This is a genomic window from uncultured Marixanthomonas sp., assembly GCF_963974425.1.
Taxonomy (GTDB): Bacteria; Bacteroidota; Bacteroidia; order Flavobacteriales; family Flavobacteriaceae; genus Marixanthomonas.
On the sequence record NZ_CAXBCK010000008.1, the window covers coordinates 1 to 57,671 of the forward strand.

At 36.5% G+C, this 57,671-nt stretch carries 41 protein-coding genes, 1 tRNA gene and 1 pseudogene (1 of these 43 running past the window's edge); 24 read left to right on the top strand and 19 right to left on the bottom strand.

Annotated features, from left to right (window positions below; all coding sequences use genetic code 11):
• The 3 genes and pseudogenes from AACZ92_RS03315 to AACZ92_RS03325 form a co-directional block, all read right to left on the bottom strand.
• Positions 1–679 (bottom strand): annotated as a pseudogene (locus AACZ92_RS03315) (hypothetical protein); the annotation flags it as partial.
• Between the two features lie 272 nt (positions 680–951).
• A complete protein-coding gene (locus AACZ92_RS03320) occupies positions 952–3,915 on the bottom strand; it encodes a BspA family leucine-rich repeat surface protein (protein ID WP_339697114.1) in 2,964 nt (987 codons plus the stop codon).
• 270 nt (positions 3,916–4,185) lie between these two features.
• Positions 4,186–5,340: an AraC family transcriptional regulator gene (locus AACZ92_RS03325; RefSeq protein WP_339697116.1), complete on the bottom strand. Its 1,155-nt coding sequence runs from the start codon at positions 5,338–5,340 to the stop codon at positions 4,186–4,188.
• 644 nt (positions 5,341–5,984) lie between these two features.
• Here AACZ92_RS03325 and AACZ92_RS03330 point away from each other — a divergent pair.
• A complete protein-coding gene (locus AACZ92_RS03330) occupies positions 5,985–9,104 on the top strand; it encodes a tetratricopeptide repeat protein (protein WP_339697118.1) in 3,120 nt (1,039 codons plus the stop codon).
• A gap of 255 nt (positions 9,105–9,359) precedes the next feature.
• On the opposite strand, the gene AACZ92_RS03335 is transcribed toward AACZ92_RS03330, so the two are convergent.
• The 4 genes from AACZ92_RS03335 to AACZ92_RS03350 form a co-directional block, all read right to left on the bottom strand.
• Positions 9,360–10,760, bottom strand: coding sequence for a TlpA disulfide reductase family protein (locus AACZ92_RS03335; protein ID WP_339697120.1), 1,401 nt, complete (start codon positions 10,758–10,760; stop codon positions 9,360–9,362).
• 212 nt (positions 10,761–10,972) lie between these two features.
• Positions 10,973–12,205: a hypothetical protein gene (locus AACZ92_RS03340; RefSeq protein WP_339697122.1), complete on the bottom strand. Its 1,233-nt coding sequence runs from the start codon at positions 12,203–12,205 to the stop codon at positions 10,973–10,975.
• A gap of 6 nt (positions 12,206–12,211) precedes the next feature.
• On the bottom strand, positions 12,212–12,736 hold the full coding sequence (locus AACZ92_RS03345; RefSeq protein WP_339697124.1) for a T9SS type A sorting domain-containing protein: 525 nt from the start codon (positions 12,734–12,736) through the stop codon (positions 12,212–12,214).
• A 643-nt stretch (positions 12,737–13,379) separates the two neighbouring features.
• Positions 13,380–13,461 (bottom strand) — tRNA-Leu (locus tag AACZ92_RS03350).
• A gap of 279 nt (positions 13,462–13,740) precedes the next feature.
• On the opposite strand from AACZ92_RS03350, the gene AACZ92_RS03355 reads away from it, so the two are divergent.
• Positions 13,741–17,211, top strand: a complete 3,471-nt coding sequence (locus tag AACZ92_RS03355) for a hypothetical protein (protein WP_339697126.1) — start codon at positions 13,741–13,743, stop codon at positions 17,209–17,211.
• Positions 17,212–17,271: 60 nt separating this feature from the next.
• Here AACZ92_RS03355 and AACZ92_RS03360 read toward each other — a convergent pair whose 3' ends face one another.
• Complete coding sequence (locus AACZ92_RS03360) at positions 17,272–20,202, bottom strand: proprotein convertase P-domain-containing protein (protein WP_339697128.1); 2,931 nt, start codon at positions 20,200–20,202, stop codon at positions 17,272–17,274.
• Between the two features lie 264 nt (positions 20,203–20,466).
• On the opposite strand from AACZ92_RS03360, the gene AACZ92_RS03365 reads away from it, so the two are divergent.
• Positions 20,467–20,826 (top strand): hypothetical protein, encoded by a 360-nt coding sequence (locus tag AACZ92_RS03365; protein ID WP_339697130.1) that lies wholly within the window; start codon positions 20,467–20,469, stop codon positions 20,824–20,826.
• A 42-nt stretch (positions 20,827–20,868) separates the two neighbouring features.
• On the opposite strand, the gene AACZ92_RS03370 is transcribed toward AACZ92_RS03365, so the two are convergent.
• Together AACZ92_RS03370 and AACZ92_RS03375 are read right to left on the bottom strand one after the other, a co-directional pair.
• Positions 20,869–22,404: a glycine--tRNA ligase gene (locus tag AACZ92_RS03370; protein WP_339697132.1), complete on the bottom strand. Its 1,536-nt coding sequence runs from the start codon at positions 22,402–22,404 to the stop codon at positions 20,869–20,871.
• 63 nt (positions 22,405–22,467) lie between these two features.
• Entirely contained in the window at positions 22,468–23,355 is an 888-nt protein-coding gene (locus AACZ92_RS03375) for a hypothetical protein (protein WP_339697134.1), read from the bottom strand.
• A 78-nt stretch (positions 23,356–23,433) separates the two neighbouring features.
• On the opposite strand from AACZ92_RS03375, the gene AACZ92_RS03380 reads away from it, so the two are divergent.
• Both AACZ92_RS03380 and AACZ92_RS03385 read left to right on the top strand, forming a co-directional pair.
• Entirely contained in the window at positions 23,434–24,108 is a 675-nt protein-coding gene (locus AACZ92_RS03380) for a phosphoribosyltransferase family protein (protein ID WP_339697136.1), read from the top strand.
• Positions 24,109–24,132: 24 nt separating this feature from the next.
• Positions 24,133–25,779, top strand: a complete 1,647-nt coding sequence (locus AACZ92_RS03385; RefSeq protein ID WP_339697138.1) for an Ig-like domain-containing protein — start codon at positions 24,133–24,135, stop codon at positions 25,777–25,779.
• Here AACZ92_RS03385 and AACZ92_RS03390 read toward each other — a convergent pair.
• From AACZ92_RS03390 to AACZ92_RS03405, 4 genes are all read right to left on the bottom strand, one after another.
• Complete coding sequence (locus AACZ92_RS03390) at positions 25,724–26,506, bottom strand: amidohydrolase (RefSeq protein ID WP_339697140.1); 783 nt, start codon at positions 26,504–26,506, stop codon at positions 25,724–25,726. The two genes, AACZ92_RS03385 and AACZ92_RS03390, sit on opposite strands and share 56 nt — an antisense overlap.
• Positions 26,507–26,538: 32 nt before the next feature.
• Positions 26,539–27,009 carry an ankyrin repeat domain-containing protein gene (locus tag AACZ92_RS03395; protein WP_339697142.1) on the bottom strand — a complete coding sequence of 157 codons (471 nt, stop codon included), beginning with the start codon at positions 27,007–27,009 and terminating at the stop codon, positions 26,539–26,541.
• Positions 27,010–27,079: 70 nt separating this feature from the next.
• Positions 27,080–29,320, bottom strand: a complete 2,241-nt coding sequence (gene katG, locus AACZ92_RS03400; RefSeq protein WP_339697144.1) for a catalase/peroxidase HPI — start codon at positions 29,318–29,320, stop codon at positions 27,080–27,082.
• A gap of 133 nt (positions 29,321–29,453) precedes the next feature.
• On the bottom strand, positions 29,454–30,590 hold the full coding sequence (locus tag AACZ92_RS03405) for a methionine aminotransferase (protein WP_339697146.1): 1,137 nt from the start codon (positions 30,588–30,590) through the stop codon (positions 29,454–29,456).
• 109 nt (positions 30,591–30,699) lie between these two features.
• Here AACZ92_RS03405 and AACZ92_RS03410 point away from each other — a divergent pair, with 109 nt between their 5' ends.
• The gene (locus AACZ92_RS03410; RefSeq protein ID WP_339697148.1) at positions 30,700–32,937 is read left to right on the top strand and encodes a response regulator; all 2,238 of its coding nucleotides are present in this window, start codon (positions 30,700–30,702) and stop codon (positions 32,935–32,937) included.
• Between the two features lie 62 nt (positions 32,938–32,999).
• On the opposite strand, the gene AACZ92_RS03415 is transcribed toward AACZ92_RS03410, so the two are convergent.
• The 4 genes from AACZ92_RS03415 to AACZ92_RS03430 form a co-directional block, all read right to left on the bottom strand.
• A complete protein-coding gene (locus tag AACZ92_RS03415) occupies positions 33,000–33,746 on the bottom strand; it encodes a succinate dehydrogenase/fumarate reductase iron-sulfur subunit (RefSeq protein ID WP_339697150.1) in 747 nt (248 codons plus the stop codon).
• A 17-nt stretch (positions 33,747–33,763) separates the two neighbouring features.
• A complete protein-coding gene (locus tag AACZ92_RS03420; protein WP_339697152.1) occupies positions 33,764–35,767 on the bottom strand; it encodes a fumarate reductase/succinate dehydrogenase flavoprotein subunit in 2,004 nt (667 codons plus the stop codon).
• A gap of 12 nt (positions 35,768–35,779) precedes the next feature.
• A complete protein-coding gene (locus AACZ92_RS03425) occupies positions 35,780–36,445 on the bottom strand; it encodes a succinate dehydrogenase cytochrome b subunit (protein WP_339697154.1) in 666 nt (221 codons plus the stop codon).
• A gap of 110 nt (positions 36,446–36,555) precedes the next feature.
• Complete coding sequence (locus AACZ92_RS03430; protein ID WP_339697156.1) at positions 36,556–39,396, bottom strand: glycosyl hydrolase; 2,841 nt, start codon at positions 39,394–39,396, stop codon at positions 36,556–36,558.
• Between the two features lie 121 nt (positions 39,397–39,517).
• Between AACZ92_RS03430 and AACZ92_RS03435 the strand changes: the two genes are divergently transcribed.
• From AACZ92_RS03435 to AACZ92_RS03445, 3 genes are all read left to right on the top strand, one after another.
• On the top strand, positions 39,518–40,810 hold the full coding sequence (locus AACZ92_RS03435; protein WP_339697158.1) for an aminopeptidase P family protein: 1,293 nt from the start codon (positions 39,518–39,520) through the stop codon (positions 40,808–40,810).
• 72 nt (positions 40,811–40,882) lie between these two features.
• Positions 40,883–41,653: an alpha/beta hydrolase gene (locus AACZ92_RS03440; RefSeq protein WP_339697160.1), complete on the top strand. Its 771-nt coding sequence runs from the start codon at positions 40,883–40,885 to the stop codon at positions 41,651–41,653.
• A gap of 65 nt (positions 41,654–41,718) precedes the next feature.
• Positions 41,719–41,961, top strand: a complete 243-nt coding sequence (locus AACZ92_RS03445; RefSeq protein ID WP_339697162.1) for a hypothetical protein — start codon at positions 41,719–41,721, stop codon at positions 41,959–41,961.
• Between the two features lie 3 nt (positions 41,962–41,964).
• Here AACZ92_RS03445 and thiL read toward each other — a convergent pair whose 3' ends face one another.
• Positions 41,965–43,020 (bottom strand): thiamine-phosphate kinase, encoded by a 1,056-nt coding sequence (gene thiL, locus AACZ92_RS03450; protein WP_339697164.1) that lies wholly within the window; start codon positions 43,018–43,020, stop codon positions 41,965–41,967.
• Between the two features lie 213 nt (positions 43,021–43,233).
• Between thiL and AACZ92_RS03455 the strand changes: the two genes are divergently transcribed.
• The 15 genes from AACZ92_RS03455 to AACZ92_RS03525 all read left to right on the top strand — a co-directional run.
• Positions 43,234–45,156: a choice-of-anchor B family protein gene (locus AACZ92_RS03455; protein WP_339697166.1), complete on the top strand. Its 1,923-nt coding sequence runs from the start codon at positions 43,234–43,236 to the stop codon at positions 45,154–45,156.
• Between the two features lie 126 nt (positions 45,157–45,282).
• Complete coding sequence (locus tag AACZ92_RS03460; protein ID WP_339697168.1) at positions 45,283–46,695, top strand: choice-of-anchor B family protein; 1,413 nt, start codon at positions 45,283–45,285, stop codon at positions 46,693–46,695.
• A gap of 4 nt (positions 46,696–46,699) precedes the next feature.
• Complete coding sequence (locus tag AACZ92_RS03465) at positions 46,700–48,100, top strand: hypothetical protein (RefSeq protein WP_339697170.1); 1,401 nt, start codon at positions 46,700–46,702, stop codon at positions 48,098–48,100.
• A 20-nt stretch (positions 48,101–48,120) separates the two neighbouring features.
• Complete coding sequence (locus AACZ92_RS03470) at positions 48,121–48,903, top strand: MbnP family protein (protein ID WP_339697172.1); 783 nt, start codon at positions 48,121–48,123, stop codon at positions 48,901–48,903.
• A gap of 3 nt (positions 48,904–48,906) precedes the next feature.
• Positions 48,907–50,004, top strand: coding sequence for a cytochrome c peroxidase (locus AACZ92_RS03475; protein WP_339697174.1), 1,098 nt, complete (start codon positions 48,907–48,909; stop codon positions 50,002–50,004).
• A 168-nt stretch (positions 50,005–50,172) separates the two neighbouring features.
• Entirely contained in the window at positions 50,173–50,502 is a 330-nt protein-coding gene (locus AACZ92_RS03480; RefSeq protein WP_117158019.1) for an iron-sulfur cluster assembly accessory protein, read from the top strand.
• A 78-nt stretch (positions 50,503–50,580) separates the two neighbouring features.
• Entirely contained in the window at positions 50,581–52,020 is a 1,440-nt protein-coding gene (sufB, locus tag AACZ92_RS03485) for a Fe-S cluster assembly protein SufB (protein ID WP_339697178.1), read from the top strand.
• A gap of 36 nt (positions 52,021–52,056) precedes the next feature.
• Positions 52,057–52,470 (top strand): hypothetical protein, encoded by a 414-nt coding sequence (locus tag AACZ92_RS03490; protein WP_339697180.1) that lies wholly within the window; start codon positions 52,057–52,059, stop codon positions 52,468–52,470.
• Positions 52,471–52,472: 2 nt separating this feature from the next.
• Positions 52,473–53,222 (top strand): Fe-S cluster assembly ATPase SufC, encoded by a 750-nt coding sequence (gene sufC / locus AACZ92_RS03495; RefSeq protein WP_339697182.1) that lies wholly within the window; start codon positions 52,473–52,475, stop codon positions 53,220–53,222.
• A gap of 65 nt (positions 53,223–53,287) precedes the next feature.
• Positions 53,288–54,604 carry a Fe-S cluster assembly protein SufD gene (sufD, locus tag AACZ92_RS03500; RefSeq protein WP_339697184.1) on the top strand — a complete coding sequence of 439 codons (1,317 nt, stop codon included), beginning with the start codon at positions 53,288–53,290 and terminating at the stop codon, positions 54,602–54,604.
• A gap of 23 nt (positions 54,605–54,627) precedes the next feature.
• The gene (locus AACZ92_RS03505) at positions 54,628–55,845 is read left to right on the top strand and encodes a cysteine desulfurase (RefSeq protein WP_339697186.1); all 1,218 of its coding nucleotides are present in this window, start codon (positions 54,628–54,630) and stop codon (positions 55,843–55,845) included.
• 12 nt (positions 55,846–55,857) lie between these two features.
• Positions 55,858–56,295, top strand: a complete 438-nt coding sequence (locus AACZ92_RS03510) for an META domain-containing protein (RefSeq protein ID WP_339697188.1) — start codon at positions 55,858–55,860, stop codon at positions 56,293–56,295.
• A complete protein-coding gene (locus AACZ92_RS03515) occupies positions 56,295–56,720 on the top strand; it encodes a SufE family protein (protein ID WP_117158026.1) in 426 nt (141 codons plus the stop codon). The genes AACZ92_RS03510 and AACZ92_RS03515 overlap by 1 nt, the downstream gene beginning before the upstream one ends.
• 4 nt (positions 56,721–56,724) lie before the next feature.
• The gene (locus AACZ92_RS03520) at positions 56,725–57,051 is read left to right on the top strand and encodes an SUF system Fe-S cluster assembly protein (protein ID WP_117158027.1); all 327 of its coding nucleotides are present in this window, start codon (positions 56,725–56,727) and stop codon (positions 57,049–57,051) included.
• Positions 57,052–57,219: 168 nt separating this feature from the next.
• Positions 57,220–57,671: the 5' portion of a DUF2480 family protein gene (locus tag AACZ92_RS03525; protein ID WP_339697191.1), read on the top strand. It continues 58 nt past the right edge of the window; 452 of the gene's 510 nt are visible here — the first part of the coding sequence; it begins with the start codon at positions 57,220–57,222; its stop codon lies off the right edge, out of view.

Here is a 57,671-nt window from a genome sequence, read left to right on the forward strand (position 1 = left end):
CCAGGTTCGCAACAAGTGCCGATAAATTCAGCTGCGTAACCACCCCGTCCTCATCGGTGTAGTCGATGTTCGTGTCGTCCGCGTTCAGGGCAAGACTGGTCAAGGTCTCCAGGTTGGTCACGTCCAAAATCGTGTCATCACCGTTCTCATCGGTGTACGTGAAAGTTCCGTCGGTGTTCTCAACCAAACTGGTCACCGTTTCCAGGTTCGCAACAAGTGCCGATAAATTCAGCTGCGTAACCACCCCGTCCTCATCTGTGTACACAATATGTGTGTTATCTGCGTTTAGAGTAAGACTGGTTAAAGTTTCATTTGCAGGAATATCCAATAGATACTCTGTCCCTTCTTCATTAGTATAGGTATAAGTACCATCTCCATTATTTGTAATTGTTGTTATTGGATTGTTGCTTTGGTCATCACTTACAAGAACTTTATTCCATTTTTCGTTTAACCAATAATAATAACCAGGAGACAATACTTCCGACTCCGTTACATTAAACACTAGAAGACTTTCCACATTACCATTCCTGATTGTGGTTTTATCCATAAGCCCCGTAAGAGCAACCTTTGGAATTAGAATTCCTTTGTCACTTGCAACAATTTCCAATTGGCTAGATGTATTGGGCATATCGGTCCCAATACCTACTTGTGCACTACTGGTGTATGCAAAAGCAGTCACTACTAAAGCAAAAAGAATTTTTTTCATTTTTTATTGTTTTTTAATTTGATTGCCTTGGCTTTTGATTCTATTACCTCAGCAGTATATTAGTTAAGTAAATATGGGCTCTCAAATCTCTCTTTTTTCACATAGAAAAATCTTCAAATAGAATATGGTCTTGTAAACAAGGAGAGATAAAAGAAAAGATTAGTTTATATTTTTAAAAGGTGTACATAGTTAATCTGAATAAACAGTTTTTTTTATGGTGTTTAGCTAATTATAACCTAAGGTTTCTATTGGACCTTTTGATAAATCATAGGATTCGTAATTACAGCCGGAGATGGAGGACAATTCTCACCCCCATCGGTAATGGTCCAATTATACGTAGCCATTAAATCTTGCCGGGCTGCCGCTCCTTCACAATAGGTGGTGCTTCCCACACCGAAATCTACACCATTAGGAATGGCTGCTTCTCCAGCATCTAAGCTAACCCAACCTATTAAAATATTATCATAATTACTTTGTGATAGGTTGCTATTATTAAACATGCCACTAGCTGTATAAAAACTACTCACATTCCAATCACCAAGGTCTTGATCAAATACCAGCGCATTATAAAACATAAAACCCGCGTCTGTCAAATTGCTTACATCCCAACTGGAAATATCACCGTTAAACGAAGTAGCTGAATAAAACATCGCACTCATATCGGTTACATTGCTTACATCCCAACTGGAAATATCACCATTAAACGAAGTAGCTGAATAAAACATAGTAGTCATGTCTGTCACTTGACTTACATCCCAATCTGAAATATTTCCGTTAAACGTAGTAGCTTGTAAAAACATATTCCACATACTATTTACATTAACAACATTCCAGTTATTAAGATCCTGGTTAAACGCTGTAGCTGAAAAAAACATACCAGTCATGTCTGTCACTTGACTTACATCCCAAGCACCAATATCTTGATTAAACGAAGATGCTCTTGTAAACATGGAGGTCATAGCGGTTACACTACTCACATCCCAACTGGAAATATCACCGTTAAACGAAGATGCATCTTTGAACATAGACCTCATATTGCTAACATTACTTACCTCCCAGCCACCGATATCTTGGTTAAAAGAAGATGCTTCTTGAAACATGTTATTCATATTGATTACACTGCTCACATCCCAACTAGAAATATCACCGTTAAACGAAGATGCACCATAGAACATTTTTCCCATATTGGTGACATTGCTCACATCCCAACCTCCAATATCCTGATTAAAGGAAGATGCATTCCAGAACATACTTTCCATATTAAAAACATTGCTGAGATCCGGAACATCTATGGCGTTGCCTTGTAAATTACTACACCCTTCAAAAGCCTTTCGCATACTTGTCCATGCAATATCCCCCCATTGCTCTATGGATATTATTTTTTCCTTATCTCCTTCTCCCCAAAAAGCAATCTGAGGAAAAAAACCCCTGACAGAAACAGTATAGGTACCCGCAACGCTATAATCATGAGTAATGTCCCCCGTCACCCCGATATCATCATAAGTCCCGTCACTATCCCAATCAATATCATAATTATATCCTGTGCCTATAGTTGGTATAGTAATGGAAGTTGAAGAAGATGTACCGGGATTATCGGTTTTCCATGTAGTAATGAAAGGCGCACAGTCCACACCACCATCTGTAATGGTCCAATTATACGTAGCTATTAAATCTTGCCGGGCTGCCTTTCCAGCACAATAGGTAGTGCTTCCGGCACTAAAATCTACTACATTACTAGGAATGGCTGTTTCTCCAGCATCTAAGCTAGCCCAACCCATTAAAAGGCTGTCATAATTACTTTGAGAAAGACCACTGTTAAAAAGCATATAAGCAGCTGAAGATAAGTTGCTTACATTCCAATTACCAAGATCTTGATTAAATGCCAATGCTTTATAAAACATAAGGTTCATATCTGTCACCTGACCAACATCCCAATTGGAAATATTCCCATTAAACGCGGTAGCATCTCTAAACATATTTTCCATTGCATTCACATTCGCGACATTCCAATTATTAAGATCTTGATTGAATACTGTAGCCTCATTAAACATATAACCCATATTTGTTACCTGAGTTACATCCCAAGCACCAATATCTTGATTAAATGATTGAGCTAAACTAAACATGGCGGCCATATTGGTCACACTGCTTACATCCCAGGTTCCAATATCCTGATTAAATGATGGTGTCTGATAGAACATCGAATGCATATTGGTTACACTGCTTACATTCCAAGTACCAATATCTTGGTTAAAAGAAGATGCATAACTAAACATCTGGCTCATATTGGTTACACTGCTTACATCCCAAGAACCAATATCCTGATCAAATAAGTGTGTCGCACTGAAATTACCCCCGAACATCCCTTCCATATTCGTCACATTGCTCACATTCCAACCCCCGATATCCTGATTAAAAGAAAATGCTCTATTAAACATAAAACTCATGTCTGTCACTTGACTTACATTCCACAGTCCAATAGCTTCGTTAAACGAAGATTCTCCAAAAAACATTGACGCCATTGAGGTTACACTACTCACATCCCAAGAACCAATATTCTGATTAAATGAGTAGGTGTACCTGAACATCGCTTCCATATTGATAACATTGCTTACATCCCAGCCACCGATATCTTGATTAAAGGAATTAGCCTCATTAAACATAAAACTCATGTCTGTTACTTGGCTTACATCCCAATTGGAAATATTCCCGTTAAAGGAAGTTGCTGAATCAAACATATGCGCCATATTCTGGACATTGGTTAGATCTGGTACATCCGTAGCGTTTAGTTGTAAATTATCACATCCATAAAAAGCATTTTCCATGCTGGTCCATGCAATATCCCCCCATTGATCTATCGATGTTATCTTACCCTTATCTCCCTCATCATTAAAATAGATTCTAGGAAAGTCACCCCGAATGGAAACGGTATAGGTGCCTACAACGCCATAATCATGGGTTATGGACCCTGTTACCCCAAAGTCGTCATAAACCCCGTCACTATCCCAATCTACATCATAGTTATAACCTGTTCCAAAAGTGGGTATACTAATGGAAGTAGATGAAGATGTAGTCGAATTAACATTGTCGGTATCCCAGGTAGTCATAAAAGCAGTGGGATCTGGTGGCAACTTAGATGCCGCCCAACTTTGTGTATGCGCCAACAATAAACTAAAAAAAATAAGAGTACTTACATAAGTCTGTTTCATATTAGGTAATTTGTAACATTTGCGAAAAAATGTTTCTAACTCCATGTTGGGGAATAATAGGAACTCCATTCGTACTTTTAACATCAACCTCATTTTTTGATTATTTTAACAAGTATTAACTTTTAATTAAGGCAAATTAACGTTAAAATGAAGTTTTTTCGGGTTAAAATACAAGGGTGTTGGTGTCCAAATTTAATTTGGACACGCATATAACTATCTGTTATACAAGATTTAAAGTAAATAAAGGTGTTTTAGGGGAGGGGTTGTGGCTTATTTGATGTCCAACGCATATTGACTGGGGCTTAGCTCCGTTTCATTTTTAAAAGTTTTACTAAAAGAAGTTCTCGTGGCAAATCCGCACTCTCCGGCCAAGGCTTCAATAGTATTATTTTTCAGATAACCTTCTTCAATCAATTTTTTAGCATCCTCCATCCGCAAGTTATTTTTATAGGAAGAAAAACTCATCCCATAATAGCTTTTAAGGAAATAAGAGATGTGATGGGCGGGCATCTCCATTTCCTGAGCGCATTTGGTAAGGTTAAAATCTTGCTCTAAATATAACTTCTTCTGGTTGAGCAACTCAAGCTTTGTGGTGATCTCTTCTTCTTGTAAACCAAATTTTAATTCCGATACTTCATTATCGCGCTCTTTTTGAGAAAGAGATGCAACTTTTATTACCCGAGGATATCCTTGTAAGATACTTGGAAAATAAACAGGAAGAACCCCAATGGATAAAAATGTTAAATACAACGTTAAGCTCACTAATTCCCCGTGCTGAAAATTATTGAATATACTAATAACCCCCATCTTTTCAAGGACATATAAAATAGCCGAAATTGCAAAAATAAAAAGAACGCCCCAAAACAATCTAAGCCATTTATTAAGTATTCCCTTTAATCGATCCTCTTTCCCAAGCTTAAGAAAATTCAACAACTGAGGCAGTATTATTAAGAGCACTCCCAAATGCCATACATGCCGAATAAACACGTGTTGATCTAAATGAAGCAATAAATAGTTTACCTCTAGCCTATCTTCTGGGTTTACTATGGCATCATTTAAAATGGGGGTATATACTGTATCTGGGTAAAGATAAATATAACCTACATCAATGAAGGACAAAAGCAAAGGCACAAATAAAAGTATTTGTCGCTTTTTCCATTGGATTTTATCCTTAAAGATAGCTTGAAAATAATAATAGATAGGAATACAAATTGCATTATAAGGGATAAGGGGCCATATAAAAAACCACCTCGTTTTATCCAGATTTCCTCCATCTACAATATAGGTTTGCAAGGCATATATAGATAGTATAAAATAAAAACTTCCTAAAAAAAATGTCGCATTTGTATTGGTTGTTTTTTTTAAAAACAATAAAGTAGATAAAACGAAACCAAAAATGGATGCTATTAATAAAATATTGATCAAAACGCTTCTTCTATAAGTGATAATATATAAAGAAAGTTATTCTGTTTTGCAAGAAGGTAAAGTTTTGGCTTCATATATGGGAGAATTTTTTAAATATTATATGAATCACAAAGAAAAGAAATGTTAAAATTTCCTGCAAGCTGAGTATTTAATAATTTAAACAACATAATATTATTTGATAGGAAATGATTTTAGAGAACGGAAATTATTGATAGTAATTTTACAACTTAGAAGTTTTAGCTAAACATGGTTGATTTTTGAAATACCATATTTAGTTTCCTATTTATTAGTTAACTTTCTATCCGGGGAAAACCCTCCATAATTGTTAACTATGACCAAACTGACGAAGGCGAGTTATACACTTCTCAAAACTTTAAGGCTTATAATTAATTTGTTAAAAGCCACTGTCAGTTATTTCCGGATCAGTATAAAAAAAAGAAACTAAACTTGGTGTGAAAATGATAAAAAAACACTAAAAATAACAAAGTAAAAAGTGACTTCCATGATGTGGTTTCGAAGTTGATGTTAACAGTTAAAGGTGAAAAATTATTAATATTGGCTACTCATTTGAAGCAAGATATCCTCCTTTTTTAAACTACTTAAAAATTAGTAAATTGTATTTTTTAGTAGAAAATAGCCCCCAAATGAAAATTGTATATAAACGTCAACACATAGTTTCTCTTTTAATTTTTTTGTTTTCCATCTGCTTAGTAAATCCTACCAAAGCCCAATCACAATCCAAAAAGGATTCGTTGTTCTTTGCTTGGGAAAATGAATCTTTGAGCGATTCACTCCGTTTGCAAGCTATTAAAACCTATATTAAAGAAGATGTTTTATACTCCAATCCTGACAGAGCCTTCCAGCTATGTAAACTCCAGATAAAATTTGCCGAAAAAACTGGTAATGCAACTTCAGTGAGCAACGCCATCAACACCCAGGGAATCTGTAAGTATTTAAAAGGAGATATCCCTACCGCCATTACTTATTTAAATAAAAGTTTAAAAATGGATCGGAAACTTGAACATTTTGAGGGTATTGCAAATTCCTTAAACAGCTTGGGTGTTATGACCTACATCCAAGGGGATTTAGAACAGGCGTTTGACTATAATACCGAAAGCTTGAAATACATGAAAAAAATAGGAGACCCCAAAGGTATTGCTAAGAGCTTAAATAACCGAGCTATTCTCTACAAATACTTAGGAGATTTTAAAAAGTATATTGAAACCTTAGAGCAAACTAGGGAGATTTATGAAGAAATAATCCCCGGTCAAAGAAGTTTGGCCATACTTTACAACAATATTGGCAAAGCTTATAGTGACCTAGGGAATTATTCCAAAGCTTTAAATTTTATTTTAAAAAGTATGGTAATCCACGAAAATTTAGGCAACAAAAAAGGAATGGCTGTTACTTATAATAACATGGGTTACCTTCATGAGATCCAAGGAAATTTTGAAAAAGCTGCAAAATACATGAACAAAAGCCTAAAACTATCGAAAGAAATGGGCGATCAACGAGGGATTTCTTTAGCCCACAAAACCTTAGGCCTTAATGCGCTCTCCATAGACAATAATGCCAGCGCACTTGACCACTTTAGCCAAAGTTTAAAAATTGGAAAAAAAATTGGTGACAAAGCTATTGTCTCGCCTGTTTTAAGATATATCGGGAAAGTTCATTTATCGAATAAAAATTATCAAGAAGCAATAAACTTCCTCACGAAATCTTTGGACGAAGCTACCACCAAACAACTAAAAAATGAAATTGCTTCAACTCAAGTTGTTTTGGCGGAGGTTTATTTTGAATTAGGACAGTTCACCGAAGCTCTTGAACACGGCGAAAAAGCATTTGACCTAACTAACGAAATAATCTCTGTGGAGACCACGCGCGATGTGTCAAACATACTCTATGAAATTTATAAGTCACAGCATCGCTATCGTGAGGCTTTACAAATGAATGAAACTTACTATAAAACACGCGACAGTATAAACAACCAAGAAAATAAGCAACTGCTTATGCAAAGGGAATTTGAATATGAATATGAAAAAAAAGAAGCCTTAGCCAACCAAGAGCGGGCAGCACAAGAAAAAATTGTACGGGAACAACGGAGGCGTAAAAATTTTAAAGTAAACACATACATTGGAGCCACGGCTTTGATAATACTTTTCATTGTAGTGTTCTACGCCAACAAAAAAATCAGTAAGCAACGTAGTGAGGCAAGAAAAGTAAAGGAATTGGAAAAGCTGAAAACCCAATTTTATACCAACATTACTCACGAATTTAGAACCCCACTTACGCTTATTGTTAACCCTTTAGAGAAACTACTTCACAAAAAAAACTATACCGATCGTGAGAAAAAACAAATACAGACTGTCCAAAATCAAGCCGGTCACATGATGCAGTTGGTCAATCAAATGTTAGATCTCAGCAAAATGGACAATGATATGCTCCGTCTAGAAAAATCATGGGGAAATCCTTCTCTGTTGGTAAAGAAAATAGTGGATGCTTTTACCGCTTTATCCGATGAAAAAGAAGTTACCCTTCAACAAAGACTTCATTCAGAAACTGATTTTGCTTATTTTGATCCGCGCCTATTAGAAACAATTGTGTATAACCTTATCAGCAATGCACTAAAATTTACACCAAAAAAAGGAACTATTACCGTTGCCCTTGAGCTCAAAACGGAACAAAGCGAGGAAATGGTGCTTTCGGTAAGCGATACAGGTTCGGGTATGACCAAACAACAACAACAACAAATATTTAAACGGTTTTATAGTGACAATCAAAATAAAGCTTCTGTAGGAACCGGTATTGGGCTGTCTTTGGTAAAAGAATTTGTGGATATAAGTGGCGGCATCATTAGCGTAAAAAGTGAACCCGCAGCCGGTAGCACTTTTACGATCGTATTGCCCGTAGAAGTCAGTTCAAAAGAAGCATTAGAGGCAATATCCTTAGAGACTAAAGCCGATACAAAAAAAATAAGCGTAAATACGTCCCCAAAAACACCTTCTAAAAAGCAAGACCAACCATTGGTTCTCATTGTAGATGACCATCCTGAAATTAGAAGAATTATTTTAAAATCCTTGGACAAAACGTATAAGGTCATACAAGCTTCTGATGGGGTTGAAGGTTTACAAGCCGCTGCTGATCAAATTCCGGATATTATCATCAGTGATGTGATGATGCCTCGTATGGACGGGATAGAATTTATCCATAAACTTAAAAACAACCCGGCAACCAACCATATCCCAATCATTTTGCTCAGTTCAAAATCGGAGCGTATAGATAGGGAAATCGGTTTTAAGTCTGGAGCGGTAAGCTATCTTACAAAGCCTTTTTACGAAACCGAGTTGATTGCACTCCTCAACAGTATTTTGCAATTACGCGAAAAATCTTGGGAAGCATATAAAAAGAAAAATCAAATACCTCAACACACCCTTGCAGACGAAAAAGATGAGGTGGTGGAAAAATTGATACAATACATAAAAGCAAATATTAGCAATAGCAAATTGGATGTTGACGACCTATGCCAACACGTTGGAATGAGCCGTACTGGTCTCTATCGAAAATTAAAAGCCGTAACCAACTATTCAGCAACCGTTTTTGTGCGCAAAGTACGGTTGGATGTTGCCGCTGAACTTTTAAAACAGCCGGGTGCAAGAATTTCAGAGGTGGCTTTTAACTGTGGTTTTAATACACACAGCCATTTTTCTCAGTGCTTTGCCAAAGAGTTTGGTATGAGTCCCAAAGCCTATATGGCTTCGTTATAGCAAAAGGCTCTATGTTGTTTTTGGGTAGAAGAAATTTAAAGTTTGGAGTTTAAAATACGTTTTTAAGCTAGTGGATACTTTTCTTGTACTTCATTTTATTTTTTTAGTTGTGTTTCATTTTATATATACCTTTTTTAAAAAAGGAGGTGTTGTTATGAACACCCCCTAATATTAACTAAATTAACTGTATGAAAAAAATAAAAAAATCTTAATATGTCTTTGTAATGTTTTTCCTAGTTATATTATCATGCAAGTTTATTTATTGCCTTTTACCAAATGCCAATCCACCCAAGAATCCATTTGATTTACTGACTTTGGGCGAAGTAAAATTTCCCGTTTGTTGTCCAACAAATAAATTGTGGGGGTGGCAAATACGTGGTATTCTTTTACCGGTGGGCTTTCCCATTTTTGATAATCGCATATGCTAATGAACGGAAAAGGAGCTACAAATTTTTCGAAAAGTTCTTTTTTTTCGTCAAGTGAAACAAAAACAACTTCAACATTTTGAGACTTCCATTTGTTATATACTCTAGCTATTTGAGCAAGTTCAGATGGACAGGCAGGACACCAACTTGCTCCAAAAATCACTACGACGAAATCATTTTTTATATCTGATAAGCGCTTCGGGATATTATCGGGTTCGTGACCCGGCGCAAAAACAGCGTCATTAAATGCAATATCCGGTGCCGTTTTCCCTATTTTCATCGCACGATAACTTTCCAATTGAGCGGCAAAATCATCATGTATGGTGCATGATATTTCATTTAATAATGTTACGGCCAAATATTCCGATGCTTTGAACAAGCTGCGTTTTTCCAGCAGTTTAAATAGGTATTCTGATATTTCATTTAATTTCTGTTCATCTGTTAAAAGATTTTCGGTCAAAATATCAATAGATTTGCTCATGTCGATATAAACTGAATCCAACGAACGTCCACTGTTTTCAATCAACCAAAAATGACTTTCGATAGTTTCTTTCAACAAACCGCTCTTATAAAGTCGATTATCGGTATAATCCAATTTCCTAAATGCATCTATTGTAGGCGGGATTTCTTCCGGTCTGTATTGTGCTATGGTAGAAACAGAACTTATTAGCTTACGAACAGGCAAGTACCAACTTGCATAAGAACCTTCCGGTAAATTTGCCAAAAACAAACTGTCTTCGGCTTTAATGCGTTGTTTTTCTTTTTCTATGGCTTTTTTTGGTCTTTTTTGAACAGAGAAAAGAGTGTCACTTTTGTAAATTTTTTCAAGGTAACCCCAGGCACTTAGGGTTTGTTCCCTTTGGGAATGCTCAGAAGCATATTGATCAAAAAATCGATTTTGCTTACCGTTTAAAATCACTATTGATTTGGGAAAAGCTGGTGATTTGCCTTCGAGTTCTATATTTTCATTGTCTTCCAGTATTACAACAAAGGAATTCCCGTCTTCTGCCAAAAGATAGCCCATGCCAATATCTTGTTTTCTGTATGATAAGTTAAACGCCCCTTTTTCATTAGTTTCTACGCTGTCAATGGTGTACGTATCAAAACCGGTAAACCCAACTAGTTTTACCTGTTGATTGGTAAGTCCTGAAAATGTACCTGTTATGGTGTTTTGTGAATATGCAAAAACACAAATATTCAATAGTAAAAGAATAATGCATGATTTTCTCATCTTTTTTTTTACTGTTTTCTCTAAATATATAAAAACCCTTTCGTACAATAAGTATTAAAAACTCCCTGTCCATTTATCCAGTTGAATACCCTGTTGATATTCAACTGGATAAATGGACAGGGAATTTAAGTCCTAACCCTTCGACAAACTCAAGGTATAATATTAACTAAACTTGTTTGCCTTAATATGCACGGGTTAGAAAAAGCAAAATATCAGTCCTTTATGCAACGCACAGAGTAACCGTATGCCCGGAAGTTAGTGTATATACCCACTTCTTGAGACCCAGGGTCAGTCTTGAAGCCAACGTTGTTTGCACCGGTACCGCTAACAGTACTTGTCCAATAGGTGCCATAGCCACCATATCCGGGAAATAAGCTGATAACACCATTTGCGAAGATGCGATGCCCCCCCTTAGTCAATTTAAGTGGTGAGGCGAAAGCCCCAGCTGCGTCTTGAGTATCCCAGCTTAAGAATTCTGCTTCCCATTCCGTTGCGGTAGGCACGCGGTAACCGCTTGGGCACGGGTTGTTGGTACCATTCACACCTTGCCACAGATCATCATTTTGTGGACTGCGCCAGTCTAAAGGGGAGCAGGTGGCTGTAATAAAATCCCCATGGCCCGGGTCATCACTATCGCTTAATGTTGAACTAATGCCAGATGTTCTGCTTCCGTGCCCGTCAGCTCCACGCCCCCATTGGTACAAACCGCCAAAGGAATCAGCATCATCAATTGCAGTAGCAACCTGTGACGCTCCAAGGTTCCTGTCCATCCATTCTTCACCGGTGTCTGGGTTGATTACGCTAGGGACACCGCCTCCACCAGCTTCTTCCCAGGACGGAATACCGCTAACAAGTGTTAAAACAGCACCGTCATCTTCAGGGGGTAATGTTACCCATTCTGAACCATCCCAATATTGTATTTCGCCAATTTGATTGCCATCTGGCACACTTGGGTCGGTTTCGATAATCTCTCCGCTTATTGTTTCGGCAGTTTTAGCATGTAGAGCATAAGGCGTACTCAACAACTGGCTTGTTCCTGAGATTGTATAGTTTGTGCCTCCTTCAGGATCCGTTTCGGTTTTGATGAAAAAAGGGCCATCTTCCCAGTCAATTGTGGTAAAGTCCCCTTCTTCAACGGTTCCGTCCCCTATTTCTACCGTTGCCAATCCATTATCATTAGTCGTTGGTGTTTGCGTTTCTACATAAACGGCTGTACCGGTTTCCGAACCTTGCAATATAGAAAATTGCATCCCCACCTGAGTAGATGTGACCAAATTATTTGAATCATCCCTGACAACAGCTTGATAACTCATTTTTTCTGGTGTCTGTGCATTTGCTTGTTGTGGAAAAAGCACACTTGCAGTCATAAACAGGACTGCACAAATTATAAATATTTTTTTGCTCATAATACTTGTGTTTTGGTGTTCGTGAATTTCTGGTTTCATTATTTTTTAGTTTTTAATGATTTTAAATGATTGTTTGTAAGCTGATGGATTGTTTTCTTCTACTACTTTAAGAAAATAAGTAGCCGAGGATAAATTACCCAAGGAAATATGCGTTTCGGCACCTGAAATGGCCCCGGTTTTAACCATTTTGCCTTGCAGGTCATAAAGTTGATATGCCAAGCCTTCCTCTTTGTAATTTTGTATTTGTAAGGTCAAATTATTCGTTGTTGGGTTTGGGAAAACCGAAAGTGAAATATTCAACTCAGGATCTTTAACATCCAATGTGTAGATTTCAAAAGCCTGCTGCACACCTTGGCTTATTGTTCCCGAATCACTTGTGTTGGTCGTATAGTCTATTTGTCCAATACTGTATGCAACAGTGCCCCCACTGCCCGAGACATCACCACCTGTAACAATAATTGCCTGTTGTGCCGATAAAGTGGAAAGTGAAAAGGCAAACGCCAAGAAGAGTACCTCTCCCAATAGTTTTGTTTTTAACCTTTTACTTTTTAAGTTGTGTTTGTGTTTCATTTTTGTTTTGGTTTTACTGTTAAAAATTAATTCAAGCGAAATACTGGTGTAAAACAAATAAAACATCTTCAACAAAGCTATCGCATATCGTCCAAAACCTGTCTTGTATAATCCAAACCCATTGTTTCTGGTAAAAAGAGTAAGGAAGTATAAAGTTTTATAAAGTATATTCCTATGCAGAAATAAAAAAAATCCTTTGGCAATCCACCTGTGAAAAATGCTCCTTGTCCATAACTTCTCGTACTCCCCACCTTATTACTTTTTTGCTTAGTAGTGATGGGATGGAAGTGGTTCGAAAGGCTTATTTTGGAAATCAAGAAATAGTAGACATTACAAAATAATATTTGAAAGGAGCTTATTATTAACTGTTTCGGCTCAAAAATGAAATGTCTCCCGTTCCGGTATAGTAAAGGGGTTTTACATACTGAAAAAATAAAATTAGATAGGGAATCAACACTTTACAAAATGCCTTTACAGCACTGAACTGAGTGGTTATAAATAACAAGGCTTGGCAAATAGCATACTAATATGACTTGTTATCAAATTACATCAAAGAAAATGAATTAAATATAAAACCAAAATGTTGTACCTATGTTGTACCTAGAAACAAAAAAGCCTTCAACAAAATTGCTGAAGGCCTTTGTACCTTGGGCGGGAATCGAACCCGCACGTCGTTAGACACTGGATTTTGAATCCAGCGCGTCTACCAATTCCGCCACCAAGGCAAATAGGGACGGCAAAAATACAATTTTTTTAAATTCAAGCAGTGTTCTTCAGTAAAAAAGTTGACTCCTCCTTTCTTTATTTTAGTATTTAAAACTTCTAATACTTACTATCTATGTATTCGGTTTGCTTCTTATTAAAGAAATAAATTAAACCTATTACTACCCTGCAAAAAACTTTCCAAATCTCCTTTGAAAGTTTTTCTTAAAAAAACCACAAAATAAAAACCATTGTGTTAAGTTGTATAGGTAAAGGGATTCCTGCCTCCAGAGTAAAATAATATGAAAGTGTACCTGTTTATTTTAGCATTTTTAATAGCCGCAGTTGGCTTTGCGCAGGATACGCTATCCAATTACCGAACAAAAAAAACAGTGATTACCGATACCGTTGTGGTGGACAGTTTCAGCATCAACCCCTCTCGGTTTCGGGTTACGGACGATACAGGAGCAGTTATCGATTCCCTTTCCTATACCGTGGATTATGAAAAAGGGACTGTTATTTTTTCTGAAGAAATTAAAAAACCTCAAGACTCCATTACCATTGAATACCTCCGTTATCCTCTTTTTTTAACTCGTGATTATTATACGTTTGACAAAAATTTAATTGTTGAAAATACCGGTGCCATCGAAAAATTATATTCCTTAGAAGAAAGCACTGCCGATAACACTTTTACTCCTTTCGACGGTTTAAATACCGTGGGAAGTATTTCGCGAGGCATTACCATTGGGAACAATCAAAACGCAGTTTTAAATTCTCAACTAGACCTTCAGATTACAGGAAAACTAAGTGATAAGGTTTCTATTAGAGCATCAATACAAGACGCCAACATACCTACACAAGAAGGTGGTTATTCGCAAAGTTTAGATGAATTTGATCAGATTTTTATTGAACTCTACAGCGATAATTGGAAAATAAGAGCAGGAGATGTAGATCTTGAAAACAACAATAGTTATTTTGGCCGTTTTACTAAAAAAGTTCAGGGAATTGCTCTTGGCGGTATTTTTGAACACGAAAACGGAGCCAAAACCTCAGCTTTTGCTAGTGGTGCAATTGTTCGAGGAGTATTTCAGCGAAGTGAATTTACCGGGCAGGAAGGCAACCAAGGACCTTATAAATTGGTGGGACCCAATGGCGAACTGTTTATCTTGATCGTTTCGGGCAGTGAGCGGGTGTATGTTAACGGCCTGATGTTACAAAGAGGAGAAAACAATGACTATGTAATCGATTATAACGCTGGGGAAATAAAATTTAATCCAACCTACCCCATTACCGCGAATATGCGTATTACGGTTGAATATCAATATTCCGATCGTAGTTACACTCGATTTATTGGTTATGGTGGTGGAAACTACAGTAGTGAGAAATTGGATATTGGCACGTATATCTATTCGGAAAATGATGCCAAAAATCAACCGTTGCAGCAAAACCTATCAGAAGAGCAAGTAGCTATTTTAGGGACAGCTGGCGATGACATGGATAAAATGATTGCTCCTTCAGCTATTCCAGATTCCTATTCAGAAAACAAAATTTTATATAAGAAAGAAGTTGTCGGTGGTCAAGAAGTATTTGTTTTTTCCAATGATCCAGAAGATGAATTGTTTAGCGTTCGGTTTACGTTGGTAGGCAATAACCAAGGCAATTATGTAGTAAGTGACCAAAGTGCCATCAGTCGTATTTTTGAATATGTCGCTCCTATAAACGGACTGCCACAAGGAAATTACGAGCCCATTATACAATTAAACGCACCCACAAAATTACAAATTGGTGGCTTGAATGGTCGGTATCGCCCTTCGGAAAAAACAGACATTGGTTTTGAAGTAGCTGGGAGTCAAAACGACCTTAACTTATTTTCTAACATTGACGACGGCAATAACGATGGGTTTGCAGGGCGTTTAACCGCCAGACAACAAATTTTGAATACGCAGGATACTCTGCAAGTAAACGGGTATGGTACGGTAGATTTTATCAACAAAAATTTCAGAACCATTGAACGACTTTATAACATTGAATTTAATAGGGATTGGAACTTGATAAACCCCATGGGGGATCAACGCTTTATAACGTCTGGAGTAGATTTTTCACATCCTGAAATTGGTGGTGGAAGTTATGAGTTTCAAAATTTAGATTTTTCTGAAAACTTTAGTGGGGTGCGACACGTGATTACCTCAGCAATTAAAATAAAAAAATTACGAACTCGAACCAATGCAAGCTTGCTAAACAGTAAAAGCGATTCATTGGAAAGTAAATTTATACGCTTAGCAAACACCACAACCTATTCCTTCAATAAAAGTTGGGTGGGCGGTAAAATAGCGTATGAAGATAATCAAGTGCGAACCCTACAAGATGATGAATTAACACCCGTAAGCCAAAAATTTCAGTCGTATGAGGCGTTTGCAGGTATTGGTGATAGCACGAATGTTTTTGTAGAAGCAGGCTATCGGCATCAAATTAACGATAGTATTCACAATGCAACGCTTGAGAAAGTAAACAGCTCGAACACTTACTTTTTGAAGTCGAAATTAATTAATAATGAAAACACACAACTTTCGGTATTTGCTAATTATCGGGTTCTAAAACGGGAAGCATTACAAAATGAAGATAGCACAGGCTTAAGTGAAGTGATAAGCCCTATTATTTCAAGAGAAGAAAGCCTTGAGAAATCTTTAAATTCTCGTATTATCTACAACCAATCCTTATTTGACAATGGAATCCGGCTTAATACCACGTTGGAATCCAACAACGGGGTGGTACCGCAACAAGAATTCACTTACGTAAAAGTGGATCCCGGCCAAGGGGTTTATACTTGGATTGATTATAATGATAATGGAGTTCAAGAGCTTGAAGAGTTTGAAGTAGCACAGTTTCAAGATCAGGCGGAATATGTTCGGGTATTATTGCCCAACCAGGTTTTTATTAAAATTAGACAGAATAAATTCAGCCAGATTGTTACTTTAAATCCACAACAATGGTCTAACAAAGAAGGATTTTTTAATATACTCTCCAAGTTTTACAACCAAACATCTTATGTAATTGACCGAAAGGTCCGGCGAGATAATGATGGGTTTAACATAAACCCTTTTGAAGATGGAGGCGACAAACAATTAGGGTTAAACCTCAACTTTAGGAACGCGTTATTTTTTAACCGTGGGAAACAACGATACACAACAAGTTACACGTATATTTCTTCTTCCAGTGACAATTTACTTTCGGTAGGGCTTCAGAAAAACACATTACAGAGTCATCAATTAAAATTTAACCATAAAGTATGGGAAAGTTGGCTGTTAAACCTCAAAGGTGCTTTAGGGAATAATGAAAGTACTTCGGAAAATTTTTCTGGGCGAAACTTTCAATTAGATACGTACGAGTTTGAACCTAAAATTTCTTATTTACTGGACCGACAGACCCGGTTTGATGTGTTTTATCAGTTTGCTAACAAAGACAATACCTTAGGGGAAATGGAACAATTGAATCAGCAAAAATTAGGGGTTTCGTTTGCATACAGTAATGCTGAAAAAATTTCGATGAGTGGTGAGTTAAATTATATTACCAACGATTTTTCAGGCAGTGCCTTTTCGCCAGTGGCTTACCAAATGCTTGAAGGATTGCAGCCGGGCACTAATTTTACTTGGCAAGTATTATTTCAGAAAAGAATAACAAAATACTTAGATGCTAATCTATCGTATTTTGGCAGAAAGAGTGAAGCGTCAAAAACAGTCCACACGGGTAGTGTACAATTACGAGCTTATTTTTAAAGCATAAAAAAGACGGAACTTATATGCTCCGCCTTTTGTTACTTAATTTAAAAAGGATGGTTATTCAACAATAATACGCTTTACGCTTCCATAAGTATTGTTTCCTATTCGTACAATATAAACTCCTGAAGCTACATATGACATATCAAGGTTATATTCATACCCATTTCCGGTATTCTCTACTAAATGACTTAATAAAGTTTGCCCTAACATGTTAGTAACTGTTATAGATAGTTTATTGGTTACATCTGTGGTTAACAACTGTGCTTTAAATTGATCATTACCTTCATTAATTACTATCAGCTCAGATCCGTCAACAAAGTCTTCTCCTATTACTCCTAATAAATCGTCACTACACAATTGTAATGTCCAATCTAAAAGTTGACCACCATCTCCACCGGCATTATCAGTAATAACCAATGTCCAATCACCTTGTGAAGTTAATCCATTAAAATCTGATAAATTACCATCTGGTGAAAATGAACCAGTAAATGGAGGTGTTCCTGAAGAGATAGGTGATGTAGCGTCATCATCAAAAGTAGTATTTGTATAATCATCACCAGAACCACCATTTCTGTCAGACAATATTACTTCAGTACCGTCAGGAGCGACTATTTTAATATCTATATCTCCTGTATAAGTATGTTCTAGGTTTAAAGATACATTTGCATCATTAACAATATAATCATCTGCTATAGTAATGATTGACTCGGTTACTTCACCAGAATCAGGACCAATAGGTTGACTGGTATCATTAGTATTAGAATCACAAGGGAAGTTTTCTACAATTTTTGTTACACCATCGTTACTAGAATCTCCATCTCCAGATAATTCCGTTTGTACTAATAAGGGGTGAGCTGAAGTTGAAGAAAAATTAAGTGTTTCAGTAAATGTATATGTAAGGGTGCTTCCAGCATCTAATGGACCAGGAACTGTTTCGGTTATTTTTGAAACTGGATTGTTGTCTACTTCTGCCGAAACATTAAAATCTGACTGCGATGCAGTACCAAAATTCTCTATTACAACTGTTATTTCTTCATCACCTAATCCATCTCCACTTTCAGGACTTGTAATTTCAGTAACTCCAATATCATTAGAAAAAACGTGTAATATATTAGCTGTAGTGCTATCATTAGAGTTATCCTCATCGCCACTTAAATTGGTCGATGATACTACTTCGTAAGTTTGTCCTTCGGTAGACAAGTCTACTGTTTCAGTAAATGTATACTGTTCAGATGTATTAGAAGCTAAAGGTCCTGCAAAAACTTCATTAGCTATGGTCGTTCCATCTACTACTAATTCAACTGGAATGTTTGATTGAGAATTTTCACCATAATTAAATATAGTAACTGTAACCTCTTCATTATCTGAAAGAGTACCCTCTGTTGGAGTATCAATACTCACTACACCAACATCAGTATTAAAGTTTGGTGCAATCTGAAATACTCCAACCACATCTTTTCTACCACTGTTCATATATTCGTTAATAAACCAAAACTCCTTATCGTTATCTGGATCTATGTCAATTTTACTGTAATCACCATATCTAAGTCCTGGAATATTTTGGTTACCAGCTGCGATTAATTCCTCAGAAATAGTCATAGTATTTAAAGGATCGCCTGTAAATCTACCTGTATAATATGAACTTACTCTAAAATCTGTAGGGTTTGGGGTATCTGGACCAGCCATTGCTGTATAACCCATCCCTATATTACCTTGAATATCCATCATCATACTAGCATGCCAAGCATGTTTTCCATCAGGTGAAGTATATGTACCCTCTTGGTGAATAGACCAAGGTTGTCCGTCACCCGATTGGCGTAATTCAAACCAACGAACACCCGCTAGCTCTCCACCTGAAGCATCTGTATCAACAACAAAATTAAAAACAGCAGAGTTATGCCCAGAGAACTTTCTAAATTGAGCTTGATTCATAACCGTAGCCTGTAAAGCATCAATTGCAACACCTCCATTGGGCTGTGTTAAGTTTGAGAAACTTCCTCCGTCAAAAACAGAAATAAATGGAGTCGTTGTAATTTCGTTAGGTTGAGATATAGTTGAGTTTCCTGGAGTATCCCAATCCACATTAACTGTCCATAATTTTATATGATCTTCTGAAACTCCACTCCAAGCATCGTCCTGAAGAAATACAATAGGAGCATTACCTGGTGCAGGCATATTATCATCAGTTACATTAATAGCTTGTGGGCTATAAAAACCATCTGTTGCAATCCCAGGAAGTGGAAATCCAATAACTTGTGCATTTGGATCACCTGCTAGCATTGCATCTCTTTCAAGTGCATATATACGATTGCTAGAGTTTGATGTATTATCTGTTATATAATATCCATCACTCCATACCGAAAGCTTTTGATAATCGTTTACAGAAGGAATTGTGTATGTAAACCAACCATCATTGATAGGATCTGGTCCATCTGAAACTGCTATTTGAGCTCCTCCGCCCAAAAATGTTAATACCCATCGGTCTGCTGCTTTATCATACGATACGGTAAGGTCACAACAACCACCACTAGGGAATATTGTTGGGTTAGGTGCTATTTGATTGGTTAAAGCATTTCCTTCTTTATCATAAATTATAAAACCCGTATTAAAAACTACTAGTACGTGGTTTGGCCCTACTGCAAGAGAGGGGTCGGTTGGTTGAGAACTTGACTCAGCTGCATCAAACACTAACGAAGGTGTCTTTCCAGCTATTTTACCAGCTAATCTATGAGGGTTGCGTACAAAATAATCATCTTCGGTTTGTGGATCTTTTCCAGGTACAACATTGTTTTTAGAAGCTCTAGCATCTTGCATTTCTACTTCTTTAACTCTAGCTGGAGGTAAGTTTGTTTGTGAAGCTATAGAAGGAACCTTTTGCATAGAAATAGCTTTTCCTACAAACGTGGGTTTTTCTGCATTTTTCTCTTGGGCATTTACTGAAAATACTACCAGTAAAAAAAGCCCCAATAGGGATAATTTTAATTTCATTGTATTAGTTTTAGTTAACAATTTCTTAATTTTATAAAAATACAATGTCTTCTTTGATATACAAGAGAGCTTTACGTTAAATTTTATAATCAATAAAGAGGGTTTTATACTTATATTATAGTTTTTTAATTCATAAACAAATAGCAAATATCAACTATTTAATTCTTCCTTTTCTATTGACTCTTATTCCAAAAAAACTCTAAAATTGTTTTTTATGATACATTATTTGTAATTTACCCTATTATAAAACAAAACCTACTATCAATGACACTATTAAAAATCAGTTTTGGATTCTTATTTTTATTTACAATAGCCTGTAATAGTGCTAAAAAAACAACTTCAGAAAGCAATACAATGACTTCGGTAGAAAAGCAAGATGAACAAAAAATGATGGATGCTGGCTTTAAAAAAGGCGTTATAGTCTTTTCAGAAAAAGAAGGAGACTGCCCTTATACTATTAAGCTTGAACAGGATGAAACCTACTACGACCCTATAAACTTAGAAGAAAGTTATAAAAAAGGAGGTGAAAAAGTTTGGTTTCAATTTAATCCTTTGCGCAGAATGAATCGCTGTGTAAAAGCCAACCCAGTATTTGTTTCTGAAATACAAAAAAGAGCAGAATAGTATTCCGCTCTTTTTTTGCAATAAGTTTTTAACTACCTATTTTTATTTAAGCCATGCTTTAAAAGAAATGCTTTTTTTCAGTCTTTCTGAAAGTTCTGAAATGGCAATTCGCTCTTGCTCCATAGTATCACGGTCTCTAATAGTAACCGTGTTATCTTCTTTTGTTTGGTGATCTACCGTAATGCAATAAGGCGTTCCGGCGGCATCTTGACGACGATAGCGTCTTCCTACTGCGTCTTTTTCATCATACGCCACGTTATAATCCCATTGTAGGTCTTCTATTATTTTTTCGGCTATTTCTGGCAAACCATCTCTTTTAATTAATGGTAAAATAGCGGCTTTGGTAGGAGCTAAAATAGCTGGTATTTTTAAAACAGTTCGCGTAGAACCGCCTTCCAACTCTTCTTCTTCTAAAGAATTACTTAACACGGCCAAAAACATTCTATCTAGACCTATTGATGTTTCAACTACATAAGGAACGTAGTTTTTATTCATTTCAGGATCGAAAAACTGAAGCTTTTTACCGCTATGTTCTTCGTGCGCTTTTAAATCGAAATCGGTTCGGGAGTGAATACCTTCCAATTCTTTGAAGCCAAATGGGAAATTAAATTCTATATCGGCTGCGGCATTAGCGTAATGGGCTAGTTTTTCGTGATCATGGAAACGATAATTTTCTTCTCCCATTCCCAATGACATGTGCCACTTCAAGCGGGTTTCCTTCCAGTATTCATACCATTTTAATTCGTCACCTGGACGAACAAAAAATTGCATTTCCATTTGCTCAAATTCCCGCATACGGAATATAAACTGACGGGCTACAATTTCATTTCTAAACGCTTTTCCGGTTTGAGCAATACCAAAAGGTATTTTCATCCGTCCGGTTTTTTGAACGTTTAAGAAGTTAACAAATATACCTTGTGCTGTTTCGGGACGTAAATATAAATCGGTTGCACTCTCTGCTGAAGCACCTAATTTAGTACCAAACATTAAGTTAAACTGACGTACTTCGGTCCAGTTTTTACTTCCGGTTTCAGGACATGCGATTCCTAATTCTTCAATAAGAGCTTTAACGTCTTTTAAATCTTCTGCAGAAAGCGACTTCGCCATTCTACTTAAGATTTCTTTTTGCTCTTCACGATACCGAACTACTCGTGGGTGTGTGGTTACAAACTCATTCTCATCAAAATCGTCACCAAAGCGTTTTTTGGCTTTCTTTATTTCTTTTTGAGCTTTTTGCTCCAATTTTTCGGCATAATCCTCTATCAACACATCGGCACGATAGCGCTTTTTAGAATCTTTATTGTCTATCAACGGATCGGTAAACGCATCAACGTGGCCAGAAGCCTTCCAAGTAGTAGGGTGCATTAATATGGAAGCATCTATCCCCACAATGTTTTGGTGCATGTACACCATACTACGCCACCAATATTCGCGTATATTTTTTTTAAGTTCAACTCCATTTTGTGCATAATCATACACGGCGCTAAGCCCGTCATAGATTTCACTGGACGCAAAAACATATCCATATTCTTTTGCGTGGGAGACTACCTTCTTAAAATGATCTTCGTTGTTTGCCATAGCACAAAAATAAAAAAACCGCTACGATAACACCGTAGCGGTTCAATTAATTTATTATTGTTATTATTTTAATTCCATTGTGGTCGTGGCTACTTGCGTTTCGCCGTCAAAAACATTTACCGTATAGCGACCCTCGATTAAGTTATTTTCAGTTGCATTAACCAATACACAAACATCTAATTCTTCATTTTCATAAAAAACACTTGTTTTAGCACTGTAGTTTAATACGCCACTTTCAAAACTGATTGTTTCTTTATCTCCTAACAAGTTGTTCTTTGGATTGATAACTTGAACATATAATTCTCTATCACCACTTTCTGCAATAGCATTAGGAGCTAACGTAAAACAAGCTCTTACTTTATCGGCTCTACTAGCTCTTCGGGTATCAACTATTTTTCCGCTATTACGAATAATAACCGCTTCTCCTCTTAGATCGGTAGCTTTTACAATAGACCCTTTTTTAATAGTTTCGGCCATCGACGTATTTTTCTCGTTTACAGAGTCTACCACCTTTATCGTTTCATTTAAAACGGTGGTTGTACTGTCACGCTCCATCGAAATGCGTTTATTAACCGCAATTAAACTATCGGCACGTTTAAAAAGCATTTTGCGTTCGTTCTTTAATCTACCAACCTCAGACTTATATCGTTCTATTAAAAGCACATTGGCTTCTGCATTTTGAACAGAATCTAAAAGTACTTCTATTCTGTCTCTAGCTGCCAAAAGATCTTTGTCTTTCAACTCATTATCTTGGATAACCTCGTCATAGTTGGCAATAAGTTCTTCTAATTCACTTTCAATAGTTTCTTTTTGTTGCTCAAGGCCAGTTACTTTATCTTTACTATTATTATATAGAGAAACTGTGTAAACAGCAAGTGCAATCAATAATACGGATAATACCCCTATGAGTATTTTAAACTTAGTTCCGCTAGTTTCTGATTCTGAACTCATATTAAGATGGTTTTAACTGCTAAAATACGAAGGTAGTATTCACCGAAACGTTTACAAAATGGTAAAAAAATTTAAATTATGTTAAATCTTTTGTTTCCGAAAGTTTGTAGTGGTTGTAATGACTTACTTTTACATAACGAAACCATACTATGTTCTACGTGTAGATTTAACGTTCCTTTGGCTTGTCATCATAGAAATAACGATTCAACATTTAAGGATATATTTTACGGTCGTTTCCCTGTTGAACAGGCCACTGCCTTGCTTCAGTTTCAGAAAAGAGGGATTACACAAAATATACTTCATAATTTAAAATACAGGAATCAGGAGCAGATAAGTGATTTTTTCGGAAGGTGGCTGGGAGGTGAGCTTTCCGAAATTTCAGAATACAGAAAGATTAGCTTGGTCATTCCAGTTCCGCTTCATAAACAGAAATTAAAGAAAAGAGGCTACAACCAAGTAGAAGGTTTTGGAAAAGCTATTGCTAAAGCTTTACACGTTCCATATCGGGATGATGTTTTACTGAAACTTTCAAAAACAAATTCGCAGGTGTTTAAAGAACGTTTTTCGCGTTTTAACCCATTATGGAAGGAAGAAGGGCTTTTTTCGCTACAGAAAAAAGAAATAATCGAAAACCAACATGTTTTGTTAGTAGATGATATTATTACCACTGGAGCAACCCTCGAAACGTGTGCACAACAATTGTTAAAAGCAACCAATGTAAAACTTAGCCTCGCAACTATTGCGATTGCATAATAAAGATTCGTTATTTTTGCCTTAATGAAAAGCCGATTATTATACATTCCTATTTTACTGTTGTTTTCACTATCGTTTGTAGAGTGCGCAAAAAAGGGCTCTCCTTCGGGCGGGGAGCGTGATAGCATTCCGCCTGTAATTGTAAGGAGCGTTCCTGAAAATTACACAACTAATTTTAAAGGAAATGAAATAAGCATTTATTTTGATGAGTATATTAAGTTGAAGGAGCTTCAGAAAAATTTAATTATTTCCCCTCCCCTTGAGTATCCGCCCAATATCACACCACTTAGTACATCTAAAACATTGCGTATTCAAATTGATGATACTTTAAAAGAAAACACCACCTACTCTATTAACTTTGGGCAAAGTATTGTAGATAATAATGAGGAAAACCCATTTGAATATTATAAATATGTATTCTCTACCGGAAGCTATATTGATAGTCTTACGGTAAACGGCCGCGTTCAAGATGCAGTACTTCCTAATCCGGAAATACCAACCACGGTAATGTTATATGAAGCAAATGAAACCTATAACGACACGTTGGTATATTCTGAAAAACCTAAATATATCACTACCACAAAAGACAGTACCGGTATATTTGAAATCACTAATGTAAAGGAAGGCAAATACCTATTGATGGCGCTGAAAGAAAACAACAACGATTATACGTTTCAACCTGGCAGTGATAAAATTGGAGTTGCCGAAAATTTTATCACGCTTCCTTCAGATAGCACTTACACCTTAACTCTTTTTAAAGAAACACCCGAATACCTAATTGCACGACCCAAATACCAAGCAAAAAACCATATACTTTTTGGGTATGAAGGCATTGCCGATAGCCTGCAAGTGGAATTGCTTTCAGAAGTGCCGGCAGATTTTGAGTACAAAACTTACCGCGACTTGAAAAAAGACACGCTGCACTATTGGTTTAAACCTGAAGTGGAAAACGACTCATTACTCTTCTTGGCTAGAAACAAAGATTTTACTGATACTCTAACTGTAAGAATTAAAGAATTATATAAAGACTCACTTAATATATCTGCTATTAATGCTGGAACGGTGCTGCCTAAAGACACCTTAAAGTTATTAGTTAACACACCTTTTGAATCTTTTAATGCGGAAAAGATCACCATTTTAGACAATGATTCTCTTAATATAGAACCTAGAACGGCAATCAATAAAAAGTACAATATTGCTCAATTATTTTTCCCTAAAACTGAAGGAAAAACATACCAAGTACAATTACTACCTGGTGCCATAACCGATTTTTATGAAGCGACAAATGATACACTAAACTACACCTTACGAACGAAAGTGGTTTCAGATTATGGGACGTTGAATATTACGTTAGAGAATTTGAAACAGTTTCCTGTTATAATTCAGTTGGTCGACAGCAAGTTTAAGGTTATAGCCGAAGAATACGTAACCGAATTAAAGCCTATTTTATTTGAAAATATAAACCCTGGCAGATATTATGTTCGGGTTATTTTTGACGAAAATGAAAATAAAAAATGGGATACTGGAAGTTTCTTAAACCGACAACAGCCTGAACGGATTTTATATTATCCTTCACAATTAGAAGTTCGTGCTAATTGGAGTTTAAACGAAACATTTATTCTAACTGAAAACGATCCCGGTCCTGCAGAAACTTTAGATGACCCCGAGTAGCAGCAATATGTTCTTTTGTTATAGACACGGTTTCAATAAATTCTGTTTCATTTTCTTTTGTGGAAATCTGTTCACCTAAAACATCATAAACCGCTGAATGACCGCTGTATTCGTGATCATTTCCATCAAAACCTACACGATTTACCCCAATACAATAACTCATATTCTCAATGGCTCGCGCTTTTAATAAAGCATCCCAAGCTGAAGTTCGTTTTTTGGGCCAATTGGCAACGTATAATAGCAAATCGTAATCTTCTGTATTGCGAGCCCAAACCGGGAAACGGAGATCATAACAAACTAATGGGCAAATTTTCCAGCCTTTATAATCTACAATAAGTCGTTCGGTTCCTTTGCTGTATGTTTTATGCTCTCCAGCTAATGTAAACGTGTGTTTTTTATCGTAAGTTTTATAATTACCGTCTGGAAAGACAAAGAAAAGCCGGTTGTAAAAATTATTATTTTCTGAAACTATAACACTTCCAGTTATAGCTGAATTACTCTTTTTAGCTTCAGTAATCATCCAATTTAGGGTCGTTCCGTTCGTTTCTTCAGCAAGGGTTGAAGCGTTCATAGAAAAACCTGTGGGAAACATTTCGGGAAGTATAATTAAATCGGTCTCTTCAGAAATAGAATTTATTTTTTCTGAAAACATGCGCCTATTTTCTTCAGCATTTTCCCAATGCAACTGCGACTGAATTAATGTGACGTTTAAAGTTTCAGAATTCAAGTTCAAAATTTTTCTGTTTTAACAGTTTGGTGTTATTTATTTTCTAGTAACTCAATAATTGGCTTTGCCTCTTGCATTTGAGCATGATCCATGGCTGTGTTGCCACGATCATCTTTTATAGATGTATCTGCGCCATTTTCAAGCAAAAGATTTACAATATCTTTTTTAGCAAATGTAGCCGCGTAAATTAAGGCTGTGGCTCCATTAAAGTTTGTCACGTTTACATTAGCGCCATTGTCTATTAATAATTTTGCGATATTAGTATGACCTTTAAAGCAAACACCCATTAAAGCGGTGTTGCCAGATGCATCTTGAGCATCGATGTTGGGATTATACTCTATAATTATTCCTGAAATATCTTCAAGCCCGTAATAACACGCTAGTAAAAGAGGAGTAGACCCTCTTGCATCCTTCTCGTTTATCCATTCGGGATGTTCTTGTAAAAGTTCTTTTACCTTTTTATCTTCTCCTTTTCGAATGGCGTCAAATAATATTGTACTCATAACAACTAAATTAATAAAGCGGAATGATAAAGTTATCATTCCGCTGTGGGTTTAACAAAAGTTTACCTTGTTAAGAAAGGTCATACCTGTCCAGATTCATCACTTTGTCCCAAGCTTTTACAAAGTCTTTTACAAACTTCCCTTTTGAATCTTCTGAAGCATAAACCTCCGCAAGGGCTCTAAGCTCTGAATTGGAACCAAAAATAAGGTCTACTCGAGTTCCTGTCCATTTGGTTTCACCGGTTTTACGGTCGCTACCTTCAAATAGATTAGCATCTTCTGAAGTTGATTTCCACGTAACCCCCATATCAAGTAAGTTTACAAAAAAGTCGTTTGTAAGCTGCTCCTTTTTATCTGTAAACACACCCTTTTTAGAACCGTCATAATTAGCGCCCAACATACGCATACCTCCTATCAAAACAGTCATTTCTGGTGCCGTTAAGGTAAGCAACTGTGCTTTGTCAACTAATAATTCTTCTTCAGTAACTTTATATTTATCCTTTACGTAATTTCTGAAACCGTCTCCAAGTGGCTCTAAAGCGTCAAATGCTTCGGCATCGGTTTGCTCTTCAGAGGCATCTGCTCTACCTGGTGTAAAAGGAACATTAATAGCATGTCCACCATTTTTAGCAGCTTTTTCAACTGCAGCACATCCAGCTAAAACGATTAAATCTGCTAGCGAGACTTTTTTATTTCCTGATTGTGCTTCGTTAAAGTCTTTCTGAATACTTTCAAGCGTATTTAGAACTTTATCTAATTGTTTTGGATTATTTACTTTCCAGTTTTTCTGTGGTGCTAACCGGATGCGTGCCCCGTTTGCTCCTCCTCTTTTATCTGAACCTCTAAAAGTAGAAGCAGATGCCCAAGCGGTTGAAACCAATTCTGAAATAGAGAGATTGGTATTTAAGATTTTAGATTTTAAATCGGAAATATCTTGACTGTTCATTAATTCATGAGTTACTTCAGGAATTGGGTCTTGCCAAATTAATTCTTCTTGTGGCACTTCAGGACCTAAATATCGTTCTTTGGGTCCCATATCACGGTGTGTCAATTTATACCAAGCACGTGAATAAGCATCGGCAAACTCTTCTGGGTTTTCGTAAAAATGTCTTGAAATTTTCTCATAATCCGGATCCATTCGTAATGAAAGGTCGGTTGTTAACATAAACGGATCATTCATTTTACTAGAGTCGTGGGCATCAGGCACTGTTCCTGCACCGGCATTATCTTTTGGTTTCCATTGATGTGCGCCCGCAGGACTTTTAGACAGCTCCCATTCATACCCAAATAGGGTTTCAAAAAAGTTATTATCCCATTGTATTGGTGTTTTAGTCCAAGCTCCTTCTAATCCACTGGTAATAGTATCTGCACCTTTTCCTGTCCCGAATTTATTTTTCCACCCCATACTTTGTTCTTCCAAACCTGCTGCAGCGGGTTCTGCATCTACATATTCTTCAGGATCTGCGGCTCCGTGCGTTTTTCCGAAGGTATGCCCTCCTGCAATTAACGCAACGGTTTCATAATCATTCATCGCCATACGGCCAAACGTTTCACGAATGTAATGTGCAGCATCTACTGGGTCTGGATTTGCATTATGCCCTTCAGGATTTACGTAAATTAATCCCATATGCGCTGCCCCTAAAGGCTTTTCAAGTTGGTCTTCTGTAAATCGGTCTTCATTACCTAACCATTCTGTTTCTGAACCCCAATACACTTCTTCGGGTTCCCAAACATCTTCTCTTCCGCCAGCAAAACCAAACATTTCAAGCCCCATAGATTCGTGTGCACAATTACCTGCTAACACCAATAAATCTGCCCAAGATAATTTTTTACCATATTTTTTCTTAATAGGCCATAACAATAGTCTTGCTTTATCAAGATTGGCATTATCCGGCCAACTATTTAAAGGAGCAAAACGTTGTTGGGCTGTTCCTGCTCCTCCTCGGCCATCTTGAATACGATACGTACCTGCACTGTGCCAAGCCATTCGTATAAAAAACGGTCCATAATGACCGTAATCTGCAGGCCACCAATCTTGGCTATCAGTCATTAATTTATATAGGTCTTCTTTTACTGCTTTTAAATCAAGCGATTTAAATTCTTTAGTATAATCGAAACCTTCATCCATAGGATCTACCAAGGATGAATTTTGGCGTAGAATATTTAAGTTTAATTGGTTTGGCCACCAATCCCTATTACTTGTGCCGCCTCCAGTTGTGTTGTTTAGATTACCATTTAAAAAAGGGCAATTCGCTGATGATTCGTTTACTTCCCATGCTTCACCATGGTTGCTACTATTCTTACTGTCCATAATTATATTGATTTTTTAAGGCTATAGAATGATAAAGTTACCATTTATAAACTATTCAAAATCAAAATCATGATTTCAATACATAATTTAAGTATCAGAATTTTTTATAACAACAACATTAACTATTTATTTTCTAGATTGAATTTAAGATTGTAGCAGCTTTTTTCAACTCAGCATCTGTTTTAGCAAAACAGACTCTAATTTGTTTGAAATCCTCATTATTTTCATTAAAAACCGAAGTCGGAATGGTCGCAATTTTATGTTCTCTGGTTAATCGATCTGCAAAATCGATATCACGTTCTTCTGAAATTTTAGAAAAATCAAGCAATTGAAAATAAGTTCCATTTGAAGGAATGAATTTGAAACGGGAATCTTTAATCAGTTCTAGAAAGTAGTCCCTTTTCTGTTGATAAAAAGCAGGAAGTGACAAATAGTTTTCTTCATTTTGTAAATAGGTCGCCAATGCTTTTTGAATAGGATGGTTTGCCGAAAACACATTAAACTGATGTACTTTTTGAAACTCTTTCATTAAATATTCTGGGGCTACACAATAGCCCACTTTCCAACCAGTGTTATGAAACGTCTTCCCAAAAGAAGCGGTTATAAAACTACGTTTTGCCAATTGCGGAAACTTAGCCGCGCTTTGGTGTTCTTCGCCATCAAAAACAATATGTTCGTACACTTCATCACTTAAAACCAAAAGATCATGTTCTTCAGCAAGTTTTTGCAGTTGTAGCATATCATCTTCAGAAAACAACATTCCAGTTGGATTATGGGGTGTGTTAATTATAATCATCTTGGTTTTAGATGTTATTTTATTCGCAACGTCACCCCAGTTTGGTTCATAGTTAGGAGCTTCAAGTTGTACTGCAATAGTTTTTCCTCCAAAAAGTTCAACTGAAGGCTTGTAACAATCGTACGCTGGTGTAAAAATTATCACCTCATCATCTTTATGGATAGTAGCTGCAATCGCTGTAAAAATAGCTTGTGTAGCACCAGCAGTGATAGTTATTTCCCTTTCGGCGTTATATTTTTTATAATAAAAATTTTCTATCTTTTTTGAAATAACCTCTCGCAATTTTTTATCCCCCGGCATAGGAGCGTATTGGTTATAGCCATCTTTCATCGCTTTATCCACCATATTAATCAAGTCTGGATCACTTTTAAACCCAGGAAAGCCTTGAGCTAAATTTATAGCATTGTGGTCTGAGGCCAATTTGCTCATCACACTAAAAATTGAAGTGGTTGTATTTGGTAATTTTGAAGTCATTTTATAAATGTAAGGCTATCATCTCAGCTCTCCAAAAGTTACCTTTTTAAATAGGTAAGGTTTTTTTAAGGAATTGCGTAACTTGTTAGCTTTTATTGAAGTCGTTTTTATGAATAAAAATCTACCTATATATTGCCTTTTTTTTATTTACTTAGCTGGATTTTCCCAGCAGATTAAAAAACCTTTAGACTCTTCTGTCCCTTTATACAAAAATGCAACTTTTAATGAGCTAGAAAAGAATGCAGATGTTTACTATAACAAAGGAAACTACACAGAATCTTTAAAGTTAAATATTGAACTTCTTAAAAAAGGACTTGCAGAACAAAACAATTATTACATTCACCAAGGCTACCGAAATTTAGGGTATGACTATTTAGAGTTAAATGACACTCTTCACGCCAAAGAAAGTTTTAAAAAGTCTGAAAAATATGCAAAGCTTTCAAAAAATGATACGGCAACAGCCCTTTCTTACATGGATTTGGCAAACGTCTATGCAGAATTAGACCAAAATTATAAAAAAGCATTACAGTACCATAACAAATCTATAACCCTTTTTGAAAAACTAAAAGACTCTTCTGGTATTGCAGATGCACATTACAATACCATCCTCACCGCCATGGCAGCAAAGGATTTTAATAAAGCATATGTACATTTATTAAAAGCTCAAAAACTAAATAGTTTTAATAAAGAGTACTACAATTATATTGGTATTGATATTTTAATGGGCGAATACCATATTGAAAAAGAAAACTATCGTTTAGCTGATGATTATCTAGGAAAAGCTATTGAGAATGCTCAAAAAGAATCCCTCACATTTGAGTTAGAATCTGCATATTTAGCGCTTAGTAAAAGTTTGTTTAGACAAAAAAAATATGAAGAAGCCTATAAAACAAGATTAATATTTGACAAATACCTTGAAGAAAACCTTCGCAATGTTAATAATGCTCAAACCGAAACTGTTTCAGCTCAATTTCAACTTTCAGAATATAAAAAAGATGTTGAAGCGGCAGAATTAAAAAATCAGCTTCAAGCTGAAATTGTAAAAAATAAAAGCAACTTAAACACAATACTTTACATTATATCTGCCGTTCTATTATTGCTTTTTATTTTCTTCTTATTAGCCTATCGAAAACGAAAACAATTAGTTAATCAATTGAAAAAAAGGAATTTTGAAATTTTAGAAGCTAAGCAACACGCTGAGAAAATGTCCCGTTCCAAAACTAAGTTTTTCTCAACAGTAAGCCACGAATTGCGCACCCCTTTATATGGCGTAATAGGGTTAAGCTCTATATTACTGGAAGACCCCTCTTTAAAAAGCCACGAAAAAGACCTTAAATCATTAAAGTTTTCTGCAGATTATCTCTTAGCCTTAATAAATGATGTCCTCCAAATAAATAAAATAGATGCCAACAAATTAGAAGCTCATATTACAACCTTCAATATTGAAAATTTAATTAATAAAATTGGTGCTTCCTTTGAGTATATGCGGCTTCAGAACAAAAACAAATTAGTAATAAATATTTCAGAAGAGGTCCCCAAAGTACTTAAAGGAAACGCAATTGCCCTTTCACAAATTTTAATGAACCTAGTAGGCAACGCATGTAAATTCACAGAAAACGGAGTAATAACTATCACCGTGACCCCTGAAGAAACATGCCCCACCAAAGCTTTGTTATGCTTTAAAATAGAAGACACGGGAATTGGTATTTCAGAAAAAGATCAAAAACGAATTTTCAATGAATTTTCTCAAGTAGATAGTGAAAATTATAGTTATCAAGGAACAGGTCTGGGCCTTACCATTGTTAAAAAATTGGTATCACTTTCAAACTCTAAAATACACCTAGAAAGTAAAAAAGAAAAAGGCTCTTCCTTTTGGTTCAGTTTAATTTTCGATATAGCAAAAACAACCGAAAAGAAATTAGAAGACAGCTTATTAAACAAGAAATTATTGATAAACAGACGTATTTTAATTGTTGAGGATAATCGTATTAATCAAGCTGTGACCAAAAAAATATTGGAGAAAAATCAAGTAATTTGTTCCGTTGCCGAAAACGGACTACAAGCGGTTGAACAAGTAAAGCAAAATACTTTTGATTTGGTCTTAATGGATATTAATATGCCCATAATGGATGGCTTGAAAGCTACAAAAGAGATTAGGACTTTTAATACAAGTATCCCTATTGTAGCCTTAACTGCCGTGGAAGTAGAAGATATGAGACTTGAAATATACGATAGCGGTATGAATGACATCATTGTAAAACCATATGATATGAACAAGTTTTTACAAGTTATTTTAAGAAACCTAACTGTTTATTACTCTGGTAAAATGGAGCCACAATTCTTTTAAAAGTAAAACATAAAAAAACCCAAACTAGCTAGTTTGGGTTTTCTTGTTATAAAATCGATTTTTTATCCTTCCGCACTCGCTTTTAAGTATTCGCGATTAATACGTGCAATATTTTCTAATGAAATATCTTTTGGACATTCAATAAAACAAGCTCCGGTGTTACTACACGCTCCAAAACCTTCTTTATCCATCTGCTCTACCATATTTAAAACACGTCTTGTCGCTTCTACTTCTCCTTGCGGCAACAAAGCAAATTGACTTACTTTAGCTGAAGTAAACAACATAGCACTTGCATTAACACAAGCTGCTACACAAGCTCCACAACCAATACATGTGGCTGAGTTAAAAGCTTCGTCTGCCTTATCTTTTTCTACTGGAGTAGCATTCGCATCAATTGTATTTCCAGAAGTATTAACTGAAACATATCCTCCGGCTTGTTGAATACGGTCAAAGCCACTACGATCTACCACCAAATCCTTAATCACAGGAAAAGCAGTTGCTCTAAACGGCTCAATCACTACCGTATCGCCATCATTAAAGCTACGCATGTGTAATTGACACGTCGTAGTGTGACGCTGTGGTCCGTGTGGTTTTCCGTTAATTTGTAAGGAACAAGATCCACAAATACCTTCACGACAATCGTGGTCAAAAACAACCGGTTCGTCTCCTTTTTCAATTAACTGTTCGTTTAAAACGTCTAGCATTTCTAAAAAAGACATATCACCATCTATCCCGTCAATCGGGTAGGTTTGTAAACTTCCTTTTGTGTTAGCGCCTTTTTGACGCCATATTTTTAGAGTAAGCTTCATAAGTTAAGCTTTAAATATTATTTATAACTTCTAGTTTTCACTTCAATGTTCTCGTAGTCTAAGTTCTCTTTATGCAATACTGCTTCGCTAGGCTCTCCTTTGTATTCCCATGCAGCTACATACATAAAGTTTTCATCGTCACGCCTCGCTTCACCTTCATCGGTTTGGTACTCTTCTCTAAAGTGACCACCACATGATTCTTCACGGTGCAAAGCATCTTTAGCGAACAATTCTCCTAATTCTAAGAAGTCTGCTACACGACCTGCTTTTTCAAGTTCTGGGTTCATTTCATCCATAGAACCTGGTACTTTTACTTCTTTCCAGAATTCTTCTCGTAATGCTTTTATTTCTGAAATAGCTTCTTTTAAGCCTTTCGCATTTCTGGACATTCCAACCTTGTCCCACATGATTTTACCCAAACGCTTATGGATATCATCAACAGACTTGGTTCCTTTGTTGTTAATTAGCTTCTCTAATCGTTCGCGAACATCTTTTTCTGCTTGTTCAAAAGCTGGAAGATCAGTTGAAATTTCTCCAGTTCTAATATCATCGGCTAAGTAATCACCAATTGTATATGGCAATACAAAATAACCATCGGCCAAACCTTGCATTAAGGCAGAAGCACCTAGTCGGTTAGCTCCGTGATCGCTAAAGTTAGCTTCTCCAGTAACGTAACATCCTTTAATGGTTGATTGTAAATTGTAATCTACCCAAACGCCACCCATCGTGTAGTGCACGGCAGGGTAAATCATCATTGGAGTTTTATATGGATTTGCATCCACAATTTTTTCATACATTTCGAACAAGTTACCGTACTTATTAGCAACGACTTCTGTTCCTAATTTTATAACTTCTTCTTTGCTCGGGTTGTGATTTCCGTGCATTACCGCTTGCTCTTTTCCGTAACGCTCAATCGCAGAAGCAAAATCTAAAAACACGGCTTCTCCAGTTTTATTTACACCAAATCCAGCATCACAACGTTCTTTTGCAGCACGAGAAGCCACATCACGAGGTACTAAGTTCCCAAACGATGGGTAACGTCGCTCTAAGTAATAATCGCGTTCTTCTTCAGAAAGTTCTGTTGGTTTCTTTTTGCCTTCACGAATAGCAATTGCATCTTCTTTTTTCTTCGGAACCCAAATACGCCCGTCATTCCGAAGGGATTCAGACATCAACGTTAATTTTGACTGATGATCTCCCGAAACTGGAATACAGGTTGGGTGAATTTGTGTGTAACAAGGGTTTGCAAAGTAGGCGCCCTTTTTATGAATTTTCCAAGATGCAGTCACATTACTTCCCATCGCATTCGTTGATAGGAAAAATACGTTTCCGTATCCTCCTGATGCAATAACAACCGCGTGTGCTGAATGTCTTTCTAGTTTACCAGTAACCAAATCACGGGCAATAATCCCACGTGCTTTTCCGTCAACAATTACTAAATCTAGCATTTCGTGACGGTTAAACGGCTGAATTTTACCACGGTTTATTTGGCGGTTCATAGCAGCATACGCTCCTAATAATAATTGTTGTCCTGTCTGTCCTTTTGCGTAAAAAGTACGCGACACCAACACACCACCAAATGAGCGGTTATCTAACAAACCTCCGTATTCACGAGCAAAAGGAACTCCTTGTGCCACACATTGGTCAATAATATTAGCAGATACTTCGGCAAGACGGTATACATTCCCTTCGCGAGAACGATAATCGCCACCTTTTACTGTATCATAGAAAAGACGGTAGTTAGAATCACCATCTCCTTGATAGTTTTTTGCAGCGTTAATTCCTCCTTGAGCCGCAATAGAGTGTGCTCTACGAGGGGAATCTTGATAGCAAAATGTTTTTACGTTATACCCTAGTTCGGCTAAGGTGGCAGCGGCACTTCCTCCGGCTAAACCTGTTCCTACAACGATAACATCGATATTTCGTTTGTTCGCAGGATTAACAAGGTTAATATTGTTTTTATGGTTTTTCCACTTCTCGTCTAAGGGTCCTTTTGGTATTTTAGAATCTAATATCGACATAGCTTTTGCTGTTTAGTGGGAAATTTGATTAAAATGATGGTATAAGGCAATAATGATAAAGCCTAACGGAATTACAATTGCATACAGTTTTGTAAATCCTTTAACCGCTTTTGAAAATTTGTTGTTCCAACCCATAGTTTGGAAGGAAGAAGCAAACCCGTGCCATAAATGGAACATTAATAACACAAACGAAAGAACATAAATTCCAGTTCGTACTGGGCTTTCAAATTTATGAACTAATTCGCCATAGTAACGAAATGAATCATCAGGATTAGATTCAACATATTTGTGCACCATCTCTGGAACCCAAAAGTCGTAAAAGTGCAACCCTAAAAATGCTAAGATCACAGCTCCTGAAATAATCATATTCCGAGATGCCCACGTAGAATTGGTGTTTCCCTTATAGGATTTATAACTTATTTTTCGAGCTTTATTATTTTTAAGCTCTAAGATAATTCCCATTACAAAGTGAAATACAACCCCAAAAATTAATACGGGTTGCAAAACAAACTGCACTAACGGATTGGTACCCATAAAATGAGACCAACTGTTAAACGTCTCCTCCGAAAAAACTGAAGAAAAGTTGATTGTAAAGTGTTGTGCAAGAAAAAATACAAGAAATAGACCTGAAAGGGCCATCGCCACTTTTTTGGCGATCGAAGCGGATAATATTCCCATTATTGGTTAATTTTCAAAAATTAAGGTAGACAAAAATACCACCGAAAAAGCTTTCAGCAAAAAGTATCAATTGTTTTCCTGTTTATTTAGAACTATTTTAAATACAAAGGCTACTTAACTTCTAGTTTTTGACTTGACTTAGCAGCATTTTTAGTAATAATCACATTATACATTCCTTTTGGCAAATAGTAAGTATCGTTATCAGCTTTATTCAATTCGACATCATTTTTTTCCAAAGTTTTTCTTCCTTTTTCTGAAACTGATGCATCATATTCCACCACATTAATTCCTTTTACAACATCAATATTGAGATTTTGCAACTGCTTTCCTTCTTCTGTTTCAATAGTAATAACACCCTTCCCTTTTGAAGGGCTATAAAAATGAAGGTTTACTGAAGGTTCTATTACATCATACCACTCTCCATATTTACTTCCCCAACGACGAGATGCTCGAATAGGTTCAATTTCCGCGAGGATTAAATCGCTCATTTTTTCAGCATTCATTTGCTGAAGCAAAGTAACATCAGCCAAATAAAAAGAACGGCCGTGTGTTCCTAAAATTAAATCCTTTTCACGCTCTTGAATCACCAAATCGTGTACCGCCACACTTGGTAAACCTTCTGAAAAAGCTTCCCAACTTTCACCTTGATTAAATGAAACATACGCTCCATTATCTGTACCTATATATAGTACATTTTCATTTTCAGGATCTTCCTTAATTACATTTACAGGTGAAGCTGGTAAATTACTACTAATATCTTTCCACGTTTGTCCGTAGTTTTCACTTACATATGCGTAGGTTTTGAAATCGTCCCAGCGATAGCCATTCAATGTAGCATAAACCCGTTCTTTTTTATGTTTTGAAGCAATTACTCTACTCACCCACAAATCTTTTGGAAATGATTTTGAAACATCCATCCAATTACCACCTGCGTTTTTTGAAATATGTAACATGCCATCGTCACTCCCGGCATATAACAACCCGAATGTAAAAGGTGATTCACTAATACTTGTCAATGTTCCGTAAGCAACATTTCCTGGCTTTCCACTTTTGGTAAGATCACCTGAAATTGCTTCCCAATCGTCACCCTGGTTCATACTTCGCATTAATTTATTTCCACCCAAATAAAGAATATCCTGATTGTGCGGGCTTAATAAAATAGGCGTTTGCCAATTAAAGCGATAAGGGCTTTCCCCTAATTCATGTTTCGGCTGAATGTACGTTTGTTCTTCAGTTTCTCGATTAAGCCTGAAATAATTTCCAAACTGAAAACCGGTATATACGATATTGCTATTTCGGTTGTCAATTTGAACGTGCATTCCGTCGCCGCCCATAATACTTTCATACGGGTTTTGTCCAGATTGTTGCCAACCGTAATCTATTTTGGCATTGTGGGGCCCTACCCACACACCATTATCTTGCAAACCTCCATATACATTATAAGGTTCCTCATTATCTACATTCACAGTATAAAACTGCCCAACTGCTGGAGCGTTGTTTTTAATCCACGTTTTACCATCATCGTAGCTAATATTAACACCACCGTCGTTCCCGTCGATTAAATGACCTGATTTTTTTGGGTTAATCCATAACGCGTGATGATCTGCATGTACGTTTTCTGCGCTGATGGATTCGAAAGTTTTCCCACCGTCAGCAGATTTTAAAATAGGCACACCATAAATGTAAATTTTATCTGAATTTGAAGGGTCTACATGTATTTTTCCGAAGTAATATCCGTACGAATAGTACAAATCATTAATATAGCCTTCGTGCGTTTTTTTCCAGCTTTTTCCACCGTTTGTACTTTTATATACCTCAGCACCAATAACAGGTGTGTCAAATAATTGCGTATTGGCATCTTCTAAATATTTAGCAAGATCAGCTGGTTTTACCGAACCGCTACGCACCATGTTTTTTACGTTTTCGGCTTTATATTTTTCCTGAAAACCATTAGCGCGTAAGAACTTTTTCAGTTTGTCATTGTCCAACGCCAAGAATTCTGAAGCACTCATTTCTTTGAATACGCCCTTGGTTAAAGCATCGCTATTAGTCTCCATTTTTTTCTTTTCCCTATGGTCTTGGTTATCGATTACGGCATAGACTATATTTTCATCAACAACTGCTAAACCAATACGCCCAGCGCCTTCACCTGTTGGAAATCCGCTTCCAGAAACAGAAACTTTTTTCCAACTATCGCCACCATCGGTACTTTTATAGATAGCACTTCCTTCGCCGCTTCCGGTAAAGTTCCAGGCTTTTCGGTCTTTTTCCCAAGAAGAAGCATAGATTAAGTCGAAGTTATTAGGATCGCGGTCCATTTCAATAATCCCGCTTTCGTCATTTACAAACAAAGTCTTGTTCCAAGTTTTACCACCATCTACGGTTTTATACACACCACGTTCTTCATTGGTAGAATATAAATGCCCAACAGCACTTACCACTACCTCATCAGAATTTGCAGGGTTGATTAATATTTTGCTAATGTGATGACTATCTTTCAACCCCATATTCTGCCATGTTTTGCCTTTATCGGTAGACTTCAGTAAGCCAATTCCGGCATACGACGAACGAGAGGCATTCACTTCGCCAGTTCCTACCCAAATAGTTCCGGTTTTCCAGTCTACAGCAAGACTTCCTACGTTTTGGGTTACAGTATTATCTATAACTGGAGTAAAAGAAATTCCATTATTATTGGTATACCAAACGCCACCGCTGGCATAGCCTGCGTAAAATTCAATTGGATTATTGGGGTTCACGGCAAAATCTACAATACGGCCGCTCATTACTGTTGGACCAATATTTTTGAAAGGAAGATTTTTAACCAGTGAATTTTTCGAAAGTTGCTCCTTCTGTTGCAACGCTTTTTCTAATTCGGCTTTTGAAGTTGCCGGTTGTTGAGAAAATGCTGAAATAAAAAGGAAACTGAATAGTAAAAGTAAGGAATGCTTCATTGAAAGTAATTTTAAACGTTGAAATTACTGAAATCCCTTGCTTTAACAAAATTTTATTTTACTAGTAGCAGCCTTTGGTTTAATTTCCATTAATTTTGAAAAAATTCAGAAAAAAATACCAATGAAGTATCATCCAATTGACAGCAACTTATTTATAAAAAACCGTAAAAATTTTATGGCTCAAATGAAGTCGAAAAGCCTTGCGGTATTTAATAGTAATGACATCTATCCCATTGGTGCAGACAGCACGATGCCGTTTCAACAATCTCGCGATTTATTTTACCTGAGTGGTGTAGATCAAGATAAAAGTATGTTATTATTATTTCCAGATGCTGTAGAAGAAAAACACCGTGAAATTTTATTTTTAACTGAAACCAACGACCATATTGCCGTTTGGGAAGGTGAAAAACTAACAAAAGAAAAAGCAACCGAAGCCACTGGCGTTAAAACTGTGTATTGGCTTAAGGAGTTTGATAAAATTTTCTTTGAATTAATGACGCAAGCGGACACCATATACTTCAACACAAATGAGCATTACCGTGCAAATGTTGAAACCGAAACACGTGAAGACCGTTTTATTAAAAAAACGAAAGCACAATTCCCTGCACATAGCTGGGCAAAGAGCAATCCAATTTTACAACGGTTACGTTCTGTAAAAGACCCAATTGAATTGGATATTATGCAGCAAGCTTGTAATATCACAGAGAAAGGTTTCAGAAGAATTTTAGATTTTGTAAAACCTGGCGTGATGGAATACGAAATTGAAGCCGAGTTTATGCACGAGTTTTTAAGCAACCGCTCACGTGGTTTTGCCTATACCCCAATTGTTGCCAGCGGGAAAAATGCCTGTGTATTGCATTATATTGAAAATAATCAGCAATGTAAAGACGGCGAATTAATATTGCTAGATGTAGGTGCTGAGTATGCTAATTACAGTAGTGATATGTCTAGAACAATTCCGGTAAGTGGAAAATTCACTAAAAGACAAAAAGAAGTGTACAACGCTGTAAACCGTGTAAAGAATGATGCTACAAAAATGCTTGTACCTGGAACACTTTGGAAAGAATACCACGAAGAAGTTGGAAAATTAATGACTTCAGAGTTACTTGGATTGGGAATTCTAGACAAAGCCGATGTGAAAAATGAAGACCCAGACTGGCCTGCCTACAAAAAATACTTTATGCACGGTACCAGCCACCACATTGGCCTGGATACACACGATTACGGAATTCTGTGGGAGCCGATGCAAGCAAACCAGGTGTTTACTGTAGAGCCAGGTATTTATTTACCAGATGAAGGTTTTGGTATTCGATTGGAAGACGATGTGGTAATTCAGGAAAATGGGGAGCCTCATAACTTGATGCGCAACATCCCAATTGAAGCAGATGAGATTGAAGAAATCATGAACAAGTAAACGTTTAAAACGTTTTTAGATATATTCCGGTATAGAAATAAATCGCTATACCGGATTTTTTATACTTAAAAAATGACACACACTTTTAAAAACACTCCTATATATTATAGTATAACCGGAAGCGGTCCGGCAATGGTTTTATTGCATGGCTTTTTGGAGAGCTCTACTATGTGGGATAAATATATTCTTTCACTTTCAGAAAAACATACCGTCATCACCATAGATTTTCCCGGACACGGAAAAAGCGGAGTTGTTTCTGACACACACAGCATGCAACTTATGGCCAAAGTAGTAAAAAGTGCTTTAAATGAATTAAATATTGAGTCTGCAACATTTGTAGGTCACTCCATGGGCGGCTATGTAGCATTAGCTTATACTGAATTGTTTCCAGATGAAGTTGAAAAATTAGTTTTATTGAATTCTACACCTACAGCAGATTCAGAAGAACGTAAGCAAAACCGAAGACGCGCTTTAAAAGTACTGGATCATAATGCAGAAGCTTTTATAAGTATGGCGATTATGAATTTGTTTTCTGAAAATTCAAAAAAGAAATTTATTTCTGAAATTGAAGCATTAAAAAAAGAAGCGCTTCAGTTTCCAGTAGCAGGGATACAAGCTGCTATTCGCGGGATGATTAATCGTAAAGATCGAACCGAAGTTTTAGCAAATTTCAGAAGAGAGAAAGTAATGGTATGCGGTAATGAAGACCCAATTATGCCTATTTCAGATTCAAAAAACATTTCAGAAAAAACAAATTCAAAGCTTATTCAATTAGAAGGAGGACATATGAGTTGGTTAGAAAACACCGATGAAACACATAGAATATTGCATTTCATCGAATAAATTTACCTTTTAACGTTTTTTTAAAACTTTTTTATATATTTATCACAACAAAAAACGTAAAAAACATGAGTAATTCCTCTAAGTCCTCATTTATAATAAAAAGTTTAGTGTGTCAAACCATTGGCCATAAATACATTGAAACTCGAAAAATAACCAATCACATTCACGAATATACGTGCAAGCACTGTGGCCGTGAAGTAACCGAAAACCCAACGGGAAATATAGAATTACTTACTCATAAAGTTAGAGAGGTTAACAACAATGTAGCAGACTTTTTTGAAAGGAAAAACAGAAACGTAGCTATATAAGCTCTAATTGTCTTCTTGCATTGAATTCCAACCTCTTGCTACCAATGGAATTTTTGTGTTAGCTCGTGTTATTAAGTGCATCCCTTCACTCTCTTGAGTCATATGTCCAATAACGGTTAAGTGTGGGTTCCCTTTAATTTTTGGAAAATCTTCAGTAGAAATAGTAAATAACAACTCGTAATCTTCCCCTCCACTTAAAGCAATGGTGGTACTATCCATTTCAAATTCTTCGCAGGTTGAGATGACTTGTGGATCTAATGGAATTTTATCTTCATATAAATTACAACCTACTTTCGAGTTTTTACAAATGTGAATTATTTCAGAAGATAATCCATCACTCACATCGATCATAGAAGTAGGTTTAACGTCTAGGTCTTTCAATAAGACAGAGATGCCTTGTCGCGCTTCTGGCTTTAATTGACGTTCAATTATATAAGTATATTTATCAAGATCAGGCTGCGATTTCGGATTCACTTTAAAAACCTGTTTTTCACGTTCTAAAACCTGAAGACCTAAATAAGCAGCGCCCACATCACCTGTTAAAACCAATAAATCATTTTCTTTTGCGCCACTTCTATAAGTAATATTTTCTTTACTTACTTGACCCAAAGCCGTAACACTTATAACTAATCCTGTTGTAGATGAAGTAGTGTCACCACCCACCACATCAACATTATAAATACTTGCAGCCGTTTCAATTCCGGCATATAATTCTTCCAACGCCTCCACTGGGAATCGATTGGAAACAGCAATTGAAACGGTAATTTGGTTTGCCTTAGCATTCATAGCAAACACATCAGATAAATTGACTACAACAGTTTTATACCCTAAATGTTTTAATGGCATATAACTTAAATCGAAATGCACACCCTCCACCAACATATCTGTTGTAACGACTATTTGGTTATTTTCTTCGGAAGTAATAACTGCAGCATCGTCACCTATTCCTTTAACCGTAGTATCTTGCTTTATTTTAAAGTTTTTTGTTAAATGATCTATTAGGCCAAATTCACCCAATTCTGAAATGCTAGTTTTTGAATCGTTTTTATTATCGAACATGTATAGAAGGTTTTAGTATGCAAAAATAAGGGTTAACGTTTAAACAAACTGTCTTTGTCTTTAAAAACTCAATATTGATAATGAGTTAATTAGATGCTCGCCCTATAAATAATTTTTGTAGTTTCGCAACACATTTTCTATGATAATCTTATTAACTTATATCATTTAGTGCTAAATTCACAGTCTTATACCGTATAACCAAATACTTTACTAATGAAAAAAACTCTACTTTCACTCTTAATTTTGGCATGCACGCAAGTTTTCGCACAAACCCCTTGTAATAACGGGATGGCTGGTCCATACCCTTGTAATGGGTACGATTTACAATCACGCATTTCTCTTGGAGATATGAATGCAAATGCTGCAAATGATTCTTGGGGCTGGACAGACCCTCAAAATGGTAAAGAATATGCAATTATTGGTCTTGAAGGAGGCACTGCTTTTATTGACATTTCAGACCCTACAAATCCAATATATTTAGGAAAATTACCAACACACAGTTTTAGTAGCAATTGGAGAGATGTTAAAACATATAGTAATCATGCATTTATAGTTAGTGAAGATTTTTCACACGGAATGCAAGTTTTTGATTTAACCCGACTACGAAATGTAGCAAATCCACCGGAAACATTTACTGAAGATGCACATTATGATGATTTTGGTAATGCCCATAATATTGTGATAAACGAAGACACTGGTTACGCCTACGCAGTTGGAACATCTACTTATAATGGAGGCTCTCATTTTATAAACATACAAGACCCAACAAACCCTGTAGCTGCAGGTGGCTTTGGGAATGACGGATATACCCACGATGCACAAGTTGTTACTTATAATGGTCCAGATAGTGACTATACGGGTCGTGAAATTTTATTAAGTAGCAGCGGTTACGAAAACTATGTTTCTATTGTAGATGTTACCGATAAAGCAAACCCTCAAAGTATTTCAACCATTAATTATCCTAATTCAAGTTACACCCATCAAGGTTGGTTTACAGAAGATCAGCGCTTTTTTATACTTGGCGACGAAATAGATGAACAGGATTTTGGCTTTAACACAAAGACTATCATATTTGACTTGAGCGACCTTGATAATCCGGTATTAGATTTTGATTATTACGGAACAACTGAAGCTACCGATCATAATGGATATGTGCTTGGAGATAATTACTATTTAGCCAATTATGCTGCTGGATTGAGAGTACTTGATATTTCTGATATTGAAAATGGAAATATTTCCGAAACAGGATATTTTGACTCTTTCAGTGCTCATAATAGTGTGGGATATGAAGGTGTTTGGAATGTATATCCATACCTAGGAAGCGGTAACATTATAATCAGTGATCGCTCAGGAGGATTGTTTGTAGTAAAATCATCAGCTCCAGATACCACGAACCCTGTTGCAGTTTGCCAAAATGCAACTGTCTCATTAAATTCAAATGGAGAAATCATTGTTGACCCTAACCTATTGGACGGAGGCTCAAGCGATGATAGTGGTTCGTTCTCTTTATCCTTGAGTGAAAATACTTTTACCTGTTCAGATATAGGAGAAAACACGGTCACATTAATCGTAACAGACCCTTCAGGAAACACCGATAATTGCGCAGCAATAATCACTATAGAAGATACTACAGACCCTATATTAACGTGTACGGCAAATACCACTGTTGAATATGATTCTGGAGTCAATTTTTACACGCTACCCGATTATGTAATAAATGATATGGTACAAGCTTCCGATAATTGCACTCAGAGCCCATCCATTTTACAAGACCCTATTGCTGGAACAGAGCTTACAGAAGGAACATACACCATCAATTTTGAAGCTGAAGATGATGCTGGAAACGTGGGAAACTGCTCTTTTCAATTAACTGTAACAGAAGAATTATCTGTTAATGAAGTTTCTTTTGAAAATAGCATTAAAATATTTCCAGTACCCGTATTAGATGAAGTAAATATCACTTCGGAAAACAAAACAATTGAATTTATTGACGTTTATGATATTATGGGAAAAAGGGTTTATACCGAAAAAAACATCAACGTCACTAAAAAAATAATAAACATTTCAAGCCTTTCAAAAGGAATGTATTTTTTATCAATTAACAATAAAGCAACCAAAAAAATTGTAAAAAAATAAGCTCTTTTGTAATGTTATGAAACTCGACGAGACATACTCAATATCAGTAGCGCGCTAACATTTAATCTTTTACGTTAGGATTAGAAGCTTTAAAACAATATTTTCTATATAATTAAAACTTAAATAATGAAACAATTTTATCTACTCGCATTTTCACTTATCAGCACTGTTACTTTCAGCCAAACTCCATGTGAAAATGGAACCGCTGACGGTTTTCCTTGCCAAAACTTTGACTTATTATCGCATATTAGCCTTAGCGAAATGAATGCCTCTGGCGGAAACGACTCGTGGGGGTGGACCGATCCACAAGACGGTAAAGAATATGCTTTAATCGGTTTAGACAACGGAACTGCTTTTATCGATATCTCAGACCCAATTAACCCAATTTATTTAGGAAAATTACCTACGCACACATCATCAAGTACATGGCGAGATGTAAAAGTATATAGTGACCACGCTTTTGTAGTAAGTGAAGCCTCTGGGCATGGAATGCAGGTTTTTGATTTAACCCGATTAAGGGATGTAACCAATCCACCAGAAATATTTACAGAAGATGCACATTACGATGGCTTTGGTAGCGCTCATAATGTTGTTATAAACGAAGACTCAGGTTATGCTTACGGAGTAGGAACAGGAACATTTAATGGAGGTCCCCATTTCGTAAACATTCAAGATCCCCTTAACCCAGTTGGCGAAGGAGGATATGCAATGGATAGTTATAGTCATGATGCTCAAGTTGTTATCTACGCAGGTCCTGATTCAGATTATACAGGAACTGAAATTTTAATAGGAAGCAATGAAAATGAAGTGGTAATAGTAGATATCACCGATAAAGCCAACCCAGAAGGCATTTCAACTATAAGCTATAATAACGTAGGCTATACCCACCAAGGCTGGTTTACAGAAGATCAAAAGTATTTTATACTCGGAGACGAAACTGACGAAATATCTTTTGGCTTTAACACCAGAACCTTAGTGTTTGACTTTACAGACTTGGATAATCCCCAATTTCACACTGAATTTTCAGGTCCAACTCCTGCTATAGACCACAACGGTTATGTTGTTGGTGATAAATATTATTTTGCAAATTATTCAGCAGGTTTAAACGTATTAGATATAAGCGATATTGATAACCAAAACATTTCACAATACGGTTATTTTGACACCTATCCAAATAATAACGACGCCTCTTTTTCTGGTAGTTGGAATGTATACCCTTTCTTAGAGAGTAAGAATATAATTATTAGTGGCGGCGGTGGTTTCACTTTGGTTAGAGACAACAACGAATTAAACATTACCGAATTGAAGGAAACCAATTTTACCATATATCCAAATCCCGCTAAAGATAACCTAAACGTTGTTTCTGCAATTTCTCCTATACAACAAGTTGAAATATATTCAGTTATAGGTAAGCGTATTTTAAATTATACTTTTTCTGACAATAATAAAGAAGAGAGTCTTAACATAAATTCATTGCAAAGCGGAGTTTATTTGGTTAAAATCAATAACCTAACTACCAAAAGATTGGTGGTAAAATAACAATATGAAAATTTACAACTTAACCTATAACATATTATTTCTTTTTACATTCATAGTCCTTTTTTCTTGTAAAAAAGATGATTCCCCAACAGTAGTAGAGGAAGAGGAAACAGAAACAGAAAATGAAACCACAGGTTTTCAAGGTGAAATAGACTATATAAAAACTTATGGCGGTAGTAACCTTGACAAAGCAGTAAGTGTCGTATTAGCCAATGATGGGAACTATGTTATTTTAGGCTCTACTAAAAGTACCGATGGAGACATAATAGATAAAACCACATCCGATGAAGATTATTGGCTCTTAAAAGTAAAACCTGATGGCGAAATAATCTGGAGCAAAACATATGGTGGTCCCGAGGACGATACTGCTTCTAGCCTAGGAAAAACAAGTGATGGAGGCTATATAGCCTCTGGCTACAGTAGAGGTGCCGGCGGCGATGTTAGTAGTAATGCCGGATTTCATGACTTCTGGGTCGTAAAGTTTAGTGCTTCAGGTGATCTTCAATGGCAAAAAAGTTTTGGTTTTCCAGGAAGTGATAAAGCCTATAAAGCCAAGCAAACCAGAGATGGTGGTTATATAGTTGCAGGGGTGTTGGATGTTTCTGCCAGTAATGGTGATGGTGGATTAGGCTCCAGGAAACCTGAAAAAGAAGCAGGTAGATCTCTTCAGCATGCTGGAGGTGATTATTGGGTTATCAAACTGTCTGCAACGGGAGAGATGCAATGGAGAAATTATTTCGGTGGTACTTTTACCGATACCGCTTATGATGTTCTGCAGACCTCAGATGGAGCATACCTTGTTTTTGGCACCTCAGACAGTTCTGACGTAGACATTTCAGAAAACATTGGCACCTATGACTATTGGGTGATAAAAGTTTCTGCAAATGGAGAATTAGTATGGGAAAAAAACTACGGCGGCACACAAATAGAAAACCTATATACCGCAGCTAAAACTTCAAATGGGAGTTTCCTAATCTTTGGCGATACTCGTAGTGATGATATAAATGTAACCAGTAAGTTTGGAAATGCAGACATATGGGGTGCAGAAATTGATGAAGAAGGAGTGCTACTAACACAGCAATCTTATGGTGGACTTGAATTTGAAAGCGCTAGAGGTATTACTCAACTATCAAACGGAAATCACATTGTAACAGGTAACACCAGAAGTATAAATGGAGATTTTGATCAAAACAATGGTGACAATGACGCTTTGGTTATGATAATAGATGATAAACTAAGTATTGAATTTCAATTAACAGTAGGCGGCTCAACATTTGATTTTGCTCAAGATGCAATCGAGGCAGAAAATAACACCTACGTTATTGCAGGAAGTACACAGAGTAATGACAAAGATATTCCTTTAAACCGTGGTGTAGAAGATTTATTATTATTTAAAATTAAGTAAAAAACGTTAAATTATATCGAATGAAAAAGAATGTTTTATTATTATTTGCAGTGACCTTGACTCTTTTTGCATGTAAGGATGTAGATGAAGAAGAAGTTGTAAACCCCAACCGAAATGTTACTTTTAATTTTACTCAAAACTGGGAAAGCGAAGAAATCACTAATCCTGACTACCAAACCACTGAATATACAAATGCCAATGGTGAGGTATTAACTATCTCAAGGTTACGATATTTAATTTCAGATATTACATTTACCGATGAAGAAGGCGATAGTACCGTTATTAAAGGCTATAATTTAGTTAATGCGCGAGAAGGCACAAACCTACAGTACAAGCCTTCTAAAAAAATACCAGAAGGAACTTATGACCTAAGCTTTACTTTTGGTTTTGACGAGGAAGATAATATTGACGGTGCATATGAAGATTTAACTGCTGCAAGTTGGGGCGTTCCCGAACAACTTGGCGGAGGCTATCACTTTATGCAGATGGAAGGTACATTTATAGACAGTAACGATTCTCAAGCCCCATATCTATATCACACCATTCGAGCAGCCGATATGACAGAAGAAGGCCTACTATTAGAAGACACTTCGTTTGAAATAAGCTTAGGCACTGTAACAGTGAAAGAAGACGCCTCTTTTGAAATTAAAATGGACGTATCTGAATGGTATAAAAACCCAAATCGATGGGATTTAAATGTTTTGAACACTAATTTAATGATGAACTTCGAAGCGCAGAAAATGATGTCTGAAAATGGCAAAACTGTTTTTAGCCTAGGAGAAGAAACCACTGTAGAAGAATAGTAATTGATTTACTTTAAAAAAATACAAACAATTTTTCTTGTCACAGCATGCTGTCTTTTTATAGCCTCATGTTCAAGTGATAAAGGTAGCAATCCTGAAGAAGAAGGCTACGAACCAACTCCTTTGGACTTGAAAGTACCGGTGTTATTTCAGCAAACAATATCATCGCCGGTAATTCCTGAAGATAACCCTCAAACCGTCGAAGGGGTTGCTTTAGGTAAAAAATTATTTTTTGACCCCATTCTCTCTGGAGATAACACCTTAGCGTGTGCTGGTTGTCATGCACCAGAGGAAGCTTTTTCAGATTCAAGGCAATTTAGCCCAGGGATTGATGGCATAGAAGGGAGAAGAAATTCTATGCCTTTATTTAACTTAGCGTGGAATTATAAAGAAAACTTTTTTTGGGACGGCCGTGTTAATTCTATAGAAAAACAAGCTTTAGAACCTGTTATAGACCCTGTGGAAATGCATAACACGTGGCCAAATGCCATCTCGAATATACAATCAACATCAGCGTACCCAGAACTTTTTTCAAAAGCATTTGGCACCACTACTATAGACTCCACTTTAGTCTCTAAAGCAATTGCCCAGTTTGTACGCACCCTTATTTCAGGAAATTCAAGATACGATCAATTTTTACGTGGTGAAATAGAACTAACGGAAGCCGAACAGAATGGTCTGGAAGTCTATGTTGATGAAGAACGAGGCGATTGTTTTCACTGTCACGGCACACCCCCCAACGACCTACTTTGGACAGACAACGATTTTCACAATAATGGCTTAGACGAAATCTTTGACGATCTTGGTCGCGGTGCTGCCACCGGTGATCCAAGGGAGTTTGGTCTCTTTAAAACCCCTTCCTTGCGTAATTTGGCCTATACAGCCCCATATATGCACGATGGCCGTTTTGAGACTCTAGAAGAAGTAATAGATCATTATAGCGAGGGCTTAGTCTATTCTGAAACCATAGACCCACTTATGAAGGCCGTAGGCGACGGTGGCGTACAACTTACCAAACAAGACAAACAAGACCTTAAAGCTTTTTTACTTTCTTTATCTGATGAAAGTTTTATAAACAACCCAGACTTTCAAAAACCTTAGATTTTTTAGAGAAAAAATCCATAATCCTCGTTCAATTTTAAGTCTTTACGCCCCAATTTGTTAATTATTATTTAAAACTATAACGCCATAAGTTTAAATTGCCCCCTAACTATGGCTACCATCTGTATTTACCGTATATTTGCAGTCTAATAAGAACAAATTTATCTTATGATAAAAGTTAGTGAAAATGCGAAATCAAAACTAGAACAATTGATGTCTGAAGAGGGCTTCAATATAATAAACGATTTTGTAAGAGTAGGTGTAAAAAGCGGAGGTTGCTCTGGTTTGTCCTACGATCTTAAGTTTGATGACAAAATCGGGGAAAACGATAAACTTTTTGAAGATGAATCGGTGAAAATCGCTATCGATAAAAAAAGTTTTCTCTATCTAGTAGGAACCACGTTAGAATACAGCGGTGGATTAAACGGCAAAGGCTTTGTTTTCAACAATCCCAATGCAAACCGCACCTGTGGTTGTGGCGAAAGTTTTTCGCTCTAATTAATTTGAATAAAAATTTTACTTTGCTTTACATCTGAAATAGGTCTAGTAAAGAAGAATAAAAAAATAAAAGCTACAATGGCTAAGTTTACTGAAGACGATTTAAAGAAAGAACTCGAAACAAAAGAGTACGAATACGGATTTTATACTGATATAGAATCTGACACGTTCCCTGTTGGCTTAAACGAGGACATTGTTCGTGCTATTTCAAAAAAGAAAGAAGAGCCCGAATGGATGACCGAATGGCGTTTAGAATCTTTTCGTTATTGGAAAGAAATGATTGAACCTGAATGGGCAAACGTTCATTACAACAAACCAGATTTTCAAAACATATCATATTATTCAGCTCCTAACAAAAAACCGAAATACGACAGTATTGACGAAGTAGATCCAGAATTATTGGAAACCTTCAATAAGCTAGGTATTTCACTAGATGAGCAAAAAAAATTAGCAGGTGTTGCTGTAGATATTGTAATGGATTCCGTTTCAGTAACTACAACTTTTAAAGATACTTTGGCAAAGAAGGGGATTATTTTCTGCTCTATTTCCGAAGCAATTAAAGAGCATCCAGAACTTGTTAAAAAGTACTTAGGTTCTGTAGTTCCGCAGAAAGACAACTTTTACGCAGCTTTAAATAGCGCGGTGTTTAGTGATGGATCATTCTGTTACATTCCAAAAGGTGTACGATGCCCAATGGAACTTTCAACCTATTTTCGAATTAACCAGGCCGGAACAGGACAATTTGAGCGTACGTTAGTAGTTGCCGATGAAGACAGTTACGTAAGTTATTTAGAAGGCTGTACGGCACCTATGCGTGACGAAAATCAATTACACGCTGCAGTTGTAGAGTTGGTTGCTTTGGACGGCGCTGAGATTAAATATTCTACTGTTCAAAATTGGTTTCCAGGAAGTAAAGATGGAAAGGGCGGAGTATTCAACTTTGTGACAAAAAGAGGAATTTGTGAAAAGAACGCAAAAATTTCTTGGACGCAAGTAGAAACTGGAAGTGCCGTAACTTGGAAATATCCTAGTTGTATATTAAAAGGCGATAACTCTATTGGAGAGTTTTATTCAATTGCCGTTACTAACAACTTTCAGCAGGCTGATACCGGTACTAAAATGATTCACTTAGGAAAGAACACAAAAAGCACCATTATTTCAAAAGGTATTTCGGCTGGTAAATCGCAAAACAGTTATCGCGGATTAGTACAGATAAATAGCCGAGCCGGTAATTTTTCTCAGTGTGATTCGTTGCTAATGGGTAATGAGTGTGGAGCGCACACCTTCCCTTACATTGAAGCTAAAAGTAAAACAGCTCAAGTAGAGCACGAGGCAACAACAAGTAAAATTGGTGAGGACCAAATTTTTTATTGTAATCAACGTGGTATAGACACTGAAAAAGCAATCGCATTAATTGTAAACGGTTTCAGTAAAGAAGTTTTAAATAAACTACCTATGGAATTTGCCGTTGAAGCGCAAAAACTATTAGAAATTTCATTGGAAGGATCTGTAGGTTAATTTTTTCTGAAAAATAAAAACCCAAAATATAGTACCATGAAAAAAACATTTTTGCTGCTATTACTTTCAGCCACAGTGATTTCTTGTAACGATACAAAAAAAGAAACTGAAGAACAGCCTGAAGAAAAAGTCGCTTCGGCAACCGACGAGTCCGTAAAGACTTACAGAGGCGAATTTATTTACACCGACGATGCAGCAGTTTTAAAAGGAAACACATTTATTTATGGGGTTACTATAGACGATAAAAGCCAAGAATTGGCCGATAAGGTTTCCAAAATAAAAAAAGACGCTTATGATATGGTTCCAGTAATTGTTACTGGGGAAGTAAAACCAAATCCAAAAGCTGAAAACGAAGAGGTTTGGGAAGAAGTGATTACCATAAAAGATATTTTACATGTTAGCGATAAACCCGCTAAAAACGATATAAAATTAGAAGAAAAGAAAAGTTAATTATGCTACATATAAAAAACCTGCACGCAGGTATTGAAGGAAAAGATATTTTAAAAGGCATTAATTTAGAAGTAAAAGCTGGTGAAGTACACGCTATTATGGGGCCAAATGGTTCTGGTAAAAGCACCTTGGCTTCGGTTATTGCTGGAAAAGAAGAGTTTGAGCTTCAACAAGGCGAAATTGTCTTCGAAGGCGCTGAAATATCTGAACTGGATCCCGAAGAACGTGCTCATAAAGGCTTGTTCTTATCATTCCAATACCCTATTGAAATTCCTGGTGTTACAGTAACCAACTTTATAAAAACGGCTATAAACGAAACCCGTAAAGCTAAAGGCTTAGAAGATATGCCAGCCAGCGAAATGTTGAAAAGAATAAAGGAAAAGGCAGACATGCTAGAGATTGACCGAAAATTTCTGTCTCGTTCCTTAAATGAAGGTTTTTCTGGAGGTGAGAAAAAACGAAACGAGATTTTTCAATTAGCTATGATGGAACCAAAATTAGCCATCTTAGACGAAACAGACTCTGGTTTGGATATTGACGCCTTGAAAATTGTAGCTGACGGAGTTAACAAACTAAAAAGCAAGGACAACGCTGTTATTGTAATTACGCACTACCAACGTTTGCTAAACCATATAGTTCCGGATTATGTACACGTACTAATGGGCGGAAAAATAGTAAAATCTGGTGGTAAAGAATTAGCATATGAGCTTGAAGAACGAGGCTACGATTGGATTAAAGAAGAATTGGTTTAAACAAGCCTATTCCCTCTTGGAGGGGCAATGAGCAAGTTTTCCATAAATCTTAAACAAAGATAAAAATGAGTTTAAAAGATAAATTAGTTTCATCATACATCGCTTTTGAAGATCACTTGGAGCCCGACTCTCCTATACACGATCTTCGCAATAAAGCCATGAAAGTTTTTGAAGAACAAGGTTTCCCTTCCAAAAAGGAAGAAGCTTGGAAATACACTTCTTTAAAATCAGTTGAAAAAACCGATTACAGTATTTTCCCGAAGCAACAGGAAAAACATATTGAATTTAAGGATGTTAAAAAATACTTTCTGCACGACATCGATACCTATAAAATCGTTTTTATAGACGGTGTTTACAGTTCATTTTTATCTGAAACTACACACGATTCTATCGATGTTTGCCTGCTATCTTCTGCTTTGAACAAATCGAAGTACCAACCGGTAATCGAAGCATATTTCAATAAAATAGCAGAAAAAGATAGTCTTACTTCTTTGAATACTGCTTTTGCCAAAGAAGGAGCTTATATTCACATTCCGAAAAATAAGGAGGTTGAAAAACCTATTGAGATCATCAACTTCTCAACCGGAAATGAAGCGGCAGCTATGTTGCAGCCTCGTAATTTAGTAGTAGTTGGTGAAAATGCACACGTTCAGATTATTGAGCGCCATCAAAGTCTTTCAGAAAATGCTGTATTTACCAATAGTGTTACTGAAATATTCGCAGAAAAGCGTGCATATGTAGATTACTATAAGATACAAACCGACAATACTACAGCTTCTTTAATTGATAATACATACGTTTCGCAACAACGAGAAAGCAACTGCCGAGTACATACCTTTTCATTTGGTGGAAAATTAACTCGTAACAACCTTCATTTTTATCAATTTGGAGAGCGTTGTGATTCTACACTTAATGGTATTACTATTATTGAGGATAAACAACATGTAGATCACAATACCTTAGTGCACCACACAGCACCAAACTGTGAAAGTCACCAAGACTATAAGGGTATTTATGCGGATAAATCAACTGGGGTTTTTAATGGTAAAGTATTGGTTGATAAAGTAGCTCAAAAGATTGATGCATTTCAAAAAAACAACAACATATTAGTGGACGATGGTGCCACCATCAACTCTAAACCTCAATTAGAAATTTTTGCAGACGATGTAAAATGCACACACGGTTGTACCATTGGTCAATTAGATGAAGACGCTTTATTCTATATGCGTTCTCGTGGTATTGCTAAAAAAGAAGCTCGTGCATTATTAATGTATGCTTTTGCAAACAGTGTACTTGAAAGTGTGAAAATTCCCGAATTGAAACAACGTATCAATAAACTAATTGCCAAAAAAATTGGCGTTAGTCTGGGTTTTCAATTGTAATCACTCCTTAAATAAAATTTTCCATGGCCTTTAACGTTCAGGAAATTAGAAAAGACTTTCCCATTCTTCAACGTGAAGTAAATGGCAAACCCCTTGTATATTTAGATAATGCAGCTACGGCTCAAAAACCACAAGCGGTGATTGACTGTATTGTAGATTACTATTCAAATTACAATGCAAACATTCATCGTGGGGTGCATACGTTGTCTCAAGAGGCAACCGATGCGTATGAAGGTGCTCGGAAAAAAATTCAAGAACATTTCAATATACAACATTCGCACGAAGTTATTTTAACCGCGGGTACCACTCATGGTATTAATATGATAGCGAATGGCTTCAATGAATTTCTGAAAAAAGGCGATGAGATTATTGTTTCGGCTTTAGAACATCATTCTAATATCGTTCCTTGGCAAATGCTTTGTGAACGTACGGGAGCCGAATTAAAAGTAATTCCTATTGATGAAAAGGGCGTTTTAGTTCTTTCAGAATACGAAAAATTGCTCTCAGAACATACAAAGTTGGTTTTTGTAAATCATATTTCGAATGCATTAGGAACCATCAATCCAATTGCTGAAATTATTGAAATGGCACACAATGTCGATGCTGCGGTTTTAGTAGATGGAGCCCAATCTTGTTCGCACATTAAACCCGATTTACAAGCACTCGATGTTGACTTCTATGTAACGTCGGCCCATAAAATGTGTGGTCCCACAGGTGTAGGAATGCTCTACGGAAAAGAAGAATGGCTCAATAAATTACCTCCATATCAAGGGGGTGGTGAGATGATTGCCGAAGTAACTTTTGCAAAAACGACGTATGCCGGTCTACCACATAAATTTGAAGCTGGCACGCCTAATATTGCAGGCGGTATTGCTTTTGGTGCTGCAATTGATTACCTTAACAGTATCGGTTTTGATGAAATTGATGCACACGAACATGAATTATTGACCTATGCCACCGAGCAATTAACAGCGATAGAAGGGTTAAAAATATACGGAACAGGTGTTGCTAAAACATCGGTTATTTCGTTCAATATTGAAGGAATTCATCCATACGATATTGGTACTATTGTTGATAAATTAGGCATAGCGGTTCGTACGGGTCATCATTGTGCACAACCCATAATGGATTATTATAAGATACCCGGTACGGTTCGTGCTTCTTTCGCTTTTTATAATACAAAGGAAGAAGTTGATGCACTCGTTAAAGCCGTGAAGAAAGCAAAAACGATGTTAACTTAAACAGTAGAACTTATGAAATCACTTGCTACGCTTAGCCTATTAGTATTCGCCCTTGTTTTTACAAGTTGTGACGAAACAAAAAGAGTAATCGATGTTGCTGGAAATGTACAATTATCTGGAGATTACACTGTAACGAATGTTGAAGGCACTTCTATGTCTGCAACTAAGCCAACCATTACTTTTGCGGCTCTTAGTAGCAGAGTTTCCGGAAATGCTGGCTGCAACAATTACTTTGGTGATTACACAATTACCAACAATACTTTGACTTTAGGTGAATTGGCAGCCACTAAAAAAATGTGTGGAGAGGATGCGATGCAAGTTGAAGACAAGTTTTTAGAAACTATGAATAAAGTAGGCGGTTACCGTATTCAAGATAACGTGTTAACTTTATATGCAAAAAGCGACCAAAGTGTCCTGATAACCGCAACAAAAGACAAAGAAGAAAATTAATGACCATACAAGAGATACAAAACGATTTAATTGACGAGTTTTCCATGTTCGATGATTGGATGGAACGCTATGAATATATGATAGAGTTGGGAAAATCGTTACCATTAATTGATGAGGAACTTAAAACTGAAGATAAGCTAATTAAAGGTTGTCAGTCTCGTGTTTGGCTAAATGCCGAAGTAAAAGATGACAAAGTAGTCTTCACTGCAGATAGTGATGCCATTATCACAAAAGGCATTATTGCTATATTAATCCGAGCTTTTTCAAATCAAAAGCCAGAAGATATCATTGAAGCAGACACACAGTTTATTGACGAGATTGGCCTAAAAGAACATTTATCTCCTACCCGTGCAAATGGTTTGGTTTCTATGGTAAAGCAATTAAAATTGTATGCCGTGGCCTACCAAGCACAACTAAAAAATTAAAATTATGAGCGCTGAAACTATAAACACAACCGAATTGGGTGATAAAATCGTAAAAGTGATTAAAACTATTTACGATCCCGAAATCCCTGTAGATGTATACGAATTGGGATTAATCTACGATGTTTTCGTTAATGAAGACCACGAAGTAAAAATCTTAATGACGTTAACGACTCCCAACTGCCCCGTAGCAGAATCTTTACCTCAAGAAGTTGAAGACAAAGTGAAATCTATTAAGATGGTAAAAGATGCCGAAGTAGAAATCACCTTCGACCCACCGTGGAGTCAAGAATTAATGAGCGAAGAAGCAAAGCTGGAATTGGGGATGCTGTAAGTAGTGAATCGGTGGTTTCTATACTATTTTTGAGACAACTGCGTTGTTTAAAAATCACTCAACCACCTTACTTATGAAAAGAACTGAGGCGGTTGAGTGATTTTAATTACGTTGCAACGCAACATAATTAAAATTGTACCGAAACGCCGGGATTAACAACAAACCTTTATGCAAGAAGAAATTATAAACCGCGTAGCGAACAGTAAACTTATCACCTTTAATTTGGAAGATTTTTATCCAGAAGGAAAGCGGGTTTCCGTTGATATCTCGCAATGGTTACTGGAAGGTATTGTGTTGCGTGAAAAAGATTTCAGAAAGGAAATAAAAGAGTACGATTGGTCGCAATATGAAGCCTGTTTTGTTAATCTATATTGCTCTACCGATGCTATCATACCCGGTTGGGCATATATGTTTCTTTCGCTTCAGTTAGCGCCATATGCTAAAAAAACGGTAGTTGGTACTTCAGAAACACTTGAAAGTATTTTATATTCTGAAATTTTACATTCATTAGACGTTTCAGAATATAAAGATAAACCGGTTATCATTAAAGGCTGCGCCAACAAACCAATCCCTGAAAATGCTTATGTACTTCTTGCACAAAGACTTCAAGAAGTAGCTAA

Bases quoted from the DNA above. Each gene is read 5' to 3' on its own strand.
- AACZ92_RS03370 (WP_339697132.1), bottom strand. From the start codon at position 22,404: ATGGCAAACAACGAAGATCATTTTAAGAAGGTAGTCTCCCACGCAAAA.
- AACZ92_RS03470 (WP_339697172.1), top strand. From the start codon at position 48,121: ATGAAAAAGAATGTTTTATTATTATTTGCAGTGACCTTGACTCTTTTT.
- AACZ92_RS03430 (WP_339697156.1), bottom strand. From the start codon at position 39,396: ATGAAGCATTCCTTACTTTTACTATTCAGTTTCCTTTTTATTTCAGCA.
- AACZ92_RS03405 (WP_339697146.1), bottom strand. From the start codon at position 30,590: ATGACTTCAAAATTACCAAATACAACCACTTCAATTTTTAGTGTGATG.
- AACZ92_RS03330 (WP_339697118.1), top strand. From the start codon at position 5,985: ATGAAAATTGTATATAAACGTCAACACATAGTTTCTCTTTTAATTTTT.
- AACZ92_RS03340 (WP_339697122.1), bottom strand. From the start codon at position 12,205: ATGAAACCAGAAATTCACGAACACCAAAACACAAGTATTATGAGCAAA.
- AACZ92_RS03375 (WP_339697134.1), bottom strand. From the start codon at position 23,355: ATGAGTTCAGAATCAGAAACTAGCGGAACTAAGTTTAAAATACTCATA.
- AACZ92_RS03355 (WP_339697126.1), top strand. From the start codon at position 13,741: ATGAAAGTGTACCTGTTTATTTTAGCATTTTTAATAGCCGCAGTTGGC.
- AACZ92_RS03415 (WP_339697150.1), bottom strand. From the start codon at position 33,746: ATGAAGCTTACTCTAAAAATATGGCGTCAAAAAGGCGCTAACACAAAA.
- AACZ92_RS03410 (WP_339697148.1), top strand. From the start codon at position 30,700: ATGAATAAAAATCTACCTATATATTGCCTTTTTTTTATTTACTTAGCT.
- sufD (WP_339697184.1), top strand. From the start codon at position 53,288: ATGAGTTTAAAAGATAAATTAGTTTCATCATACATCGCTTTTGAAGAT.
- AACZ92_RS03435 (WP_339697158.1), top strand. From the start codon at position 39,518: ATGAAGTATCATCCAATTGACAGCAACTTATTTATAAAAAACCGTAAA.
- AACZ92_RS03360 (WP_339697128.1), bottom strand. From the start codon at position 20,202: ATGAAATTAAAATTATCCCTATTGGGGCTTTTTTTACTGGTAGTATTT.
- AACZ92_RS03455 (WP_339697166.1), top strand. From the start codon at position 43,234: ATGAAAAAAACTCTACTTTCACTCTTAATTTTGGCATGCACGCAAGTT.
- AACZ92_RS03395 (WP_339697142.1), bottom strand. From the start codon at position 27,009: ATGAGTACAATATTATTTGACGCCATTCGAAAAGGAGAAGATAAAAAG.
- AACZ92_RS03380 (WP_339697136.1), top strand. From the start codon at position 23,434: ATGTTAAATCTTTTGTTTCCGAAAGTTTGTAGTGGTTGTAATGACTTA.
- AACZ92_RS03425 (WP_339697154.1), bottom strand. From the start codon at position 36,445: ATGGGAATATTATCCGCTTCGATCGCCAAAAAAGTGGCGATGGCCCTT.
- sufB (WP_339697178.1), top strand. From the start codon at position 50,581: ATGGCTAAGTTTACTGAAGACGATTTAAAGAAAGAACTCGAAACAAAA.
- thiL (WP_339697164.1), bottom strand. From the start codon at position 43,020: ATGTTCGATAATAAAAACGATTCAAAAACTAGCATTTCAGAATTGGGT.
- AACZ92_RS03515 (WP_117158026.1), top strand. From the start codon at position 56,295: ATGACCATACAAGAGATACAAAACGATTTAATTGACGAGTTTTCCATG.
- katG (WP_339697144.1), bottom strand. From the start codon at position 29,320: ATGGACAGTAAGAATAGTAGCAACCATGGTGAAGCATGGGAAGTAAAC.
- AACZ92_RS03385 (WP_339697138.1), top strand. From the start codon at position 24,133: ATGAAAAGCCGATTATTATACATTCCTATTTTACTGTTGTTTTCACTA.
- AACZ92_RS03505 (WP_339697186.1), top strand. From the start codon at position 54,628: ATGGCCTTTAACGTTCAGGAAATTAGAAAAGACTTTCCCATTCTTCAA.
- AACZ92_RS03520 (WP_117158027.1), top strand. From the start codon at position 56,725: ATGAGCGCTGAAACTATAAACACAACCGAATTGGGTGATAAAATCGTA.
- AACZ92_RS03490 (WP_339697180.1), top strand. From the start codon at position 52,057: ATGAAAAAAACATTTTTGCTGCTATTACTTTCAGCCACAGTGATTTCT.
- AACZ92_RS03365 (WP_339697130.1), top strand. From the start codon at position 20,467: ATGACACTATTAAAAATCAGTTTTGGATTCTTATTTTTATTTACAATA.
- sufC (WP_339697182.1), top strand. From the start codon at position 52,473: ATGCTACATATAAAAAACCTGCACGCAGGTATTGAAGGAAAAGATATT.
- AACZ92_RS03440 (WP_339697160.1), top strand. From the start codon at position 40,883: ATGACACACACTTTTAAAAACACTCCTATATATTATAGTATAACCGGA.
- AACZ92_RS03345 (WP_339697124.1), bottom strand. From the start codon at position 12,736: ATGAAACACAAACACAACTTAAAAAGTAAAAGGTTAAAAACAAAACTA.
- AACZ92_RS03335 (WP_339697120.1), bottom strand. From the start codon at position 10,760: ATGAGAAAATCATGCATTATTCTTTTACTATTGAATATTTGTGTTTTT.
- AACZ92_RS03465 (WP_339697170.1), top strand. From the start codon at position 46,700: ATGAAAATTTACAACTTAACCTATAACATATTATTTCTTTTTACATTC.
- AACZ92_RS03480 (WP_117158019.1), top strand. From the start codon at position 50,173: ATGATAAAAGTTAGTGAAAATGCGAAATCAAAACTAGAACAATTGATG.
- AACZ92_RS03510 (WP_339697188.1), top strand. From the start codon at position 55,858: ATGAAATCACTTGCTACGCTTAGCCTATTAGTATTCGCCCTTGTTTTT.
- AACZ92_RS03420 (WP_339697152.1), bottom strand. From the start codon at position 35,767: ATGTCGATATTAGATTCTAAAATACCAAAAGGACCCTTAGACGAGAAG.
- AACZ92_RS03460 (WP_339697168.1), top strand. From the start codon at position 45,283: ATGAAACAATTTTATCTACTCGCATTTTCACTTATCAGCACTGTTACT.
- AACZ92_RS03445 (WP_339697162.1), top strand. From the start codon at position 41,719: ATGAGTAATTCCTCTAAGTCCTCATTTATAATAAAAAGTTTAGTGTGT.
- AACZ92_RS03320 (WP_339697114.1), bottom strand. From the start codon at position 3,915: ATGAAACAGACTTATGTAAGTACTCTTATTTTTTTTAGTTTATTGTTG.